This window comes from Pseudomonas sp. LLC-1 (assembly GCF_002992185.1).
GTDB classification, from domain to species: Bacteria; Pseudomonadota; Gammaproteobacteria; order Pseudomonadales; family Pseudomonadaceae; genus Aquipseudomonas; species Aquipseudomonas monteilii.
Genome location: NZ_LUVY01000012.1, coordinates 1 through 57,671 on the forward strand (window position 1 = coordinate 1; position 57,671 = coordinate 57,671).

Consider the following 57,671-nt stretch of genomic DNA (forward strand, 5'->3'; position numbering starts at 1 on the left):
GATCTGGGCCGAGGTGCTGAAGCTCGATCAGGTCGGTGTGACGGACAACTTCTTCGAACTGGGAGGGGACTCGATCATCTCGATCCAGGTCGTCAGCCGGGCAAGGCAGGCCGGTATCCGCTTCACGCCCAAGGCGCTGTTCCAGCATCAGACCGTACAAGACCTGGCCTCGGTGGCCACGCGCATGGAAGGCAGCGGCCCGCAGATCGACCAGGCGCCGGTGATCGGCGAGACACGCTTGCTGCCGATCCAGCAGGCGTTCCTCGAACAGTCGATCGCCGAGCCACATCACTGGAACCAGGCGGTCCTGCTGACCTCGACCAAGGTCATCGATAGCGCCGCGCTGGAGAAGGCCTTGCACACGCTGCTTGAGCATCACGATGCGTTGCGCCTGCGCTTCACGCCACCCCAGGACGCGGGCGCTTGGCACGCCGCTCATTGTGCGCCGGGCGACGTCGAGGCCGGGTTGCTGTGGGCCGAGACCCTGACCGATCCGGACGCGCTACACGCCCTGTGCGAGCGCGCGCAGCGCAGCCTGAACCTGCAGCAGGGGCCGCTGTTGCGCGGTGTATTGGCGACCCTGCCCGATGGCAGCCAGCGCCTGCTTCTGGTGATTCATCACCTGGCGGTGGATGGCGTGTCCTGGCGCATTCTCCTGGAGGACCTGCAAAGCGCCTATGACCGTCACGTGGCAGGTCAGCCTGCCGTGTTGCCTGCCAAGACCACCTCGACCAAAGCCTGGGCCGAACGGCTGCAGGCCTACGCGCAAAGCGAAGCGCTGCAGGCAGAGCTCGGCTATTGGCAGTCGCAGTTGCAAGGGGTTGACCCGCAACTGCCTCTGGACAGGGCGGATGGATCGTTGCATGGCCGCCACGGCGCGACGGTGCATGCACGCCTGGACCGGCAGCAGACCTCACGGCTGTTGCAACAGGCGCCGACGGCATACCGCACCCAGGTCAACGACTTGCTGCTGACCGCACTGGCCCGAGTGGTTGCCCGTTGGACCCAACGCGAAGACGTGCTGGTGCAACTGGAAGGACACGGCCGTGAGGACCTGTTCGATGCGGTCGACCTGACGCGGACGGTCGGCTGGCTGACCAGCCTCTTCCCCGTGAAGCTGACCGCTGCGGCGGACCTCGGCGCCTCCATCAAGCAGATCAAGGAGCAACTTCGCGCCATTCCCGACAAGGGCATCGGCTATGGCGCGCTGCGCTACCTGGGGGATTCGCACGCGCACGATGTGCTGGCTGGCCTGCCAGTGCCCCCCATCACCTTCAATTACCTGGGGCAGCTTGACAGTACCTTTGCCGAAGGCGCGGGCCCGGGCACCGAGCGATTCCTGCAGCCAGCCAGCGAAAGCAGCGGCGCCAGCCAGTCTGCCGAGGCCCTGCTGGAAAACCTGCTGTCGATCAACGGGCAGGTCTATGCCGGTGAGTTGAGCCTGGCCTGGACCTTCAGCCAGGCCATGTTCGACCGCGCCACGGTCCAGGCCCTGGCCGACGACTACATGACCGAACTCCAGACGTTGATCGAGCATTGCGTCAGCCAGGGCGCGGTCGGCCTGACACCGTCCGATGTGCCGCTGGCAGCGCTGGACCAGGCCCAGCTGGATGCGTTGCCGATCCCGGCGGGCGCAATCGATGACATCTATCCGCTCTCGCCCATGCAGCAGGGCATGCTGTTTCACACGGTCTTCGAGCAGGGCCAGGGTGAGTACGTCAATCAGATGCGAGTCAACGTCTCGGGGCTGGATATCGAGCGTTTCAAGCGTGCCTGGCAGGCAATGCTGGATCGACACGACGTATTGCGCGCCGCATTCGTCGCCCATCTGGAACGCCCGGTGCAGGTGATTCGCAAGCACGTCGAGCTGCCGTTCGACGTGCTGGACTGGGCCGACCAGGATGACCTCGAGGGGCGTCTGGATGCCTGGGCCGAGGCGGATCGTCGGCGTGGCTTCGACTTGCAGGCCGCACCGTTGCTGCGACTGACGGCCATCCGGACAGGCAGCGGCCGGCATCACCTGATTTTTACCAGCCACCATATTCTGATGGATGGCTGGAGCAATGCGCAGCTGCTGGGCGAGGTGTTGCAACACTACGCAGGCGTTGCCCTGGAGCACCCGGCAGGCCGCTACCGCGACTATATCGAGTGGCTGCAGCGCCAGGACGCGGGGCAGAGCGAGACGTTCTGGCGCCAGCAATTGCTGCACCTCACCGAGCCCACGCGGCTGGCTCAGGCGCTGCGTCAGGATCGCAGCCGCGCGGACACTGGCCATGGCGAACATCATCAGACGCTCGACCCGGCGTGCTTCCAGGCGTTGAGCGCGTTTGCCAGGCAACGGCGGGTGACGGTCAATACCTTGCTGCAGGCTGCCTGGCTACTGCTGTTGCACCGCTATACCGGCCAGGAAGGCGTGGCATTTGGTGCCACGGTTGCCGGACGGCCGGCAGACTTGCGCGGTGTCGAGCAGCAACTGGGCCTGTTCATCAACACCTTGCCGGTGGCTGGCAGGCTGCAGCCTGACCTGCGGGTGGGGGAGTGGGTCGAACGTCTGCAGGCGCAGAACCTGAGCATGCGCGAACATGAGCACACGCCGCTCTATGACATTCAGCGTTGGGCAGGCTCGGCCGGTGAGCAGTTGTTCGACACGCTGCTGGTGTTCGAGAACTACCCGGTTGGTGAAGTCCTGCAGCAGGGTTCCAGCGCGGGCCTGGTGTTTTCGGGCACGCAGAATCGTGAGCGGACCAACTATCCGTTGACGCTGATGATCGACTCGGGCAATGCGCTGACGATCCATTACCACTACGACCGCAGCCACCTCGGCGACACCGGCGTGGAGCAGATCGCCCGGCACTTTGCCAATCTGCTGCACGCGCTGGTGCAACACGCCGATACCCCTGTCGGTGAACTGCGGATGCTCGATGACCAGGAACAACAGCGCATCGTCCACGACTGGAACCGTACCCAGATGCAGTACCCGCAGGCGCACTGCCTGCCCGAGCTGTTCGAAATGCAGGTCGCGCGTACCCCTGAGGCCCCGGCTCTGCGGTTTGGCGAACAGACCTTGAGCTACCGCGAGCTCAACCAGCGAGCCAACCGGCTGGCGAGCAAGTTGCGCACGTTGGGCGTCGGGCCAGATGTGCTGGTCGCGATTGCCGTCGAACGATCGGTGGAAATGGTCGTGGGCCTGCTGGCGATTCTCAAGGCTGGCGGCGCCTATGTGCCACTGGACCCGGAATACCCCCGCGAGCGCCTGGCGTACATGATGGAGCAGAGTGGGGCGCACTTGTTGCTGACCCTCAGTCATCTGCTGCCGCAACTGCCCACGCACGGCGCGCAGGCCTGGTGCCTGGACAGCGACTGGCATCAGGTCGAGGCCTTCGATGGCGAGAATCTCGGCATCGTGCAGCACCCCGAGCATCTCGCCTATTGCATCTACACCTCCGGTTCCACCGGTCGGCCCAAAGGGGTCGAGGTACGCCACCAGGCACTGGTCAACTTCCTCGCCAGCATGGCTGTCGAGCCTGGGATCGACGCCAGCGACCGGGTCCTGGCGCTGACTTCGCTGTCGTTCGACATCGCCGGCCTGGAGCTTTACCTGCCGCTGTTGGCCGGGGCTTCGGTGGTACTGCTCGGCGAGCGCCAGAACAAGGACCCGTCGGCGCTGCAGGCGGTGATCGAGCGCCACGCCATCACCACCATCCAGGCCACACCGTCGACCTGGCGCATGCTGCTGCAGGCGCTGCCGGCGCAGACCTTGCGTGGCTGTAAGGTCATCAGTGGCGGTGAGGCACTGCCTGTCGACCTGGCCGAGCAGCTCCTGCCGTTGTGCGGACGCATCTGGAACCTTTACGGGCCAACCGAAACGACGATCTGGTCGGCGGCGTACTGCCTGGACAACGAACACCCTTTGCCGTTGCTGGGCAAGCCGATCGCCAACACCACCTTGCAGGTCATGGCGCACGATCTCTCGACAGCCGCGGCCGGCATGGCCGGGGAACTGATGATCGGTGGCGATGGCCTGGCCCGGGGGTATCAGCGCCGTGCCGCGTTGACCGCCGAGCGCTTCGTCCCGGACCCCTACGATCGTAGCGGGCAGGGCGGTGGCAGGCTCTACCGTACGGGTGACCTGGCCAGCTATCGCAGCGATGGCCTGCTCGAGTACGTGGGCCGCATCGACCACCAGGTGAAGGTGCGTGGCTATCGCATCGAACTGGGCGAGATCGAGGCAAGGCTGATTGATGATCCTGCGGTGCGCGAGGCGGTGGTCATCGACATCGATGGGCCTGGCGGCAAGCAACTGGCCGGCTACCTGGTCTCGAACGGCGAAGCGGTCGCGACGGAGGAACAGCGCAGCGCCTTGCGTCGGCACCTGCGCGAACAGCTGCGCGCGTCCTTGCCGGATTACATGGTCCCCGCGTACCTGACCTGGCTCGATGCGCTGCCGCTGACGCCCAACGGCAAGCTGGACCGCAAAGCCTTGCCCCAGCCCGACCTTGGCGTATCGCAGCAAGGCCATGTCGCGCCGCAGAGCGAGGTCGAGCAGCAGGTCGCTGCCGTCTGGGCACAGCTGCTGAATGTCGAGAAGGTCGGTCTCAATGACAACTTCTTCGACCTGGGAGGGCATTCGCTGCTGGCGCTGTCGGTGCTCTCGCGCTTGCAACTTTCCCTGGGATTGACCGTGGAACCGGCCGTGCTGTTCCAGCACCCGGTCCTGGGCGATTTCGCCAGATACATCGAATCCATCGGCGACGCGTCGGCTTTCGACGAAAAACTGCAGCGTCTGGATATGCTTTTTGAAGAGTTCGAGGTGAATGAATGAGTAATGATGCCGCGCTGAATATCGCCAAGCGTTTTGTCACGCTGCCGTTGGCCAAGCGCAAGCTGTATCTGCAGAAGATGCACGCCGAGAACATTTCTCCGGCCAACTTGCCAGTGCCTTGCGTTCAAACACTGTTCGACGTCATTCCGGTTTCGTTCGCCCAGCAGCGCCAGTGGTTCCTTTGGCAGATGGACCCCCAGGGATCTGCCTACAACCTGCCAGTCGCCTTGAGGCTCAAGGGCGAACTGGATAGCGAGGCGTTGCGCGCGAGCTTCGAGGCACTGCAGGCACGCCACCAGACCCTGCGAACCACGTTTGGTCTGAACGACGATCAGGTGGTGCAGATCATTCATCCACACAGCGTGTTCACGCTCGATGTCGAGCAGGTTGACCGCGAACCGGCAATCGATCTCGAACAGCGCCTGCAGGCGCTTGTAGAGGCCGAGGCCCGCGCGCCTTTCGATCTTGAGCACGAACGGCCTGTCCGAGTCAGGCTGCTACGGGTAGCAGAAGATGATCATGTGCTGATCATTACGCTGCACCATATCGCCACTGACGGCTCGTCGATGCACCTGATGGTCGAAGAGCTGATCCAGCACTACGCGCATCACTGCATGGGGCAGCCCCTCGCGCTTCCCGAGATGCCGATCCAGTACGCCGACTATGCCATCTGGCAAAGGCACTGGATGGAAGCGGGGGAGCAGGAACGACAGTTGGCGTTCTGGAAGCAGCACCTGGGGACCGAGCACCCGGTTCTCGAGCTGCCCAGCGACCGCCCGCGCCCAGCGAACCAGTGTTTCGAGGGCGCCAGCGTGCACCTTGAGATCGAACGCCGTCTGGCCGATGCCCTCAAGCAACTGGCGCAGCAGCAGGGTACGACACTCTTCACGCTGCTGCTGGCCAGCTTCCAGACCTTGCTGCATCGGTACTGTGGGCAGGATGACATCCGCATCGGCATCCCGGTCGCGAACCGCAACCGTGTCGAAACCGAGCGGCTGATCGGCTTTTTCGTCAACACCCAGGTGCTCAAGGCCGAGTTCGGTTCGCTTGTGCTCTTCAGCGACCTGCTGGCCCAGACGCGCCAGATGACGCAGGATGCCCAAGCCCACCAGGACCTGCCGTTCGAACAACTGGTCGAGGCGCTGCACCCTGAGCGCAGCCTGAGCCACAGCCCGCTGTTCCAGGTCATGTACAACCACCAGAAAGTCGCCGCAGGTACGCGGCGTAGCCTGCCTGGCCTGCTGGTCGAGAACATTGCCTGGCAACGCAAGACGGCGCAGTTCGACCTGACCCTGAACACCGTCGAGCACGACGAAGGTATCTCGGCAGAGCTCAATTACGCCACGGCGCTGTTCGATGAGCCAACCGTGCAACGCATGGCGCGGCACTGGATCAACCTGCTGCAATCGATCGTCGACCATCCTCGGCAACGGATCGGCGAGCTACCCCTGCTCGCGGCCGATGAACAGCAGGAAATTCTCGAACACTGGAACCACACCCAGGCACCTTATCCCGGTGATCGGAGCGTGCATCAGTTGATCGAGGCGCAGGCAGGCGAAACACCTGATGCCTTGGCCGTTCTGTTCGGCGAACAGCAGCTCACCTATCGACAGCTCAATCAGCGCGCCAACCGCCTCGCTCACGCATTGCGCGAGCAGGGGGTAGGGCCCGACGTGCTGGTCGGCATCGCGGTCGAACGCTCGCTGGAAATGGTCGTGGGCCTGCTGGCTATCCTCAAGGCCGGCGGCGCCTACGTTCCCTTCGACCCTGAGTATCCGAGGGATCGGCTTGCTTACATGATGGACGACAGCGGTATCGGGTTACTGCTGACGCAGCGTGCGTTGCTCGAACACCTGCCGATCCCTTCCAGTGTGCGCAGCATTGTGCTGGATGACGACGACAGTTGGCTGACGGCTTTCAGCGCCGACGATCCCGTGCACCTCACCCACCCCGAACACCTTGCCTACGTGATTTACACTTCGGGCTCGACAGGGCGACCGAAAGGTGCAGCCAACGCGCACCAGGCATTGGTCAACCGCCTTGTCTGGATGCAGAAGGCCTATGGTCTGGGCGCCACTGATACGGTCCTGCAAAAGACCCCCTTCAGCTTCGACGTCTCGGTGTGGGAGTTCTTCTGGCCCCTGTTGACCGGCGCCAGGCTGGCGCTTGCGGAACCGGGTGACCACCGCGACCCTGAGCGCTTGGTGAGCACCATTCAGAGACACGGCGTGACGACGTTGCATTTCGTGCCATCGATGTTGCAGGCGTTCATGACCTGCGAGCATGTCGAGCGCTGCGATACCTTGCGACGTGTCGTCTGCAGTGGCGAGGCGTTGCCTGCCGATCTGTCGGAGCAGACCTTGGCCCGATTGCCACACGCCAGCCTGTACAACCTTTATGGCCCTACCGAAGCTGCGATCGACGTAACCCACTGGACCTGCCGGCCATCGTGCCCGGGCAGCGTCCCGATCGGCACGCCCATCGACAACCTCAAGACGCACATTCTCAGCCGCGATCTGCTTGCGCTTCCTCATGGCGCAAACGGCGAGCTCTACCTGGGCGGCGTCGGCTTGGCGCGAGGCTACCATCGCAGGCCGAGCCTCACCGCTGAACGGTTCGTCCCGGACCCTCATGATGCAAGCCTGCAGGGTGGGGGGCGGCTGTACCGCACCGGCGACCTGGCGCGTTATCGAACAGGGGGCGTGATCGAGTACGCGGGGCGTATCGATCATCAGGTGAAGATCCGCGGCTTGCGCATCGAGCTGGGCGAGATCGAATCCAGTCTGCTTGAGCATGCGGGTGTTCGCGAGGCGGTAGTGATCGACATCGACGGGCTCCATGCCAAGCAGCTGGCTGCGTACCTGGTGCTTGATGAAGGGGCGGCCAGTCATGAGGAAATCCTGCAACATCTCAAGGCCGCATTGCCCGACTACATGGTGCCGAGCTACCTGGTGTCGCTGCAGGCCTTGCCGCTTACCCCCAATGGCAAGCTGGATCGCAAAGCGCTGCCCAAACCGGATGTGAGCCAGCAGCAGAAAGCCTACGTGCCGCCGCAGAGCGCGCTGCAAGCGAAGCTCGTGAGCATCTGGGCCGATGTGCTGAAGCTTGAAAGAGTGGGCATCACCGACAACTTCTTCGAGCTTGGAGGCGACTCGATCGTGTCGATCCAGGTCGTCAGTCGGGCCCGTCGGGAAGGTATACGTTTCACGCCCAAGCAATTGTTCCAGCACCAGACCATCCAGGGGCTGGCGTCCGTGGCAGAGCAGGATGACGGCGGCACCTCGACGCTCGACCAGGGGCCGATCATCGGCAAGGTGCCCTTGCTGCCCGCCCAGGCACGCTTTTTCGAACTGCAGGGCAATGGTGATGCACCTGACAGCATGGTGATGACGCTCAGGCCTACCCGTGCGCTTGACCCCGACACGACGGAAAAGGCCTTGCAGGCCGTATTGGCGCACCACGACGGGTTGCGGTTGGCGTTCAATGCCGCGCAGGAGGCGCACGGGGTGCCGCTTTCCGAACACCAGGCGCTTTGGCAGAAGGAGCCCGTGCTGTGGCTTGCAGCCGTGCAGGACCCGGCACAGTTGGGCGCGTTGGCCAGGCAGGCGAGTGCCAGCCTCGATGTGCATAGAGGCACCCTGGTCCGGGCAGTCCTGGCGACGCTGGCAGATGGCAGCCAACAGCTGCTGCTGGTAAACCATGCGCTGGCGATGGACGAGGCATCCCGGGACATCGTCCTGCAGGATCTGCGCCTGGCCTGCGAGCAGCTCGACGCAGGGCAGCCTGCGGCGCTTCCCGCCAAGTCCACCTCGGTTCAGAGCTGGGCGTATTCCGTGCATGACTCGCTCGAGGATGCTCCGAGCGTATTGAGCCATTGGCAGAAGGCACTGGCCGGGATCAGTGACGAGCTGGTTGGCAGCCCACGAGAAGCAGGGGCGCCCGCCGACAGTGCAACGTTGGGTACCTGGCTGGACCTCGACCTGACCCGACGCCTGACAGAGCAGGCCGCCGCAGCCTACCGCGCCGAGCCCGGCGACCTGCTGCTGGTCGCGCTGACGCGTGTCTTGGCCCGCTGGACAGGCCAGGACAGGGTCTTCCTTGGCGTGCAGGCAGATACCCGTCGCCAGACATGCTCGGGTGTCGACCTGAGCCGCACGGTTGGCTGCCTGGATTATCCGTTCCCTGTCGTTCTCGACATTGACAAGACCACGCTGGATGGCGCGATCAAGGGGCTCAAGCAACAGTTGCGTACGGCTGCCGACAAGCGCCTGTCGTTCGCCGCGTTACGCTATCTGGGAGACGAAGCCAGCAGGGAAACCTTGGCCGCATTGCCGGTGCCGCAGTGCTCCTTCAGCTACCGGAAGGCGCTGGCCAACGTGCTGTTCGAGCCATTGAAGAACGGGGAAGGGCGTGAATCGTCGTGCGGCAACGGTCTGTCGGTCGATGCTCGGGTATGGCCGGAGGGGTTGCGCATCGACTGGCGCTTCAGCTCACGGCGTTTCAGCGAGTCCACCATTCAAGGCCTGGCTGAAGCGTTCCATTCGGAGCTTGTGGCGCTGATCGAGCACTGCACCCTGCCAGGCGTCGCAGGGGCCACCCCGTCCGACTTCCCGCTGTGTTCGCTCAGCCAGACGCAACTGGACGAGCTGCCGGTTCCGGTCGCCGAGATCGCCGACATGTACCCGCTGTCGCCTGCACAGAAGGGCATGCTGTTCCATTCGATCGAAGACAGTGGCAATGATCTCTACATCAACCAGGTCAGCCTGCCAATCAGCGGGCTCGATATTGAGGCGTTCGTCGGCGCATGGGCAGCGGTCACCGCACGGCACGAGGTATTGCGCACCAGTTTCCACTGGGTCGGGCTGGATGAGCCGGTACAGATCGTGCACGCCCAGGCGCACATGCCGATGCGCGAAATCGACGCCCGGGCGGATGCAGCGCCGGACAGGTTGGCCGGTGAGGTCGCGCGTGAGGAGCTGGTGGCAGGTTTTGACCTGACACAGGCTCCGTTGCACCGCATGGTTCTGGTTCGACTGACGTCGTCGAGTTACCAGATGATATGGACGAGCCATCACCTGTTGATGGATGGCTGGAGCAAGTCCAGGCTGTTTGCCGAACTGATGCAGCATTACGCCGGCCAACCGGTCACTGGCACCAGCGGCCGCTACGGCGATTTCATTGCCTGGTTGCAGGCGCAGGACAAATCTCGTCAGGAAGCGTTCTGGCGCGGCAGCCTGGCGCACAGCGAGGTGACCTCGCTCAGTCAGGCCGTGTACCCACGGCACACTTCGGATGAACCGGGCCACCACGCGCTGTATACCCGGCGTGACGCCGCATGGACCAAACGCCTTCAGCAGTACTGCCGAACGTTGCGTATTACCCCTAACACCCTGATCCAGGGCGCCTGGCTTCTGCTGCTGCAGCGCTACACGGGCAAGCGCAACGTCACTTTCGGCGCGACCGTGGCCGGGCGCCCAGAGTCGCTGCAGGATGCCGATACCACCTTGGGCCTGTTCATCAATACCTTGCCTGTGTCGCAGACGCTGGACCCTCTGATGCGCCTGGCGGACTGGCTGCAGGCCTTGCAGGCCTACAACGTCGAGCTGCGCAACTGGTCGCATACGCCGTTGAACGAGGTTCAACGCTGGTCGGCCGTGCCGGGGCAGAAACTCTTCGACAGCATCATCGTCTTCGAGAACTACCCTATCGACGAAGGTTTGCGTGAGGCGCCCGAGGCAGGTCTGGAGTTCGGTGATTCCAATGACGTGGGGGTCACCAACTTCCCCATGGACCTTGCGGTTCACCTCAACGATACGCTGATGATCGAGTACCTTTACCTGCGCAATGCGTTCAGCGAACAGGCGGTCGACGGTATTCGCCAGACCATGGAGTCGGTGCTTGAAACCCTGCTGCAGGATGCGCAGGTACGCCTTGGCAACCTGGACATTGTGCCCGCTGCGCAGCGCGCCCCTGTCGCGGACACTGCCACGCAAGCGCTGGCAAGCTACCGCCCGGAGCGGATGGCAGAGCTGATCATCGAGCACGCCCACGATCGCCCCGATGCCATCGCCCTGGTCTGCGGCGATGAGCGCATCAGTTATGCGGAGCTGGACCGCCGTTCGGGGCGCCTGGCGCTTGCCTTGCAGGCAAGCGGTGCCGGACCTGAAACGGTGGTTGGAGTGGCATTGCAACGCTCGGCGGAGCTGGTCGTCGCGCTGCTCGCCGTAATGCGCACAGGCGCCGCCTATGTGCCATTGGACCTGGAGTATCCGATGGAGCGCCTGGCCTGGATGATCCAGGATTCAGGCATGTCGTTGATGATCACCCGGCCAGAGTGCCGCGACGCTCTGCCGGAGCATGGCCACCTGCTCGTTCTCGCGCCTGATGCGCAGCCTGCCGATGCAGGCTCGGCGTTCGTCGACGTTGCCGTGGACGAGCGTTGCCTGGCCTATCTGATCTATACATCGGGATCGACCGGCAGGCCCAAGGCCGTGGCGGTGTCTCAAGGCCCTCTGAGCCGGCATTGCCAGGCGATCATGCGGCTCTATGAAATGGGGCCTGCGACGCGAGAACTGCACTTCATGTCCTTCGCCTTCGACGGGGCCCAGGAGCGCTGGCTCAGCGTGCTTGCGAGCGGAGGCGCTCTGGTCATTCGCGATGGCGAGTTGTGGACTGCCGAACAGACGCTTCAGGCACTTTGGCAGCATGAAATCACGATCGCCTGCTTCCCTCCCGCCTACCTGAAACAGCTGGCAGAAGCGGTGCATGACGCGGGGCACGAGCCACCGCCAGTGGATATCTACTGCTTTGGTGGCGATGCCGTGCCCGAGCAGACCTTTGAGCAGGTCAAGGCTGCACTCAGGCCACGGCTGTTCACCAATGGCTATGGCCCGACCGAGACTGTGGTCACGCCGTTGCTCTGGAAGGTGGGCGGCGGCGCACGTTGCGAGGCTGCCTATGCACCCATCGGCCATGCGGTCGGCTGCCGTACGCTGCACATCCTCGACAATGACCTCAATCCGTCAGGTGTTGGCTTTGCCGGTGAACTGATGATCGGCGGTGATGGCATCGCCCGTGGTTACCATGGCCGTGCGGGCCTGACGGCGGAACGTTTCGTGCCTGATCCGGCTGGCGAGGGCGGGCGCATGTACCGCAGTGGCGACGTAGTCCGACAGCGCCTGGATGGATTGGTCGACTACGTGGGGCGTGCCGACCATCAGGTCAAGCTGCGTGGCTTCCGGGTCGAGCTTGGTGAAATCGAAGCGTGCCTGCGGGCGCAGCCTGGCATCCGCAATGCCCTGGTGGTGGTCAGGGAAAGCCCGGTAGGCAAACAGCTTGTAGGCTACGTTGTCAGTGAGCAGGCGGGTATCGCTGGCGAACTGAAGGCGCGCCTGGCCGACCACTTGCCTGATTACATGGTGCCTGCCTACCTGATCGAGTTGGCGCAATTTCCTGTCACACCCAATGGAAAGATCGACCGCGTGCGATTGCCTGAACCCGAATTCATTTCGACGCAGTTCCAGGCAGCGAGAAACCAGCGGGAATCGATCCTGGTGGATATCTGGGAGCAGGTTCTACAGGTCGACGATTTGAGCATCACCGATAATTTCTTCGAGCGGGGAGGGGACTCCATCCTCAGCCTGCAAGTCGTCTCTCGTGTCAGAAACCATCCGCAGCTCGACCTGGACCTCAAGCTGCGTGACTTGATGCGTTATCAGACGATCGAGGCGATTGTTGCCAATTGGGAGGCCGCGCCTGCGGTGGTTGAGGCGCAGCTGTCGACAGAGGTCGACCAGCGCCTGTTCAACCTGCTGCCTATCCAGCAGTGGATGTTCGAGCAGCACCTGCCAGATCCCGCCCATTTCAACCAGGCATTGATGCTCAGGCCCCGGACGGCCCTGGACCTCGTCGCCCTTGAGCAGGCGCTGCAGCATGTCGAACTGCATCACGACGCGCTGCGGCTGCGTTTTTCCCAGCCGCACGGGCAGTGGATGCAGTGCTATGGCGAGCCTTCCGGTAGCACGATGCCCAGGCTGAACCTGCACCGTGTCGAGAGCATGGAGGCGATGACGGCACTGGCCAACCAGGCGCAACGCAGCCTCGATCTGGCGCAAGGCCCACTCTGGCGCACCCTGCACATCCAGCTGCCGGATGGGCAGGCGCGGTTGCTGTTGATCCTTCACCACTTGGTCATGGACGGTGTGTCATGGCGCATTTTCCTCGAGGACCTTCAGACTGCCTATGCGGCGTGCTGCCTTGGAACAGACCCTGTGCTGCCTGCACGGACCAGCAGCTACCGGTCATGGGTCGAGCGCCTGCAGGCCGAGGCAACATCCATCGAAGCGCAGCAGGGCGACTGGTGGCTTGATCAGGTTCGTCCTTGCGCCGGGAAGCTGCCCTGCGACAACCCGCGCGGTCGCAATCACTCCAGCCAACAGGCGGTGAGCCATTTCCGGCTGACGCCGCAACAAACGACGCAGCTCCTGAAGCAGGCCCCGGCTGCCTATGGCACGCAGGTCAATGACATCTTGTTGACGGCGCTCGGGCGTGCACTGGGCCGCTGGACCGGCCAAGAGGCGGTGATGGTGCAACTGGAAGGCCATGGCCGCGAGGACCTGTTCGAGGGCGTCGATGTCTCGCGTACCCTCGGCTGGTTCAACAGCCTGTTCCCGGTCCGCCTCACATCACGCCTGGACGACACGGCAGCGCAAGCCATTCGCAGTACGCAGCGGCAGCTGGCAGCCATCCCCGAAAAGGGTATCGGCTACGCGGTCTTGCGCCAGTTCGGTTCGGGTGAGATGCGTCGGCAATTGCTTGAAGGTGCCCAGGCCGAGGTCACCTTCAACTACTTCGGGCAGTTCGATCAGCACTTCGACGAGCATGCGTTGCTGGAGCCAGCTGCCGATGATCCGGGCGATTGCTACCACGCCGATGCCAACCTGGTGAACCAGCTGCAGACGGTAGGGCAGGTCTACGACGGGGTGCTCTCGTTCCGCTGCATCTACAGCAAACGCCGCTACAGAGCCGAGACGATAGAGCGGTTGATGGAACAGTTCCAGCGCGAGCTGGTGGCACTGATCGAACATTGTGTGGACGTGACTGTCCCGGCCTGACGGCCGAGGACAGCAACGCCGAGCATTTAGGGAGTTTCATGTTGAATAACGCTTTGGAAGCCTTCCTCGACCTGGCTGGCTTGAACCTTGATATCAAACCGCTGCACACGCTTTCTCCGGCCCAGGCACGGGCAACCTTCGAGTCGTCTTCGCAACGACTGCGCTGGCCCGTGCCTTGGGATCTGCGGGTCGAAGACCTGTCGGCTGTCGTGCGCGATGGCAGTTCGCTTGCGTTACGGCTTTACCGACCCTCGGTTGACGCGGGCGAGAACTTGCCAGTGGTGCTGTATTTCCACGGTGGGGGCTACGTGGTAGGCAGCCTGGATTCGCACGACGGCGTATGCCGAGAGCTTGCCGGGCGTACCCGTTGCGCGGTGCTTTCGGTCGGTTACCGGCTTGCCCCGGAACACCGTTTCCCGACGGCCCATGAGGACTGCGCAGATGCCGTGCAGTGGCTGGCGACCCAGGGTCGCCGCCTGGGGCTCGACCCGGCCCGGGTCGTGTTCGCCGGCGACAGCGCAGGTGCCACCTTGGCCGCTGCGCTGGCGATCGAAGCGGCAAGGCAGGGCCCGCAGGCGGCGATAACGCCTGTTGGCCAGCTGCTGTGCTACCCGATAACGGATGCAAGCTGCAAGCGTTCGTCGCATACCGTGTTCGGTGAAGGGTATTTGCTGGAAGACGAGACACTCGACTGGTTCTACGCGCAGTACGCGCAGTCCGACGAAGACCGCCGGGATTGGCGTTTCTCACCGTTGCTGGCGGATGAGCTTGCGGGGCTTGCACCTGCGATCATTCTGTTGGCAGGCCTGGACCCGCTGCTGGATGAAGGCAAGGCCTACGCGGCGCGGCTTGAACAGGCCGGGGTGAACGTTGAATGTATCGTGGCAGAGGGCCTGACTCACGATCTGCTGCGAACACTGTCCATCGTGCCGGAAGTCACGGAGGTCTACGACCAGTTGGCCGTCGGCGTGCGCCGTTGGTTGCAGGCCGAAGGTACCGGCAGCCGATAACGCTGCCCGGGACGCAAAAAAATCCGATGCGCGTTTCCGGGCATCGGATTTTTTGCATTCAGGGCCAAGGTCAGCCCAGCGGCTTCAGTTTTCGTAGCGCAGGGTAAGGCCGAAGTTACGCGGTGCGCCGAAGTAGTTGCCCAGGTTGCTGTTGAAGACAGACGAATAGTACTTCTTGTCGAACACGTTGTTCAGGTTGAGTTGCACGCTCAAGTTGTTGTTGATCTTGTACTGCGTGTTGAGATCGACAAGGTTGTAGGCGCTCTGCTTCACATCGCCCAGGTAGATCTTGCTCTGGTGGTAGACGTTGCCACCGACTCTCCAGTCCTGGAAGCGGCCAGGCAACTGATAGTTGGTCGAGACCTTGAACAGTCGTTGCGGGGCCGTTTCGGTCGAGTAGTCAGTACCTTTCTTGGCGCCGGAGACATACTCGGGATGGCTGTAGGTGTACCCCGCCATCACGTTCCACTGCGGCAGGACCTCACCCCCGACCTCGATGTCGAAACCACGGTTGCGTACCTTGCCGCCTTCCTCGTAGCAACTGTAGGCACCGCCTGGGCCACATTTCCCTGTTCCGTTGATCTTCTCGGGCATGTGGCTCTGGTCTACCTGGAAGAGCGCGATGGCGGTGTTGACGCGGCCACCCAGAAACTCGTTCTTGATCCCGACTTCGTAGTTGGTGCCGGTGATCGGGCTGAGCAAGTGGTTATCCAGGCCATAGTTGGCCTGCAGTTGGTAGATTTCGGTGTAGCTGGCATAGACCGAGGTGTTGTCGGTGACATCGTAGACGATGCCGCCATACGGGATGATCTTGTTCTTTTCCTCGAACGGTTCCATCTCGTCCGGTGACTCGTACTTCACCGAGCTCAGGCGGCTGCCCAAAATCACATGCAGATCGTCGGTAGCGTTCAGGCGCGTCGCGGCATAAACCCCCTTGTCCTTGCGCACCGCCCGGTACTGCAAGCGCTCGCCACTGTAGGTAGGGGTGGCGACCAGGTGAGGGTCGAAATCGAGAATGTCGACGGTCGTGGGGTTGTCGTTGTAACGCGATTCGTTGATGAAGCGATCCTTGCGTGCCGTAGCACCGAAGACCAGCTCATGCTTGCGACCGAACAGGTCAAACGCACCATTGAGCGCCGCATCGAGGCTGATCTGCTCGTCGTCGTACTTGGTATCGTTGGTACGCAGTTGGAGCTGGTCGTTGCCCACGTTGGTGCCATACAAGGCAAGGAAGTCAGCATTGGACCAGGTCATGCTGCCGTTCACGGTCAGCTTCCAGTCCTCGTTGAATTCGTGCCGAACGTCGCCGAACACGGTGCGGTTGATCTTGTTCAGGTGTGCCCAGCCCGGCGCGAAGGAAGTCGATCGGGAGAAGGGGTAAAAGCTGCCGCTTTTCTGAGTTGGCAGGCCGCCCCAGTCATATCCGCCATTGTTGTCCTTCTGCAACACGGTACCCAGGCTGACCGTTGTCCAGTCGCTCAGGTCGGCTTCGCCGATCGCATAGAACAGCTGGTTGTCCTTGTTGGCCCTGTCCACGAAACTGTTGCCGGCACTGTAGAGCATGACCGTGCGCCCGCGAAGGGTGCCTTCGGCATTGAGCGGGCCACCAACGTCGATCTGGCCGCGGTAGTTGTCCCACGACCCTGCGCCGATCTCCGCCTTCATCTGGTAGGTATCGCCCGGGCGCTTGCGCACCAGGTTGATCGCTGCCGAGGGCGAGCCGGCGCCTTGCATCAGGCCGTTCGCGCCGCGAACGAACTCGACCCGATCATAGATCGCCATGTTGTTCACCGAAGTGACGTCCATGGAGAAGCTTTCCGAGATGCTGCTTGGCACACCGTCGTACTGCAGGTCGTTGACCTGGAAACCCCGAGAGAAGTAACGCGAACGCTCGGTACCGAAGTCCTTCACGGTATTGATACCGGTGGCAGCGCGCGCGACATCGTCGAGTGACTGCATGTTCTGGTCGTCCATCTGGCGACGCGTCACCACACTGACCGACTGTGGGGTTTCGCGAGGCGACAGGGCCAGCTTCGTTGCGGTATTGGTGGAACCGGTGATGTAAGACCCTGTTCCCTCGGTTGTGGCACCCAGGGTTCTGGACTGGATACTCGTGGCATCGAGCAGCATCGCGCTGCCACCTTCGTAGGCCGCCTGCAAGGTCAAGGTGTTGTCGCGCAACTGATAGCGCAAGCCACTTTCCCTGAGCAGCACGCGTACCGACTCATCCAGATTGTAGCGGCCGCTCAACGCACCTGAGCGCAGGTTCTGTACGGCATCGGGCTCATACAACACCTGCACGTCGGTCTGCTCCGCAAATGCCTTCAGCGCCGAGCTCAAGGGCTGTGCCGGGATATTCAAGGTCAGTTGCTGATCTTGCGCCTGGACGGCCAAGGGCAGGGCCAGGCTCAGGGCCAGTGCTGGCAGTTGGGCGTTGAATGCGCGTCGAAGGCCAAGCGCCCGGGTCAGGTGATTCAATCGAAGGTGGGTGGGCATTTCGGTGCTCGTTGTAGATGTTGAGTGGATAGGCTGGGCAGATCTTTTTTTAGGGTGACTAGGGGTATGACGCACGGCTGATGACAAACCGGAATGCAAATGTTTCGCTTTTATTGCATCAGGCGACGCACGCCTCGACGACCACCTTGCCGGCCGCCATGCGCACCAGCTGGTCGGCGACATCGAAATAGCGGTCATCGTGGCTGATGACGATGATTGTCTTGCCCAGGCGCTTCAGCTCGGGCAGCAGCTCGGTGTAGAAGATGCGCCGGAAGGTCGGGTCCTGGTCTGCAGCCCACTCATCGAACACCAGCACCGGGCGCTCTTCGAGCCAGGCATTGATCAGCGCCAGCCGCTTGCGTTGCCCGGTCGAGAGGTCGGTGGTGGTGAAGCTGCCGTCGCGGATGCTGACCTTGTGTGCGATTTCCAGCCTCTTGAGATAGACCTCGGCGCTCTCTGGCACCTGCTTGGCGCCCAGGAAGGGGTCGTCGAACAGGTAGTAATCGGAAAAGATGGTGGTGAAGAGCTGGCGATAATCGTCGCGATCCCGCGCGGTGATGGGCTGGTCGTTGATGCGAATCTCGCCTTGTTGCGGCGGGTACAGGCCTAGCAGCAGCTTGATCAGGGTGGTCTTGCCACAGCCGTTCTCGCCAACGATGAAGACGATATCGCCCTGGCGGATCTGCAGGTTTACCGGCCCCAGGGTAAACGGTGCGTTGCCGTCGACCGGGGGGAAGGCGAAGCGCACATCACGCAGCTCGAGGGTGCGCAAGGCGGGCAGCTGGCTGGCCTTGTCTTCGAGCAGCAGGTGCGGCTCTGGCGAGGAGAACCGTTCGGAGAGCTCGGCAACCCGGCGGAAGGCGATCTGGGCGCGGCTGATGATTGGCAGCGTGCCTATCAGGTATTCCAGTGGGCCTTTCATGTACAGCAGCACCAGGACGAAACCGCTCATGACCGCTTTGTCGCTGTTGGGCCATAACGATTGCAAGGCGAGCGCCAGGCCGATGACCACGAAGAACAGCATCGAGCCGAAGGTCTTGGCGATGACGAAGGTATTGATGGAGCGGATCTGGGTATCGCGAATCAGGTCGGCCGTGCCCTGGATGTTGCGGCTGAACATACGTTGGCGGCGAGCGCGGTGGATGCGCAGCTCCTTGGCGCCACCGGCGATCGCATTGTAGTGTCGTTGCAGCTCATCCTCGGCATCACGCGCCGCGACGAACCCCTGCATGCCCCGGGCCCGTGCGATGTACTGGACGACGGTGCCGAGGGCGATAGCGGTCAGGATCAGCAGGAACATGGGCAAGGACAGCATGGCCAGGTAGCCCAGGCAGCCCAGGGTGACGGTCAGGGCGATCGCCAGGGGCGCGAAGGCGAAGGCGAAATCGCTGATGGTGTCCACGTCATGCGTCAACACCGGGATCAGCCGATGGCTGCGATAGCGCTCGATTTGTTCGATGGGGGCCGACAGCACCTTCTCGCCCAGCGATTTGCGCAAGGCGGCAATGATGTGCTGGCCCACCCGGTTGCTACCGATGTCGGAAAACACCGAGCTGGCCAGGGCCACCAGGCAAAGCCCGGCGAAGCCCCAGACCACGCCTTGGGTCAGGCCGGAATCGTCGTGCAGGGCCCGGTTGATGGTGGCCAGCAGAAAGGTGATGCTGAGGCCGCCGACCATGCCCAGGATGACGGAAAGCGCGACGGTGTATTTAAACGGCTTGAGCAGGGCGAAGAGGTCCTGCACGGCGCCGCGGGTGGGCTGGGACATGATGTGCTCCTGAATAGATCAGCCGACGCTGGCGGGGGGAGCAGCGCCTTGCGGGCGCTGCTGTTGGGTAGGTGTTAAACGAAGCCGCGGAGGGTGGATTTAGGCGGCTGACCTCAGCCGTGCATGACGTCAAGAAACGCCTTCAGGAAGGCCTGCATCTGCGCCGGCGTGCCAACACTGACACGCATCCACTGCGGCCACGCCTCGAATACCCGCCCGACCCGGATGTTGCGTTGCGCGAGTGCCTCGATCACAGGTTTGGCGGGGCGCCCGAGGGCCACCATGAAGCAGTTGGCCTGGGCGTCGGTGCAGCGGTAGCCGGCCTTTTGCAGGGCGTCGATCGTGTTCCGCAGAATGCCTCGATTGATGTGTTTTCGTTCGCTGACCAGGTCTTCTTGTTGCAGGCTGGCGATGCCGCCCATGGCGGCGGCAAGTGGCACGAAGTTGTAGCCGTTCAGGCGTTGCAGGTCGGCGAGCAATGCTGGTTTCCCGACCACCAGCCCCAGGCGGGCACCGGCCATGCCATAGAGCTTGGAGAACGTTCTCAGGACCATGACGTTGTCATGGCGGACCGCCAGGTCCAGGCAGGAGGGCGCGTCGGTAAAGTGGATATAGGCCTCATCGATGATCGCCAGGCTGCCTGCCGGCTTGTGGGTGACCAGGTGCTCGATGTCGGCGCGTGGGGTCAGCGTGCCCGTGGGATTGTTCGGGTTGCACAGGTACAGCACCCCGGGTTGCCGGGTGGCGGCAAGCATGCCGCGTACGTCATGGGCGTGACGGGCATCGAGCGGCACCTCATGCACGGTTGCGCCGACAGCCCTGGCGCCATTGGCCACCGAGTCATAGGTCGGCGCGGCGGTGACCACGCTGCGCTTGTCGGCGTGGCGAGCCAAGGCGTACTGCAACGGCGAGCGGGAGCCGCAGAAGACGGCCACATGGTCTTCGGGGACCTGGTTTTGCCGGGCGAACAGCTCAGCCAGGCGGTATTCGTGTTCCGGAAAATAGTGCCCGCTCTGGCGAGCGCCCTGGTGCATTGCTTCGAGTGCCGAAGGGCAGGGGCCATACGGGCTCTCGTTGTAATCCAGGCGGATGATGGCGTCGTCCGCCGGTGGGTCGCTCGCTGCGCCCGCCGCCCAGGCGGGCATGGCGGGGGCGAGGCCGGTCAAGGTAGCGGCGGCGACGAAACGGCGTCTGCTCAAGGTGGGCATGGTCACTCTCCCTGTGGATTGTCAGTTGGGTTCACCGTCCTGAAGGGCGCGGGCTACCCGAAAGCCCAGCCAGTCGCCGCGCACGTCGGGTTCGCGCTCGTTGCGGTTGCCCGAGCGGGAGAAAATGGGCGGTTCCAGGTAGTCGTTGCCGCGAATCTGCCGGTGTGTGCAGGTACCACCGGTGGTCCAGGCGCTGCCGTCGGTGGGCGCGCCGACATAATCGGTATGCCAGCAGTCCTCGACCCACTCGTAGACGTTGCCATGCATGTCGTACATGCCGAATGCATTGGCAGGGAAGCTGCCGACCGGTGCCGTGTAGGTGAAGCCATCACGCGGCCCGTAGGTGTTGGCATGCTTGCTGATCTGATAGTCCCCTTCCTGGTCGAAGGGGAACGGGAAGGGGCCGGTGGAGCCGGCGCGGCCGGCGTACTCGCGTTCGGCCTCGCTGACCATGCGGTAGGGCTTGCCGGTCTTCTTCGCGAGCCAGGCGATGTAGCCGCGCGCCTCATCCCAGGTCATGCAAACCGCAGGCTGCGTCGGGCCTTGCGGGTAGCTGGGCTTGCCGTTCTTGCACAGCCGCCCCGGGCGGTCGTCGCCGTCGGGCAGCACCGTGTGGGTTTCCTTGGCATAGGCCTGCCATTGCCCGGCAGTCACATGGAAGCGACTCATGGCGAAGGCCTTGGCGAAGGTCACGGTGTGCAACGGACCTTCATCGTCCTGTTTGCCCAGTTCGTCATCGGGGGTACCCATCACGTAGCTGCCGGCAGGCAGCACGACCATTTCCGGGCAATCCTTGCAGTCTTTGAAAACCTTGCCCGGTGCAGCCGGGTCGGCAGCGAGGGCTTCGAGCGACAGCGAGAGACAACCGAGGGCAATCAGTGAGGTCAGCCGTTTCATGGGTTTCCTTACGGGTAGTGGGCAACGGGAGGAGGGGCCGGCCTGGCGGCCTTCTGGGCGGCTTCCCACACACGCAGGAAGTTGGCGCCCCAGAGCTTGGCGATGTCTTCGTCGGAATAGCCACGCTGCATCAGTTCGGCAGTGACGTTGCGGCTCTGGCTGACATTTTCCCAGCCAACCACACCGCCGCCGTCGTTGAAGTCGGAACTGATGCCGACATGGTCGATACCGATCTTCTTCACCGCGTAGTCGATCGAGTCGACGTAGTCGGCCAGGGTCGCTTCGGGCTCGGCGCCGAGGATGTCGTAGAACGGCGTGAGGTATTCACCGAACTTTTTCTCCGACCAGATCGAGAACACCGGGTCGGTGGTGGTGCCCATCTGGGTCTGGTTCTGTACGTCTGGCAGGCCATACTTGGCGCGTAACGCGTTCATCTTTTCGATGGTCGGGCGCGAGAACGGCTTGAGGTAGTGGGAGTAGGCCACGATGTTGACCAGCCCGTCGGTGGCCTTGATGTGTGCCAGGTCCGCGTCGCTGAGGTTGCGGCGAATGTCCATCATGCCTTGCACCCCAGTGTGCGAGGCCATGACCGGTGCGCGGCTCAGCTGGGTGACCTGGGTCAGGGCCTGGCTGGACATCTGCGAGACGTCGATGACCACGCCAAGGTCGTTGAGCCGGGTGATGGCGCGACGACCGGTGTCGGAAAGACCGCCCAGCGGGTCGACCGAATCGCCCAGGAAGGGCAGGGGGCGCGCCGAGTCGACCCAGCTGTTGTTACCGACGTAGCCTGGCCCGAACACCCGCATGCCGCGTGCGGCCCAGTGGTCCAGCTTGTCGATGTCGTCGCCAAGGGGGGCGGCGTTGAGCAGGCTGATAATGATGGCGAACTTGCCTTCACTGACCAGTCGGCGGAAGTCGGCAGGGGTGTAAGCGATGCCGGCCTGCGCAGGGTAGTCCTTGGCGATGCTGGTGATGATCCGATAGCGAACTTCCAGTTCGTTGGCCATCGCCGCCTCGAACCCGGGTGTGGGGCGGTGCGGCCAATTGGGCCCACTCCAGAACTCCGGCCATGACCAGATTGCGATCGAGGCGCCGCTCAGGCGGCCTTTGGCGGCTTTCACCAGGTCGAACTGGGTCGGGCCGTCACGGTTTGCTTCCTCGCCATCGGTGCCATAGCTCAGCGGCACGTCAAGGTGCGCATCCAGGGCCGGGATGCGCGCCTGCAGGGCGTTGGCCCGCTGTTCGATTTCCCGGCCGTAGGGGTGTTTGGCAAGGTAGACCCAATACCACCAGGCGCCTGCGGCCGCCAGGAGCAAGAGCAGAAGGGCCAAAGCCCATGGCCATCTGCGCGAAAAAAAAGCCTGTTTCTTCATTGCGTACTCGACCGCCTGCACGACGGCCCCATGCCGTTCGAACTTGCTGGGTGAAACGAGCCGAGCCCAAGAGAATTTAGCAACCCTCTAAATCGCTCCCTCAACCATTCGTTTTCGCAGCAGGAGTCACGTCATGAGTACAGTGGATGAAAGTGTCACGTCGTAAGATCCTGGCGGGCCTGGTGGCCGCCGGTGTAGCACTGCCTGCCGGCTATTACGCACGGCAGGCGTGGCAGCGGGCCGAGGAAGCGGAGCTGAGCAGTGACGAGCCTGCGGTGCCGGTCGACGACCTGCCCAATGCGCTGTTGGGTGAACGCCTGGTCGGGATCTGGGACTGGCGCATGACGAGCGATCACCCGGCGCTGGCCGGGCTGGCCCGACCGCAGCAGCTGCTGCTCGACGTAGGGCAGGGTGCCCGTGCCGTGCGCGGCTACCTGGGTACTGCGCCCTATGGCGGTCAGGGTTTGCAGGTATACGGCCCGTTGGCTGCCGACCGGCTGCCGAAGGTGCAACTGAAGATGATGGCGGGTTCTGGCGAGGCCTATGACTGCGATGCCGTGCTGGATGAGATATGGGGCGACTGGAGCGAGGGGGGAGGCAGCGCGACCCTGAGTGGGCACGTACGCCTGGCAGGGACACAGGCGGGGCATTCCGGGGCGCAAGCGAGCTTTGTCGCCGTCCGCCGACCGTTCGTGCTGGCGCGTGAGCGGCTGCCGTACGTGGCGGCGCTGCACGAGGACCTGATTTCACCGCAGCGTCGCTACTATCACCAGCTCTGGCACGCCAGCCGCGATCGCTGGCACCGCATCGATGAATCCCGGCGGCAGATGGTGCGTGCGCTGGGTTGGCAGGTCGGCCCGTTGGGCAAGGAGCGCAACGCACGCGGGCATGATCGCCATCGCAACGGCTCCGGCGAGGATTTTCTGTTCATGCATCGGCACATGCTGCATGGCGTGCGCGAGGTCCAGGACCTGCGTTCCTGGGCAAGCCTGCCTGCGGCACGCCCATCGATCGGGCAGGGCGTTCAGGCGTTTTTCGATTACCTCGACAACCGCGACGGCTACAGCGTCCCGCCCAACTGGCAGGCGGCCGACGATGAAGCCTTCAGCCAGTGGCTGTACTACGTCAAAAGCAGCCAGGGGCTGCACGCCAACTTCCAGCTGTGGGAAGCCCAGCTGCATGATCCGCAATACCTCAGCACCCTGTGTCTGGGAGAGTTGGGTTCACGCATCGAATTGGGAATCCATGATTGGCTGCACATGCGTTGGGCATCCCTGGGGCGTGACCCGAACTCGGATTACCCGATGCCTTACGGGCGTCGCAACTACGATTTTTCCGAACGCTGGTTCCGCGCCGAGAACGACTTCCTCGGCGATCCGTTTTCCTCCCACGTCAACCCGGTGTTCTGGGCCTTTCATGGCTGGATCGACGACCGCCTGAACGATTGGTACCTGGCCCACCAGCAGGCGCACCCGGGGGAAGTGAAGCCGCAGATGATCGATGGTATTCCGTGGTTTGCGCCAGGGCGCTGGGTGCGTGTGGCCGAGCCTTGGCTGGGGCCTACGCGTGAAGGTTGCGGTGCCTGGGGGCTGGGCAATGGCGGCGGCACCGGGAAACTGGACATCGAGACCATGAAGCTGGCCTTGCAAGTCATTTTCAGCCCTGAAGAAGACGGCGATCGCCTGGCCGGCAGGGTGCCTCAGCGGCCTTGGTATGCCCGCCATCTGGCACCCGGCCCGCGACGTGACGGTTTGTAGCGTTGACAATTTTTGGCCGGTGTTGCAGCGGGTAGGGCTCCCGTCAGGGGGCTTGCCTACCTCGCTGTCATCAGTGTGTCCGACGCCGTCCAGCCGCCGCCCAATGCCTTGTAAAGCGCAACACTGGCCTGCAAACGCGCTTTGCGCAGCCGTACCCGTTCGGCCTGTGCTGTAAACAGGCTGCGTTGCGCTTCCAGCACGCTGAGCAGGTCTTCGGCCCCGGCCCGGTAGCGGTTCTCGGCCAGATCGAAGGCGCGTTGCGCCTGGTTGAGCGCTTCATGCTGCCAGTGTGTCTGGCGGTCCAGACCGTCGACGCTGTTCAAGGCCTTCTCGACTTCGCCGAAACTGGTGATCAGCACGTTGCGATAGGCCTCGAGCAGCTCGTCCTGGCGAGCGATGGCGCGATCACGCTCGGCGCGCAAGGCGCCATTATTGAAAATGGGCGCCGTCAGACCGGCACCGAGGTTGAGCGCCGGATTGCGCAGCAGGTCGATGGCTTTTCTGTCGCCAGTGGCCAGGCTGGCCGTCAAGCTCACCGTGGGGAACAGTGCTGCCCGCGCAACGCTGACATCCGCCTGAGCCGCAGCCAGGCGCGCCTCTGCGCCAGCGATATCCGGGCGACGCGTCAGCAGTTGGCTGGGAATACCGGCGGCAATGCTCGGGCCACTCAGTTGATCGAAAGGCTGATCGGCCAGTTCTAGCGCCTGGACCGGCACGCCAAGCAGGGTTGCCAGGGTGATCTGCGCATCGCGGGCCTCTTGTTGGTAGAGCGGCAACTGTTGTCGCTGGTTGGCCACAAGGCTCTCTTGCTGGGCCAGTTCCAGGGCAGTCGACGACCCGGCCTGGAATCGCGTGCGCACAAGGCTCAGGACCTTGTCGGCGTTTTCCAGGTTAAGCGCGGCGATGCGTGCCTGCTCGCGAGCGGCGAGGGCACTCAGGTAAGTATCGGCAACGCTGCTCGTCAGGCTCAGTTCGAGCGTGTCACGGTCACGTGCAGTGGCTTGCAGGCCAAGGCGGGCACTGTCACGCGCAGCGGCATTTTTACCCCAGAAGTCCAGCTCGTAGCTGGTCGTCAGGGCCGTGTTGAAGTAGCGGTAGGTCCGCTCGCGGTTCGACGTGTCCTGCTCGCTGTACCCTTGGCCTCGTAGCAAGCGCTGGTGATAGGCGTCGGCGCTGGCGTCGAGGCGCGGTAGCAGGGGGCCGCCGGCAATACGCAGGTCGGCCTGTGCCTGCCTGACCCTGGCCATGGCGGCGCGCAGGTCATGGCTGCCCTGGCGCGCCTGCTCGATCAGTTGGCTCAGTTGAGCGCTATTGAAAGTCGTCCACCACTGCGCGGAGGCCGCCGTGCCGCCAGCCGGACTTTGCCAGCTGGCAGGTGCAGCGATACCGCTGTCCAGTGGCGCAGGGGTGTGGCTGCAAGCACTCAGGATGGTCAGCAGCGGTAGCAGTAAAAACGGGGTTCTGGTCATGGTCATTCACTGGTCAGGGCGGCGACAGGGTCGAGGGCGGCGGCTTTGCGCGCAGGCATGAAACCGAAGATGACGCCCGTGGCTACCGAGCAGGCGAAGGCACCCACTATCGCCAGGGCAGAAAACGCCACGGCCACCTTGGCCAGGCTGAGAACCACGCCGATCAGCAACGCCAGGCAGACGCCAATCAGGCCGCCGGTCAGCGAAAGCACCACGGCTTCAGTCAGGAACTGGCGCAGGATGTCGCGCTGTCGGGCGCCGGTGGCAATGCGGATGCCGATTTCGCGGGTGCGTTCGCGGACGGTCATGAGCATCACGTTCATGACGCCGATCCCGCCGACCAGCAGCGAAATGGCGGCAATGGCGCCAAGCATCAGGGACAACCCGTTGCGTGTCGCCGCCTCGGCCTGGATCATCGCCGCGCTGTTGTCGATCTCGAAGTCTTCGATGCCACCGTGCAGGCTCAGCATCAGTTGGCGTATTGCGCGTTCGGTGTCATGCACCTGGGTGCTGTCGGCGGCACCGATGATCACGTATTCCGGGTGTTGCGTGCCGGAAAGACGTATGGAAACCGCTGAGTACGGCACGGCGATGCGCAGGTCGTTTCGCTGGTTGGCGCCACTGGAGCCTTTGCTGGCGAGCACGCCGATCACCTGGAAGGGCACGTTCTCGATGAGGATGTACTGGCCGATCGGGTCCTGGCCGTCAACGAACAGCTTCTTGCGCACCTCCGAGCCGATCACCGCCACGGTCGCAGCCGTGGCCAGGTCGTTGTCGGTAAAGAAGCTGCCTTCGCTGACGGGCCAGCTCATCAGCGTCGGGAACACAGGCGAATAGCCACCGATGGTCGACTCCAGGTCACGATTGCCAAAGCGCACCTGCGCTTCCACTGTCATGGCCGGCATGATGGACTTCACTTGAGGTAGCTCGGCCAGCGCCTGCACGTCGCTGAGGCGAACGTTGCCGGGCGGAGCGCGCGGTGTTGGAGGGGCACCGTTCATGAAGATGATGTTCGAGCCGAACGCGCCCATCTGGGCCATGACCTGGCGCTTGCTGCCTTCACCCACCGCCAGCATCACGACCACCGACGCGACGCCGATGATGATCCCCAGCAGGGTCAGCGCGGTGCGTGTGCGGTTGCTCCACATGACCCGCCAGGCGGCTTGCAGGGCGTCCCGGGTCTCGCCCAGCCAGGGGCTGCCCTGGCTGTCGGCACGCACCAGGCGCCCGGCCAGATCGACGGCTTGCAGCGCACCTGGGCGACGCGGTGGCGGCGCCTGGTCGGCGCCGCTGTCACTGATCACTTCGCCGTCGCGGATCTCGATGATGCGCTGCGCCCGGGCGGCCACATCGCGGTCGTGGGTGATCAGGATCACCACATGGCCTTGCTCGGCCAGTTCATCCAGCAGGCGCATGACCTCGGTGCCACTGTGGCTGTCCAGCGCACCGGTGGGCTCGTCCGCCAGGATGATGTGGCCGCCGTTCATCAATGCCCGGGCGATGGACACCCGTTGTTGCTGGCCGCCTGAAAGCTGGCGCGGGCGATTGCCGGTGCGCTCGCCCAGGCCCAGGCGTTGCAGCAGGGCCTTGGCCCTTTCGGCGCGCCGGGCCGCCGTGGTTCCGGCGTAGATCGCCGGCATCTCCACGTTTTCCTGCGCCGAGGCGGAGGGGATCAGGTGATAACCCTGAAACACGAACCCGAACGCTTCGCGGCGCAACCAGGCCAGTTCGTCATTGTTCAGGCCGGCAACATCCTGGCCGGCGAAGCGATAGTGCCCGGCGCTTGGGCGGTCGAGGCAACCCAGGATGTTCATCAGGGTCGACTTGCCAGAGCCCGAGGTGCCGACGATGGCGATGAACTCTCCGGCATGGACTTTCAGGTCGATGCCGCGCAACACATCGACCTGGGGGCTGTCGCCGCCGCCGTAGGATTTGCGGATGCCGACCAGCTCTATCAGCGGAGTGCTCATGTCAACCCTCACCGCCGACAGGGCCGATCAGCAGTTTGTCACCTTCCGCAAGCCCGTCGAGTATCTGCACGCGCAGGCGGTCGCTGAGCCCGGTACGTACCTGGCGCGTCTGCACGTCGCCTTTGCCGGTCAGAACATGGGCAGTCTGCAGCCCCTCGCCCTGGCCGCGTCCCTGAAGCGCCGCGATGGGCACGGTCAATACATCCTTGGCAGATCCGGCGACGAAGAACACTTGGGCAGTCATGTCGGCCATCAGCGCGTTGTCATCGTTGTCGACATCCAGCAGCACGGTGTAGAGCACCACGCGGCCGGTCCCGCTGCCGCTTGCCGTACCGGCGGCAACCGGGCTGCCGCCGCCCTGGCTGAGCTGATCCAGCGGTTTGGGCGGGATCGGCAGAATCTGCCTGACAGTGCTGGTCCAGCGCCTGCCGCCGCTGCCCAGGGTGGTGAAGTAGGCTTGCATGCCGGTCTTGACCTGGCCGATGTCGGCTTCAGAGACCTCGGCCCATACCGTCATCGGCGACAGCTTGGCGATCCGCAGGATCAGCGGGGTGCGTTGCTGCGCGTTCAGGGTTTGCCCTTCTCGTGCATCGACAGCCACCACGGTACCGCCGATCGGGGCGTAGATGCGGGTGTAGCCGAGCTGAGCCTGCGCGCTGCGCAACGTGGCCTGCGCCTGGAGAATCTGCGCCTCATACATGTCGATGCGCGCCTGGGTTGTCAGCACCTTGGCCTGGGCCGTCTGCACATCCTCTTCACGCGTGGCGCCGTCGCTGGCCATCCGCTGCTGGCGACGCAACTGCTGTTCGGCCAGGAGATGCTCGGCACGTTGCTCCTTGACCTGCGCTTTCAGGGTCTGGATGGCATAGCGCTCGGCATCCAGCTGGGCCTGTTGCGTGGCAGGGTCGATTTCCACCAGCAGTTGCCCCTGCTTGACGGTGTCACCGACTTCTACGTGCAACGTGCGGATCTGCCCGGAGGCCTGCGCGCCCACGTCGACGTACTGACGGGGCTGTAGGGTGCCCAGCGCGGTGACACTGGATTCGATGTTGCCACGGCTGACGCTGACGAACGGCCGCTGCTCGGCCTCGCCGGGCAACAGTTGCCAGGTGGCGAATGCGGCCACCGGAATAAGGCACAGCGCGAGCGTTACGGCACGACGGGTAAGGCGTTGAGGGATCATGCAGGATTTCCGACCATGAGAGGGCCGCTGTCACCAAGGATCAGCTAGGGAGGCTGCCGATTAAACGAAAGCGATCAGGGCGGATTTAGCGGGGAACGCGCGTTGCGGGCGTGGAAATGTAACAACGTCTTTAAGCTTGATGAGAATTATTATATTTTATGCGCCAGCGGTGCCATTACTTGGCCTGCAGCGGTCTTCTATCATCATCGGACAACAGGGAAAGCGCTTCGATGCCGTCTTCGGGTGTACTGCTCGAGCATTACTACCGTGAACTGGTCGGGTTCCTTCGTTCGCGTCTGGGTAGCCATCATGCTGCTGAAGATATCGCGCAGGAGGCGTATCTGCGGGTACTCGAGCGGTGTGACGACACGCAGATCTCCCATCCCCGCGCTTTCCTTTACCGCACCGCCCTCAACCTGGTCACCGATGGACATCGGCGCAACCAGCTTCGTCGCGCCGAGCCTCTGGAGGTTCTGGAAACCGATGAGCGATTCTTCGTCGCCCCCGTGCACGGCGCCTGTCGCCAGGAAGAGCGCCTGGAGTTGCTGCAGCGTGCAGTGGCGGAGCTGAGCGAAACCTGCCGGGCGTGCTTCTTGCTGCGCAAGCTCGAAGGCCTGTCACATGGGGAGATTGCCACGCGTCTGGGCCTGTCCAAGGCCATGGTGGAGAAGCACATCGTCAACGCCATGAAGCATTGCCGGCTGCGTATGCGTGAGTGGGCCGAGGCCTGAGCGTACGTTCGGCTTGTCGGCCCACTTTTCGATAGCGTCAGCTGCCTGACGAGGTACCGAATGTGAGGGTGCCCTTCATCATGGTGGAGTGGAAAGGGTAGGAGCAGAAGAACGCGTACGCCTGGCCTGCCTGCAGCATGCCGGTGTCGAAAGTGACCGAATCTTTTTCGCCGCCCCCGATCAGTCGGGTATGGGCGAGCACGCGCTTGTCGCCCGGCTGGAGGTAGTTATCGGCCTCACCTGCCGCAGCGCCATCGGTGGTCACGCCTTTGATGTCGTCCTTTTTGGCCAGCACCCAGTTGTGGCCCATGATATTCCTGGGCAGTGTGCCGGTGTGCAGCAAGTTAACGGTAAAGCGTTGGCAGGTCTGCGGTACGGTGATCGTTTTCAGGTCGTAGGTCATCTGGTCGGTACTGTGAATGTCTACCGAACAGGGCTCGGCGGACCATGCGACGCTGGACAGGGTCAGGGCGAAAAAGGCTAGGGCCGGGCGAAACATCTGGGTTCTCCGCGAATGTAAGAGGCGATGCCTTGGGGCATGAGCCTCCTTTAAACGAAGTGCGAGCGTCTGGGTTTAGGCGCGCGGTTACCTGCACGGCTTGACGGGGTGAGCGCAAGTGGCAAACCGGAGTACCGGGCTAAAGGCAAATGCAAATTCCGTCAGTCAATCACTTGATTTATGCGGCGTTCCCGACTTCTATCAAAGTAGACCGCTGCCAGGCATGGCCCTGACAGTAGCCTTAACGGGCGCAGTAAGGTCATGGAATGTACCCATTACCCAGCTGCCCAGGCCCGACCATGGCAAACAAGACCCTGCGCATTCTCATTGCCGATACCCACCCCTGCCAGCGGTTGCAGCTGGAGCGGCTGCTCAATGGCCTGGGCTACTACCGGATCGCCCCCGTTGACAGCTTCGAGGAGCTGCAGCGTTTGGTGCAGTGCGCCTTGCAGCCTTTTCACTTGCTGCTGGGCAATATCGAACTGGCCAGCCATGCCGGGGTAGACCTGGAGCGTTTTTGTCGCGTCAGTACCCAGATCCAGCACGCCCTGCTTTACCATTCCAGCCAGTTGAAAGTGCCTGCGGTGCCGCAGGCCGAGCGCCAGGCGGTCAGCCTGAGCCTGCCGCAGGTGCCCGATAACGAGGCGCTGGAGTCATTCATGGCGATCATCGACGGGCCGATGCTGGTCGGCAAGTTGCCGCTGCCGGGCGCCATGCCGGCGGCTACCGCGCGGCCACGGCCGCGGGCCAACTTCGCGCACACGGTGTTCAACCGCTAGCGGTGCAGCAGGCGGGGCAACGGGGCAGCTATTTGCTATCCTCTTGCCCTTTGCCGATTTGCGGACCCTGCCATGACTGCCATCGATACCGCTCGCCCGCCCCGGTTCAGCCGCGGCGACCATCGGACCCTGGGCCTGGCGGCACTGGGTGGCGCGCTGGAAATCTACGACTTCATCATTTTCGTATTTTTTGCGCTGACCCTCAGCCAGCTGTTCTTCCCGCCCGAGATGCCAGAGTGGCTGCGCCTGCTGCAAAGCTTCGGGATCTTTGTCACCGGCTACCTGGCGCGGCCGTTGGGCGGCATCCTGATGGCGCACTTCGCCGACCACCTGGGGCGCAAGCGGGTGTTCAGCCTGAGCATCCTGATGATGGCCCTGCCGTGCCTGTTGATCGGGGTGATGCCGACCTATGCCGACATCGGCTATGCCGCGCCGTTGATCCTGCTGGCGCTGCGCATTCTCCAGGGTGCGGCAGTGGGGGGCGAGGTGCCGAGTGCCTGGACCTTCGTCGCCGAGCACGCGCCTGCCGGGCGGCGCGGGTATGCCTTGGGCTTCTTGCAGGCCGGGCTGACCTTCGGCTACCTGCTGGGGGCACTGACCGCGACGTTGCTGGCGCAGGTGTTCACGCCGCAGGAAATCCTCGACTACGCCTGGCGCTACCCGTTCCTGCTGGGTGGCGTGTTTGGTGTGATTGGCGTGTGGCTGCGCCGCTGGCTTAGCGAAACACCGGTGTTCCTTGCCCTGCGTGCGCGCCAGGAACAGCCGGTGAAATTCCCGTTGCGGCGGGTGCTGGGCGAGCACCGCCGGGCGTTGATTCCGGCGGCATTGCTGACCTGTGTGCTGACCTCGGCCGTGGTGGTGCTGGTGGTGATCACCCCCACGGTAATGCAGCAACGCTTTGGCATGAGCGCCGGGCACACCTTCGCCCTGAGCAGCGTGGGTATTGTTTTCCTCAACATCGGCTGCGTGCTGGCCGGGTTGCTGGTCGACCGTGTAGGGGCTTGGCGTGCGCTGATGCTCTACAGCGTGTTGCTGCCGCTGGGGATCGGTGCGCTGTACGCCAGCCTGGTGGGGCAGTGGGAGATGACCTGGCTGGCTTATGCGCTGGCGGGGCTGTCCTGCGGCGTGGTCGGTGTGGTGCCGTCGGTGATGGTTGGATTGTTCCCGGCCGAGATTCGCGTGTCGGGCATTTCCTTCACCTACAACGTGGCCTACGCGCTGTGGGCCAGTACCACGCCGCTGGCGCTGATTGCGCTGATGCCGTGGAGCCCGTGGGTGTGTGTCGGGTTTTGTCTGATCATGGGCACGGTGGGGCTGCTGACAGCCTTGTATTTCGGGCGTCGGGAGCCATTGGCGTTCGCGGCGGAGCCGATGCCGATCATGTGTGGTGACAAATGAGCCGGTAACGGTCTTGGTGTATTGAGGCAGACTTCAAGGGCATTGAATCTTTCAAGGAGCTTGAAATGAAATGTCCCCTATGTGGAGGTGCGGAGCTAGAAGCGCAGTCTCAAGGCATGCCTTATCAATATAAAGGTGAGTCGACTGTCATTCCCGATGTGATTGGCGATTACTGTTCTGCTTGTGGTGAGGTAATTTTGACTCATGACGAAGCTACGCGCATTAGCGCTCTGATGTCGGCATTCGAACGCCAAGTCGATGATGTAGGTGTGTAATGCAGTTTGCTCGAGACTGCTTATATCGTGGGCGGTGCTGCCCAATCAGTTGAAGCAAAAAGCCCCCGGCTCGTGAGAACCGGGGGCTTTTTGTTGCCGCAAGGGCAGGGGCCTTACATGTTCGGGTAGTTTGGCCCACCCGCGCCCTCAGGGGTAACCCAGGTGATGTTCTGGGCCGGGTCCTTGATGTCGCAGGTCTTGCAGTGCACGCAGTTCTGCGCGTTGATCTGGAAGCGCTTGTTGCCGTCTTCCTGGGTGACCACTTCGTACACGCCTGCCGGGCAGTAGCGTTGTGCCGGCTCGTCGTACAGCGGCAGGTTGCTGGCGATCGGCACGTTCGGGTCGGTCAGCTTCAGGTGGCAGGGTTGTTCCTCTTCGTGGTTGGTGCTGGAGAGGAATACCGAGCTGAGCTTGTCGAAGCTGAGCTTGCCGTCCGGTTTCGGGTAGTCGATCTTTTTCGAGTCGGCCGCGAGCTTGAGGCAGGCGTAGTCCGGCTTGGTGTCGTGCAGGGTGAACGGCAGCTTGCCGCCGAACCAGTTCTGGTCCACATAGTTGAACGCGGCGCCCAGCAGCGGGCCGAACTTGTGCATGGCCGGGCCGAAGTTACGGCTGGCGAACAGTTCTTCGTACAGCCAGCTCGCCTTGAAGGCGCTGACGTAGCTGTTCAGCTGATCGCCGCCCTCGCTGCCGGCGAGCAGTGCGTCGGCCACCGCCTCGGCGGCGAGCATGCCGGACTTCATCGCGGTGTGGCTGCCTTTGATCTTGGCCACGTTCATGGTGCCCAGGTCACAACCGATCAGTGCGCCACCATTGAAGACCATTTTCGGCAGCGAGTTGATGCCGCCCTTGGCCAGGGCGCGGGCGCCGTAGCTGATGCGTTTGCCGCCTTCGAGGTACTGGCTGATCACCGGATGGTGCTTCAGGCGTTGGAACTCATCGAATGGCGACAGGTAAGGGTTGGCGTAGGACAGGTCGACGATCAGGCCGACCACCACCTGGTTGTTTTCCAGGTGATAAAGGAACGAACCACCGGTGTTGTCCTTGGCCATCACGTCCAGCGGCCAGCCAGCGGTGTGCACCACCAGGCCCTGCTCGTGCTTGGCCGGGTCGATTTCCCAGATTTCCTTCAGGCCGATGCCGTAGTGCTGCACATCGGACTCGCTGTCCAGGTTGAAGCGCTTGATCAGCTGCTTGCCGATGTGGCCACGGCAACCTTCGGCGAACAGGGTGTACTTGCCACGCAGCTCCATGCCCGGGGTGTACATACCGTCTTTCGGGTTGCCTTCACGGTCCACACCCATGTCACCGGTGACAATGCCGCGCACCACGCCGTTTTCATCGAACAGCGCTTCCTGGGCGGCGAAGCCCGGGTAGACTTCCACGCCCAGGTTCTCGGCCTGCTGGGCCAGCCAGCGGCACAGGTTGCCCAGCGAGATGATGTAGTTGCCATGGTTGTGCATGGTCTTGGGCACGAACAGGTCAGGCACCTTGGTGGCGCTGCCGGCATCCTTGAGCACGTAGATGTCGTCACGCTTCACTTCGGTGTTCAGCGGCGCGCCGAGTTCCTTCCAGTCGGGGAACAGCTCGTTCAGGGCGCGGGGCTCGAACACTGCGCCGGAGAGGATGTGGGCGCCCACTTCAGAGCCTTTTTCCACCACGCAGACGCTGATTTCGCTACCGGCTTCGGCGGCCTTCTGCTTCAGGCGGCAGGCGGCGGACAGGCCCGCCGGGCCGGCGCCGACGATGACCACGTCGAATTCCATGTATTCGCGTTCCACTGGTTCTCTCCTACTCATCAAGGCTCGTGCTGTTGCTTTGTCTTATGGGTGCTTGCGCGCAGTGGCTCATCACGGGAGCGGAACTGTAGCTGCGCAAATGACGGACTACACCGTTTTGTCTTGGCCGCGCATTATATCTACACCACTTGGCGGGTCCAATACAAACGTTTGTTTGAATTTGCCGCAGGCCAGTAAAATCACAGGAGCGCGGCTGGAGGGTGACCGATTTGCCGTATTGACCGGATGGGGTGTTACGGTCAAGATACGAGCGGTTTTACGTTCGCCGTAGGCTTGCAGCCGGGCGCAGGTACACCTCTAAAGACCAGGTGTGGAGCAGGGTTTTGCGGCCTTTGGCCGGTTTGTAGTGGAGTTTACACGCCACGACAGAAAATGACCCGTGAGTATTTGTCGCAATGGTCCGAACAAGACTGTTCGGTCACTGTGAAGTTATTGCCTCCCGATACGTTTTTAGAGGTGCCCTTGTACCCACGCGCATCGCAGGGCTCAGTCCCAGGCGACTATCTATTCACCGGAGAGTAACGAGGAATCCATGAAGGTTCTTGTAGCTGTCAAACGAGTGGTCGACTACAACGTCAAGGTTCGCGTCAAGGCGGACAACTCCGGCGTCGACCTTGCTAACGTCAAGATGTCCATGAACCCCTTCTGCGAAATCGCCGTGGAAGAGGCTGTCCGCTTGAAGGAAAAGGGCGTTGCGACCGAGATCGTCGTCGTTTCCGTCGGCCCGACCACTGCCCAGGAGCAACTGCGTACCGCCCTGGCCCTGGGTGCCGATCGCGCCATCCTGGTAGAAGCCGCTGACGAACTGAACTCCCTGGCTGTGGCCAAGGCGCTGAAAGCCGTTGTCGACAAGGAGCAGCCACAGCTGGTCATCCTCGGCAAGCAGGCCATCGACAGCGACAACAACCAGACCGGCCAGATGCTGGCTGCGCTGACCGGCTACGCGCAAGGCACCTTCGCCTCCAAGGTCGAAGTGGCTGGCGACAAGCTGAACGTCACCCGTGAAATCGATGGCGGTCTGCAGACCGTATCGCTGAACCTGCCAGCCATCGTCACCACCGACCTGCGCCTGAACGAGCCGCGCTACGCGTCGCTGCCGAACATCATGAAGGCCAAGAAGAAGCCGCTGGAGACTGTTACTCCGGACGCGCTGGGCGTTTCCCTCGCCTCCACCAACAAGACCCTGAAGGTTGAAGCCCCGGCTGCCCGCAGCGCTGGCATCAAGGTCAAATCGGTGGCCGAACTGGTCGAGAAGCTGAAGAACGAAGCGAAGGTAATCTAAATGACTATCCTGGTTGTCGCTGAATACGAAAACGGTGCCGTAGCCCCGGCTACCCTGAACACTGTTGCTGCCGCCGCCAAGATCGGTGGTGATGTGCACGTGCTGGTCGCTGGCCAGAACGTCGGTGGCGTTGCCGAATCTGCTGCCAAGATCGCTGGTGTGGCCAAGGTGCTGGTTGCCGATAACGCTGCCTACGCCCACGTGCTGCCAGAGAACGTCGCGCCGCTGATCAAAGAGCTGGCGAACGGTTACAGCCACGTGCTGGCTCCGGCCACCACCAACGGCAAGAACATCCTGCCGCGCGTTGCCGCGCTGCTGGACGTGGACCAGATTTCCGAGATCATCTCGGTCGAGTCTGCCGACACCTTCAAGCGCCCGATCTACGCCGGTAACGCCATTGCCACCGTGCAGTCGAGCGCTTCGGTCAAGGTCATCACTGTGCGTACCACCGGCTTCGACCCTGTCGCCGCCGAAGGTGGCTCGGCCGCTGTTGAAGCTGTTGGTGCTGCGCACGACGCTGGCATTTCGGCCTTCGTTGGCGAAGAGCTGGCCAAGTCCGACCGCCCAGAGCTGACCGCTGCCAAGATCGTCGTGTCCGGCGGCCGTGGCATGGGCAACGGTGACAACTTCAAGCACCTGTACAGCCTGGCCGACAAGCTCGGTGCTGCCGTTGGTGCTTCGCGCGCTGCGGTTGACGCCGGCTTCGTGCCGAACGACATGCAGGTCGGCCAGACCGGCAAGATCGTTGCGCCACAGCTGTACATCGCCGTCGGTATCTCTGGCGCGATCCAGCACCTGGCCGGCATGAAAGACTCCAAAGTGATCGTTGCGATCAACAAGGACGAAGAAGCGCCGATCTTCCAGGTGGCCGACTACGGCCTGGTCGCTGACCTGTTCGAAGCGGTACCGGAGCTGGAAAAGCTGGTCTGATCCGCCTGCTTCACTTATAAAGAACCCGGCCCTCGTACAGGGGGCCGGGTTTTTTTGTGGTCTGTTCCGGCCCTATCGCCGGCAAGCCAGCTCCCACAGGCACTGCACTGTTCTCAGGGCTTGTGCGCTACCTGTGGGAGCTGGCTTGCCGGCGATAGGGCCGGGCCAAGCAATACAAGGAGTGAGCAATGGTGCTGCGTAAAGCAGGCAGGGTACTGGCATGCGTGGTGGTGTTGGTTTCGCCGCTGGCCATGGCGGCTGGCAAATGCGAACGCCTGGTGGCAACCGGCAGCCCTGATGCACCGCCCTATTCGTGGCAAGACCCACAAGACCCTAAACACCTGATCGGCGCCAACGTCGACCTGTTGCGTCAGGTGGCTGGCGAGCTGGGTGTAAAAGTCGAAGTACTGAGCGCAGGTCGCCGCGACCAGGCACTGGAGGAAGTGCGCAGTGGGCGCATAGATCTGTTGCTCGACACCCCCATGCAGGTGGAGCAATTGACCGCGCTGGACTACATCCACCCGCCGTTGCAGCTCAACGAGTACCTGGTGTGGACGCGTCATGATGCCCAGCTGACCTTCGATGGCCCGGCGGACCTGGCCAGGTATCAGGGCAGCTTGTCCGAGCGCGCACGGCTAACCCCGGCCTTCACCGCCTTCGCCAAGGCCCAGCTCAAGCTGGTGCCGGCGCAGAACCTTACCCAGGCCTTCCAGAAACTGGTGCTCGGCCAAGTGGACTACGTGCTGGCTGGCCGCTATTCAGGCATGGCCATGGTCCAGAGCCTGGGTATGAGCAATGACCTGATCGCCCGTGGCCTGCCGGTGGACCGGCCAGGCCTGTACCTGGCCCTTTCGCACAACTCGGCCTGCAATGACAGCTGGTTGCGTGGGCAATTGGCGAAAAAACTGACAGAATTGCCAATCTCCGGTGCGTCCGAGGCGGTCCTGCAACGAAATGTCGAGCGCTGGAAAGCGCAGTTGCAGGTGCCGGCGGACGCCCCCAAACACTAGGAAGATTGCGTGAGAACCCAACCACTAATCCTTGCCTTGGCCATGCTTGGCCTGGCTGGCTGCGCCAATGATCCGGCCCCTGACGAGCAGATGCGCATTTCCGAACAGGCCCTGGAGCAGGCCAAGGCCGTAGGTGCCACCGAGCAGGTCGAAACGCTGAAGCTGGCTGAAGACAAGCTGGCCCGGGCCAAGGCCAACATGCTGACCGAAGACTACCGCGATGCGCGTATGCGTGCCGAGCAGGCCGAGCTGGATGCACGCCTGGCCGAGGCCCAGGTGCTGAACCAGAAGAGCGAAGAGCAGCTGCAGCTGCTGCAGTCGCGGGTCAAGCGCCTGCGCAAGCAACTGGAGGTGCAGCCATGATCCGCCGTACGCCGTTGGCCGCGCTGGTAGTGCTGGCGCTGGCCGCAGGCTTGCAAGGCTGTGCCAGCCAGCGCAGTTCTGCAGCGCTGGATGAAGCCAGTGCCGCCTTCGCGAAGGTCAAGGATGATTCCGATGTGCTGCGCAGTGCGCCGCGTGATGTGATCCGCGCGGGCGAGTCGCTGGCCCGTGCCGAGCGTTTGTCCAGCTACATCGGCACCGGTTCCGATGTGCGCCATTACGCATACCTCAGCCAGCGCTACAGCGAAATTGCCCGTGAGCATGCCAAGCTGGCGCTGAACCAGGAGCGCCAGACCAAGCTCGACCTGGAGCGCCAGCGCCTGCAGCTGGCCTTGCGCGAGGCCAAGCTGGCCAGCGTGCAGCAACAGGGCAAATGGGTCGAGTCGCAAATCGCGGCACTGGCCTCGGAGCAGACCGACCGTGGCCTGGTGATGACCTTGGGCGACGTGCTGTTCGATACCGGCCGTGCCGACCTGAAGAACTCGGCCAGCCGCACCGTACTCAAGCTGGTGCAGTTCCTTCAGCTTAACCCGCGTCGGGTGGTACGCATCGAAGGCTATACCGACAGCACCGGCGCGGCCGAGGACAACCTGAAACTGTCTCGCGACCGGGCGCAGGCCGTGGCTGACATGCTGGTGGACCTGGGCATCGACGAAAAGCGTTTGCAGGTCGAGGGCTATGGCGACCAGTACCCGATCGAGGCCAATGCCTCTGAGCGGGGCAGGGCGCAGAACCGTCGGGTGGAGATCGTGTTTTCGGATGACAAGGGGCGGCTCGCGCCAGCGCGCTGAATCTTGTGAAAAGGGGCCGCTTTGCGGCCCATCGCCGGCAAGCCAGCTCCCACAGGGACTGCGCAGGTCTTAAGCATTGTGCTGTCCCTGTGGGAGCTGGCTTGCCGGCGATGGGCTGCAACGCAGTCCCGTTTTTTGTCGGCCTGATCGTTTCGATAGTTATCACGCTGTTGTATTGTCGACTATGTTGCATTCTGTCCCAGTACACTTTGCAACTGTTACGGTATCCTTTACCGTCATCGAGCCGCACAAGAACAACGAGCCTGCCGCCATGACCAACCTGCTGCTGTACCAGCGTATCGCCCAGCAACTGGCCGATGACATCCGCCGTGGTGTCTACCAGCCAGGCGAGCGGGTACCCTCCGTGCGCAAGATGAGCGCCCAGCTCAATGTCAGCCATGCCACGGTGCTGCAGGCCTATGCCAACCTCGAAGATCAAGGGCTGATCCGCGCGCGGCCGCAGTCTGGCTACTATGTGCACCAGACGCCGGCCTTGACTGCGCAAACCCCCGACATCGCCCGGGTGGAGCGCCCTGGTCTGGTGACCCGTGCCAGCATCATCCAGCAAGTGCTCACCGAGGCGCGCCGTGATGGTGTGTTCCCGTTCGGTGCTGCGGTGCCTCATGTCGATTACTTGCCGGTGCGTGCCCTGCACCAGCAAATTGCCAAGGTCACCCGCTTTCACAGCCCGCGCGCGTTCAGTTACATGTTCAGCCCGGGTTTCGAGCCATTGCGCCGGCAGATTGCTATTCGCATGCGCGATGCCGGTGTACTGGTCGACCCGCGTGAAGTGATTGTGACCCACGGCTGCGTCGATGCGCTGCAAATGTCATTGCGTGTGCTGACGCGTCCGGGGGACTTGATCGCTGCCGAGTCACCGACGTATTACGGCTTGCTGCAGCTGGCGGACCTGCTGGGCCTGAAGGTGATCGAGATCCCCAGCGACCCGTCCACAGGCATCAGCCTTGAAGCTTTGCAGCTGGCGGCCAATCAGTGGTCGATCAAGGCCCTGGTACTCACCGCGCGGCTGAGCAACCCGCTGGGTGGCACGGTCCCGGAAGAGCGGCAGAAACAACTGCTGCGCCTGGCATCGGACTTCGATATCCAGATCATCGAAGACGATATCTATGGCGAGCTGATGTTCGAGCAGGGCAAGACCAAGGCGCTGAAGGCGTTCGACCGGCTGGACCGGGTAATCTATTGCTCAAGCTTCTCCAAGACGCTGTCCCCCGGCGTACGTGTTGGCTGGATGATTGCCGGGCGCTACCAGGACGAGATCCAGCGTCTGCAAACCTTCACTACCCACTCGGCGTGCAGCGTGACGCAGATGGGGGTGGCGGCCTACCTGGAGAATGGCGGCTACGACCGGCACCTGCGCTACATCCGCCAGGAGTATCGCAAGAACCTCAGCGCCTACCAGTTGGCAGTGCAGCAGCACTTCCCCGAAGGCACCCAGATGACCCGGCCCACGGGCGGTTTCATTCTGTGGGTGAGCCTGCCCGGGCGGGTCAACACCCAGGAGCTGCATGTGCGGGCGCTGGAGCAGGGCATCAGCATTGCGCCGGGGCTGATATTCAGTAATACAGAGCAGTTCAACCACTGCATCCGCCTTAATTGCGGTATTCCGTGGAACAAGGAGGCCGAGCGTGCCGTGATTACCCTCGGCTTGCTGGCTCAGCAGTTGTGCCGGGAGCCTGCGCTCACACTTTTGTAAGGCTTGCCAGCTGCCTGTGGAACAGGGAGCATACGCACCTTTCCTGCCAGTCTGTCCATTTGCCATGAATGCTCTACGCCGTTTTGCCCTGATCTTGTGCCTTGCACCGTTCTGTTGTGTGCCAGCCATGGCTGCGCAGCCGGCCGGCCAGGCTCCGGTAACCCAGGGCAAGCCAGTGCAGAAGAAGGCGACAGCCAAGCCTGCGCAGAAGCAGGCGGTAAAAAAAGCCGCCAACAGCAAGGCCAAGGCGCACAAGCCGGTCAGCAAGGCGGTGGCCAAGCCACTGCCCAAGGCAAAGCTTGACCTCAGCCTGCCGGTCGATATGGTCAACTCACTTGAGCCGAACGTTGGCACCCCGTCGCCGATTCAGCGACGCAAGCCCTTGCTGCCGCCCATGTTCACCGAGAAACCAGAAACCAACGACAGCCCGTTCCAGCTCAATGGCCGGCTGATCAACAACGAAATGCAGTTGCAATTGCGCAACGACAGCCGTCATGACGTTGAAGGGGCGGCCATCGATTTCGAGTACCGGCAGTAGCAGTCAAACTGACTGCCGGGTCACTGCACATTTCATCGTGCCAGCAATTTCAAACGCCTGTTTGAGCGGTTACTATCCAGGGACGTTCGTCCCGTTTTGTTCCAGGGAGTCCTGATTTTGGTGAATAGCCATGAATTGCCGTGAGGGCTGCGGTGCCTGCTGCATCGCCCCGTCCATCACTTCTGCGATGCCGCGCATGCCCAATGGCAAGCCGGCGGGCGAGCGCTGCCTGCACCTGACGGCTGCCAACCTCTGCGACCTGTTTGGCAAGCCCGAGCGGCCGGCGGTGTGTGGTGGCTTCAAGGCGGATGTCGAGGTGTGCGGCAGCGACCGTGACGAGGCAATCAGGATTCTGGGTTGGTGGGAGCAGATGACGGCGGCGTGAGAGGCTGGATCTTCGACAACAAGGATAAATATGATGAGATCGTTCAAGCGTATTGCACTGCTGTGTGGCATGGGTGTTTTGCTGTCGCCGGTGGCCTGGGCCGAAAACTGGCAAGTGGCCAAGGACGAGGAGGGGATCAAGGTTTCCCTCAGCGAAGTAGCCGGTTCCAAGTACAAGGCCTATCAAGGCGTGACCGTGATCAAGGCGCCGCTGGCCAAGGTGCAGGCGTTGCAGGAAGACGTGGTCGGCGCCTGTGCATGGATTCACGAGTGCAAGTCGCAAAAGCTGCTCAAGCATGAAGGCGATCAGAGCTGGACCTACACCCAGTTCAACACGCCGTGGCCGGTGACGCCGCGTGATTCGGTGCTGCACATCACCACGGTCAAGGGGGCTGATGGCAGCTTGACCCGTAATCTGGTCGAAGAGCCGACCTATGTTCCGGAAGAGAAGGGCTTTGTGCGGGTGGCGAAAGTGGAAGGCTTCTGGAAGCTGGTGCCCAAGGGTGACAGCACCGAAGTGATCTACCAGGTGCACACCGAGCCGGGGGGTAGCGTGCCGGCGATGGTGGCCAACAAGTTCGTGGTGGATGCGCCGTTCAATACCCTGAAAGGGCTGCGGGAGCGGGCTGAGAAGAACTGAGGTTTTGTGCTGCCTGTGCCGGCCTCTTCGCGGGCACAGGAAAAGCCAATAAAAAAGGCTGCCCAAGGGCAGCCTTTTTGCGTTCGGCCAGTAAAGCTTACTTGCGGTCCTGCAGTGCAACGATGTCGCGCTTCTGCTCGCCGGTGTACAGCTGGCGCGGGCGGCCGATCTTGTACGGGCTGGAGAGCATTTCTTTCCAGTGCGAGATCCAGCCCACGGTACGTGCCAGGGCGAAGATCACGGTGAACATGCTGGTCGGAATGCCGATCGCCTTGAGGATGATCCCCGAGTAGAAGTCGACGTTCGGGTACAGCGAGCGCTCGATGAAGTAAGGATCGGTGAGGGCGATCTCTTCCAGGCGCATGGCCAGTTCCAGCTGCGGGTCGTTCTTGATGCCCAGCTCGCGCAGGACTTCGTCGCAGGTCTGCTTCATCACGGTGGCGCGCGGGTCGCGGTTCTTGTACACGCGGTGACCGAAGCCCATCAGCTTGAACGGGTCGTTCTTGTCCTTGGCCTTGGCGATGAACTTGTCGATGTTCGAAACATCGCCGATTTCATCGAGCATGGTCAGTACGGCTTCGTTCGCACCGCCGTGGGCCGGGCCCCACAGTGCGGCGATACCGGCGGCGATACAGGCGAACGGGTTGGCACCCGACGAGCCGGCCAGACGAACGGTGGAGGTGGAGGCGTTCTGCTCGTGGTCGGCATGGAGGATGAAAATCCGGTCCATTGCCTTGGCCAGTACCGGGCTGATCGGTTTGATCTCGCACGGGGTGTTGAACATCATGTGCAGGAAGTTTTCCGCGTACGACAGGTCGTTGCGCGGGTACATCATCGGCTGGCCCATGGAGTACTTGTAAACCATCGCGGCCAGGGTCGGCATCTTGGCGACCAGGCGCACCGCGGAAATTTCGCGATGTTGCGGGTTATTGATGTCCAGGGAGTCGTGATAGAACGCCGACAGGGCGCCGACCACGCCGCACATCACCGCCATCGGGTGAGCGTCGCGGCGGAAACCGTTGAAGAAGGACTTCAGCTGCTCGTGAACCATGGTGTGGTTCTTGACGGTGCTGACGAACTGGGCCTTCTGCTCGGCATTCGGCAGTTCGCCGTTGAGCAGCAGGTAGCAGGTTTCGAGGTAGTCGGATTGTTCGGCGAGTTGTTCGATCGGGTAGCCGCGGTGCAGCAGGATCCCTTTGTCGCCGTCAATGTAGGTGATCTTCGACTCGCACGAGGCAGTCGCCATGAAACCAGGGTCGAAGGTGAAGTGACCAGTGGCCCCCAACCCGCGGACGTCGATTACATCAGGACCAACGGTGCCGGTTAAAATGGGCAGCTCGACGGGGGCAGCGCCCTCGATGACCAACTGCGCTTTTTTGTCAGCCATGTGGCCTCCTATTAATGCTAGAAATCATCAGACAGACCCCCCACGCAGGGCCCGCACCACTATAGAGGGATAAATTCAGATGTCAATTTGCCTAAAGGCTTGTTGAATCAAGCATTCAAGCCTGATTTTTCCCGAAATTCTCGCTCATTTACGCCTTTTGTTCGTTAAAGGCAATGCGCTATTTGGGCTACCCCGTCACGTTGTCATAAGCAGCCTAACTGTCTATACTCGGCACCCGACCGCCAGGGGCTTGCAAGCCCGAACTGCTGGGGGTCGCCGTTCCCTGGGTGGTGGGTACCTGACCAGTACACTTACCAACAACTTTGCCCTGATTCGCTAGGGGCTCTTCAGTGTGAAAAAAGCCGTGAAAAGCCAACGACCTGTAAACCTAGACCTAAGGACCATCAAGCTCCCCGTCACTGCGTACACGTCCATCCTGCACCGTATCTCCGGCGTCATCCTGTTCCTCGGCCTTGCCATCATGCTTTATGCACTGGGCAAGTCGCTGGGTTCCGAGGAAGGCTTCGGTGAGGTGAAGGCGTGTCTGACCAGCCCGCTGGCCAAATTCGTGACCTGGGGCCTGCTGTCTGCCCTGCTTTATCACCTCGTGGCAGGTGTTCGTCACCTGATCATGGACATGGGTATCGGTGAGACGCTGGAAGGCGGCAAGCTGGGCTCGAAAATCGTGATCGTCATCTCCGTGGTGCTGATCGTTCTGGTGGGAGTTTGGGTATGGTAACCAATGTCACGAACCTGTCGCGTTCGGGCCTCTATGACTGGATGGCGCAGCGCGTTTCTGCGGTCGTTCTCGCGGCTTACTTCCTCTTCCTGATCGGCTACGTGGTCGCCCACCCAGGCATCGACTACACCCAGTGGCATGGTCTGTTCTCCAACAACGCGATGCGGATCTTCAGTCTGCTGGCCCTCGTTGCCCTGGGCGCTCACGCCTGGGTCGGCATGTGGACCATTGCAACCGACTACCTGACGCCTATGTCGTTCGGCAAGTCGGCAACTGCGATTCGTTTCCTGTTCCAGGCGGTATGCGGCGTTGCGATGTTCGCTTACTTCGTCTGGGGTGTGCAGATTCTCTGGGGTATCTGATCCATGGCTAGCATTCCAACCATTTCCTTCGACGCCATCATCATCGGTGGCGGCGGCGCCGGCATGCGCGCCGCGCTGCAACTGGCTCAAGGCGGCCACAAGACTGCCGTAGTCACCAAGGTCTTCCCGACCCGTTCGCACACTGTATCCGCCCAGGGCGGCATCACCTGCGCCATCGCTTCGGCCGACCCGAACGACGACTGGCGCTGGCACATGTACGATACCGTCAAGGGTTCCGACTACATCGGTGACCAGGACGCTATCGAGTACATGTGTCAGGAAGGCCCGGCTGCGGTCTTCGAGCTGGACCACATGGGCCTGCCGTTCTCGCGTACCGAAACCGGTCGTATCTACCAGCGTCCGTTCGGTGGCCAGTCCAAGGACTTCGGTAAAGGTGGCCAGGCTGCCCGTACCTGTGCCGCTTCCGACCGTACCGGTCACGCGCTGCTGCACACCCTGTACCAGGGCAACCTGAAGGCAGGCACTACCTTCCTGAACGAGTACTACGCGGTTGACCTGGTGAAGAACCAGGAAGGTGCGTTCGTCGGTGTGATCGCAATCTGCATCGAAACCGGCGAAACCATGTACATCAAGTCCAAGGCCACCGTTCTGGCCACTGGCGGTGCCGGTCGTATCTACGCCTCCACCACCAACGCCCTGATCAACACCGGTGACGGTATCGGCATGGCCCTGCGTGCAGGCGTACCGGTGCAGGACATCGAGATGTGGCAGTTCCACCCGACTGGTATCGCCGGCGCCGGTGTACTGGTAACCGAAGGTTGCCGTGGTGAAGGTGGCTACCTGATCAACGCCCACGGCGAGCGCTTCATGGAGCGTTACGCGCCGAACGCGAAAGACCTGGCCGGCCGCGACGTGGTTGCCCGTTCCATGGTCAAGGAAATCATCGCCGGCAACGGCGTGGGCCCGAACAAGGACCACGTACTGCTGAAGCTGGACCACCTGGGCGAGGAAGTGCTGCACAGCCGCCTGCCAGGTATCTGCGAACTGTCCAAGACCTTCGCCCACGTCGACCCTGTGGTCGCGCCGGTTCCGGTCGTGCCGACCTGCCACTACATGATGGGCGGCGTTGCCACCAACATTCATGGTCAGGCCATCACCATGGACGCCGAAGGCCAGGACCACATCATCCCGGGCCTGTTCGCCGTAGGTGAAGTGGCGTGCGTATCGGTTCACGGTGCCAACCGCCTGGGCGGCAACTCGCTGCTCGACCTGGTGGTATTCGGCCGTGCTGCCGGCCTGCACCTGGAGAAGGCACTGAGCGACGGCATCGAGCATCTCGACGCCAGCGACACCGACATCGATGTTGCCCTGAGCCGCCTGAACAACCTCAACGGGCGTACCACCGGTGAAGACGTTGCGAGCCTGAAGCGCGAGCTGCAGAGCTGCATGCAGAACTACTTCGGTGTATTCCGTACTGGCGAATACATGCTGAAGGGTATCGAGCAGCTGGCTGGCCTGCGCGAGCGTATCGCCAACGTCAAGATCAACGACAAGTCCCAGGCCTTCAACACCGCGCGTATCGAAGCGCTGGAGCTGCAGAACCTGCTGGAAGTCGCCGAAGCTACTGCCATCGCGGCCGAAGCCCGTAAAGAGTCCCGCGGCGCTCACGCCCGTGAAGACTTCGAAGACCGTGACGACGAAAACTGGCTGTGCCACACCCTGTACTACCCGGGTGAGAAGCGCGTTGCCAAGCGCGGCGTCAACTTTGCGCCGAAGACTGTTCCAGCCTTCGAACCAAAAGTCCGGACTTACTAAGGGTGGCTGCTATGTTGAAAGTCGAAGTTTATCGTTACAACCCGGACACCGACTCGGCGCCCAAGATGGAGTCGTTCGACGTCGATACCGGCGGCAAGGACCTGATGGTTCTCGATGTATTGGCGCTGATCAAGGAAAAGGACGAAGGTTTCTCGTACCGTCGCTCCTGCCGTGAAGGCGTGTGCGGTTCTGACGGCATGAACATGAACGGCAAGAACGGCCTGGCCTGCATCACCCCGCTGTCGGGTGTGGTCAAGGGCAACAAGCTGGTTCTGCGCCCGCTGCCAGGCCTGCCGGTCATTCGTGACCTGGTGGTCGACATGAGCATCTTCTACAAGCAGTACGAGAAGGTGAAGCCGTTCCTGCAGAACGATACCCCGGCACCGGCCATCGAGCGCCTGCAGTCGCCGGAAGACCGTGACAAGCTGGACGGCCTGTACGAGTGCATCCTGTGCGCGTGCTGCTCGACGTCCTGCCCGTCGTTCTGGTGGAACCCGGACAAGTTCCTGGGCCCGGCTGCACTGCTGCAAGCCTACCGCTTCCTGGCTGACAGCCGCGACACCAAGACTCAGGAGCGCCTGGCGTCCCTGGATGACCCGTTCAGCGTATTCCGCTGCCGCGGGATCATGAACTGCGTAAACGTTTGCCCGAAAGGTCTGAACCCGACCAAGGCAATCGGTCACGTACGTAACATGCTGCTGCAAAGCGGCACCTGATACAAAGTGTTGTACCTGCAGTAAGCCGAGGTGCGGGTGGTGAGCCCGCACTGAGGTAAAACCCGAACAAGGGCCCACAAAGCCTGCGTTCATTACCTATGAAGATATGAGACCAGCAGGGGCTTTCCGGGCTGGTACCCGGAAAATCAGCAGGATCCAAGTGGCGTGGTTCAGTCGCTGTATTCGGACTTTTCCAGGTTTGCTGTGGCTCTCGCCGATCAGTCCCCTAATCGAGGGTGACCAAGCATGCAAGAAAGCGTGATGCAGCGCATGTGGGAAAGCGCCCACCTTTCAGGTGGTAACGCTGCATATGTGGAAGAACTCTACGAGCTCTACCTGCACGACCCTAACGCTGTGCCAGAAGAGTGGCGCACCTACTTCCAGAAGTTGCCCGCCGACGGCAGCACCGCTACCGATGTATCGCACTCGACAATCCGCGACCATTTCGTACTGCTGGCAAAGAACCAGCGCCGCGCCCAACCGGTATCCGCCGGGAGCGTGAGCAGTGAACACGAGAAGAAGCAGGTTGAAGTTCTGCGACTGATCCAGGCCTATCGTATGCGCGGCCATCAGGCTGCCAAGCTCGACCCGTTGGGGTTGTGGCAGCGTCCTGCGCCCGTAGACCTGTCGATCAATCACTACGGCTTGACCAATGCCGATCTTGATACGACCTTCCGTGCCGGCGACCTGTTCATCGGCAAAGAGGAGGCGAGCCTACGCGAGATCTTCGAGGCGCTCCAGAAGACATATTGTCGCACCATTGGTGCCGAGTTCACCCACATCGTCGATTCCGAGCAGCGCAGCTGGTTCCAGCAGCGCCTGGAAAGCGTGCGCGGCCGTCCGGAGTTTTCCGCTGACGTGCAGGCTCACCTGCTCGAGCGCGTGACTGCCGGTGAAGGCCTTGAAAAATACCTGGGCACCAAGTACCCGGGCACCAAGCGTTTCGGCCTTGAGGGCGGCGAAAGCCTGATCCCGATGCTGGACGAGATGATCCAGCGTTCCGGCTCCTACGGCACCAAGGAAGTCGTGATCGGCATGGCCCACCGTGGCCGTCTGAACGTCCTGGTGAACACCTTCGGCAAGAACCCGCGCGAGCTGTTCGACGAGTTCGAAGGCAAGAAGATGAACGAGCTGGGCTCCGGTGACGTGAAGTATCACCAGGGCTTCTCGTCGAACGTGATGACCGCCGGTGGCGAAGTGCACCTGGCCATGGCGTTCAACCCGTCCCACCTGGAAATCGTATCGCCAGTGGTCGAAGGTTCGGTGCGCGCCCGTCAGGACCGCCGCAACGACACCGTTGGCGACAAGGTACTGCCGATCTCGATCCACGGCGACGCAGCGTTCGCCGGCCAGGGCGTGGTCATGGAAACCTTCCAGATGTCGCAGACCCGCGGTTTCAAGACCGGCGGCACCGTGCACATCGTGATCAACAACCAGGTAGGTTTCACCATCAGCAACCCGCTGGACGCGCGCTCTACCGAGTACGCCACCGACGTTGCCAAGATGATCCAGGCGCCGATCCTGCACGTGAACGGCGATGACCCGGAAGCGGTGCTGTTCGTCACCCAGTTGGCCATCGACTACCGCATGCAGTTCAAGCGTGACGTGGTGATCGACCTGGTCTGCTACCGTCGTCGCGGCCACAACGAGGCCGACGAGCCAAACGGTACCCAGCCGCTGATGTATCAGCAAATCAGCAAGCAGCGCACTACCCGTGAGCTGTACGCCGATGCACTGATCCAGGCCGGCCGCATCGATGCCGAGCGCGCCCAGGCCAAGATCGACGAGTACCGCAACGCGCTGGACAACGGCCTGCACGTTGTGAAGAGCCTGGTGAAGGAGCCGAACCGCGAGCTGTTCGTCGACTGGCGCCCGTACCTGGGCCATGCCTGGACCGCACGTCACGACACCCGTTTCGACCTCAAGACCCTGCAAGACCTGTCGGCCAAGCTGCTGGAAATCCCGGAAGGCTTCGTCGTTCAGCGCCAGGTCGCGAAGATCTACGAAGACCGCCAGAAGATGCAGGCCGGTGGCTTGCCGATCAACTGGGGTTATGCAGAGACCATGGCTTACGCCACCCTGCAGTTCGAAGGTCACCCAATCCGCATGACCGGCCAGGACATCGGCCGTGGCACCTTCTCGCACCGTCACGCGGTGCTGCACAACCAGAAGGACGCCAGCACCTACGTACCGCTGAAGAACCTGTTCCCGGAGCAGCCGCGCTTCGATCTGTACGACTCCTTCCTGTCGGAAGAAGCCGTACTGGCCTTCGAATACGGCTACTCGACCACCACGCCGAACGCGCTGGTGATCTGGGAAGCCCAGTTCGGCGACTTCGCCAACGGTGCGCAAGTGGTGATCGACCAGTTCATCACCAGCGGCGAGCACAAGTGGGGCCGTCTGTGTGGCCTGACCATGCTGCTGCCACACGGTTATGAAGGGCAGGGCCCGGAGCACTCCTCCGCGCGTCTGGAGCGTTACCTGCAGCTGTGCGCCGAGCACAACATCCAGGTGTGCGTACCGACCACCCCGGCTCAGATCTACCACCTGCTGCGTCGTCAGGTCATCCGTCCGCTGCGCAAGCCGCTGATCGTGCTGACGCCAAAGTCGCTGCTGCGCCACAAGCTGGCCATCTCGACCCTGGAAGACCTGGCCGAAGGCTCGTTCCAGACCGTGATCCCGGAAATCGACACCCTCGATCCGGCCAAGGTCGAACGCCTGGTCCTGTGCGGTGGCAAGGTTTACTACGACCTGCTGGAAAAACGCCGTGCCGAAGGCCGCGAAGACATCGCCATCGTGCGTATCGAGCAGCTGTATCCGTTCCCGGAGGACGACCTGGTCGAAATCCTGGCACCGTACACCAACCTCAAGCATGCGGTCTGGTGTCAGGAAGAGCCGATGAACCAGGGCGCCTGGTACAGCAGCCAGCACCACATGCGCCGTATCCTGGGCCGCCACAACAAGGCGTTGGTCCTGGAATACGCCGGCCGCGACGCTTCTGCCGCGCCAGCCTGTGGTTACGCTTCGAAGCACGCCGAACAGCAGGAAAAACTGCTGCAAGACGCCTTCACTGTCTAACGCCTTCGCGCACCTGAAACCGAATTTAAGGAAACACTGATAATGGCTATCGAGATCAAAGCCCCAACCTTCCCGGAATCGGTTGCCGATGGCACCGTTGCCACCTGGCACAAGCAGCCGGGCGAAGCCGTCAAGCGTGACGAGCTGATCGTCGACATCGAGACCGACAAGGTCGTCCTGGAAGTACTGGCCACCGCCGACGGCGTGCTGGGCGCCATCGTCAAGGGCGAGGGCGACACCGTCCTGTCCGACGAAGTGCTGGGTTCGATCGTTGAAGGCGGCGCTGCCGCCGCTGCACCTGCTGCTGCCCCGGCCGCTGCTGCTCCGGCTGCCGCTGCTGCCGATGCTGGCGAAGACGACCCGATCGCTGCCCCGGCCGCGCGCAAGCTGGCTGAAGAAAACGGCATCGACCTGGCTGCCGTTGCAGGCACTGGCAAAGGTGGCCGCATCACCAAGGAAGACGTCGTAGCTGCCGTCGCCAACAAGAAGTCGGCGCCTGCCGCTGCCCCGGCTGCCAAGCCTGCTGCCGCTGCTGCTGCCCCGGTTGTCGTCGCTGCTGGCGACCGCACCGAGAAGCGCGTCCCGATGACCCGCCTGCGCGCCAAGATCGCCGAGCGTCTGGTCGAAGCCCAGTCGAGCATGGCCATGCTGACCACCTTCAACGAAGTGGACATGACCGAAGTCATGGCCCTGCGTTCGAAGTACAAGGACCTGTTCGAGAAGACCCACAACGGCGTACGCCTGGGCTTCATGTCGTTCTTCGTCAAGGCCGCCACCGAAGCCCTGAAACGCTTCCCGGCTGTCAACGCCTCGATCGACGGCAACGACATCGTCTACCACGGCTACGCCGACGTCGGTGTTGCCGTGTCCAGCGACCGTGGCCTGGTGGTACCGGTACTGCGTAACGCCGAGTCGATGAGCCTGGCTGAAATCGAGAACGGCATCGCCACCTTCGGCAAGAAGGCCCGTGACGGCAAACTGTCGATCGAAGAGATGACCGGCGGCACCTTCACCATCACCAACGGTGGTACCTTCGGTTCGATGATGTCGACCCCGATCGTCAACCCGCCGCAGGCCGCCATCCTCGGCATGCACAACATCATCCAGCGCCCGATGGCCATCAATGGCCAGGTCGTGATTCGCCCGATGATGTACCTGGCGCTGTCGTACGATCACCGCCTGATCGACGGCAAGGAAGCGGTAACCTTCCTGGTCACCATCAAGAACCTGCTGGAAGATCCGTCTCGCCTGCTGCTGGACATCTAACCCTCTGGCTGCGTACCGTGCCGGCCCTGGCTTCGCAAGAAGCCATGCCGCGCGGTTCGCGGCTTGTAGCTTGTAGCTGATAAGGAATCTTTTATGACCCAGAAATTCGACGTAGTGGTGATTGGTGCAGGTCCTGGCGGCTATGTGGCTGCCATCAAGGCTGCCCAACTTGGTCTGAAGACTGCCTGTATCGAGAAGTACACCGACGCCGAGGGCAAGCTGGCCCTCGGCGGTACCTGCCTGAACGTAGGTTGCATTCCTTCCAAGGCGCTGCTGGACAGCTCCTGGAAATACAAGGAAGCCAAAGAGAGCTTCAACATCCACGGTATCTCCACTGGCGAAGTGAAGATGGACGTCGCCGCGATGGTTGGCCGCAAGGCTGGCATCGTCAAGAACCTGACCGGTGGCGTTGCCACCCTGTTCAAGGCCAACGGCGTTACTTCGATCCAGGGCCACGGCAAGCTGCTGGCTGGCAAGAAAGTCGAAGTTACCAAGGCTGACGGCACCACCGAAGTCATCGAAGCCGAGAACGTGATCCTGGCTTCCGGCTCGCGCCCGATCGACATTCCGCCGGCTCCGGTCGACCAGAACGTCATCGTCGACTCCACCGGCGCCCTGGAATTCCAGGCCGTACCGAAGCGCCTGGGCGTTATCGGTGCCGGCGTGATCGGCCTGGAGCTGGGCTCGGTCTGGGCTCGCCTGGGTGCTGAAGTCACCGTTCTGGAAGCCCTGGACACCTTCCTGATGGCTGCCGACACCGCCGTGTCGAAAGAAGCCCAGAAGACCCTGACCAAGCAAGGCCTGGACATCAAGCTGGGCGCTCGCGTCACCGGCTCGAAAGTCAACGGTAACGAAGTTGAAGTGACCTACACCAACGCCGAAGGCGAGCAGAAGATCACCTTCGACAAGCTGATCGTTGCGGTCGGCCGTCGCCCTGTAACCACCGACCTGCTGGCGGCCGACAGCGGCGTGACCATCGACGAGCGTGGCTACATCTTCGTCGACGACTACTGCGCTACCAGCGTGCCGGGCGTATACGCCATCGGTGACGTGGTACGCGGCATGATGCTGGCCCACAAGGCCTCGGAAGAGGGCATCATGGTTGTCGAGCGCATCAAAGGCCACAAGGCCCAGATGAACTACGACCTGATCCCTTCGGTTATCTACACCCACCCGGAAATTGCGTGGGTCGGCAAGACCGAACAGGCCTTGAAGGCCGAAGGCGTTGAGGTTAACGTGGGCACCTTCCCGTTCGCGGCCAGCGGCCGTGCGATGGCAGCCAACGACACCGGTGGTTTCGTCAAGGTCATCGCCGATGCCAAGACCGATCGCGTCCTGGGTGTACACGTGATTGGCCCATCGGCTGCCGAACTGGTGCAGCAGGGCGCAATCGCAATGGAATTCGGCACCAGTGCCGAGGATCTGGGCATGATGGTCTTCAGCCATCCAACCCTGTCCGAAGCGTTGCATGAAGCAGCGCTGGCAGTGAATGGCGGCGCCATTCACGTGGCCAACCGTAAGAAGCGTTAATTATAAGAAACCACGGCGGGCAGCCCGTCGTGAGTCTTGCGTGCATGACTCACCGCGGAACGTCCGCCGGACCGGATCACATGGGAAAACCCGGGGTCAACGGTCACAGGTGGTGCGGCGCCAGTAATGGCGCAGCGCCGAAGCGCAGTACCTAACGAAGACGGTAAAAAGCATGAATCTTCACGAGTATCAGGGTAAGCAGCTGTTCGCTGAATACGGCCTGCCAGTTTCCAAGGGTTTCGCAGTCGATACCCCTGAGCAAGCTGCAGAAGCCTGCGACAAGATCGGCGGGAACGAGTGGGTGGTAAAAGCCCAGGTTCACGCAGGTGGTCGCGGCAAAGCGGGCGGCGTAAAGCTGGTTCGCAGCAAGGAAGACGCCAAGGCGTTCGCTGCACAGTGGTTGGGCAAGAACCTGGTTACCTACCAGACTGATGCCAACGGTCAACCCGTCTCCAAGATTCTGGTCGAATCCTGCACTGACATCGCCAAAGAGCTGTACCTGGGCGCTGTAGTCGATCGTTCGAGCCGCCGTATCGTGTTCATGGCTTCCACCGAAGGTGGCGTGGACATCGAGAAAGTCGCTCACGAAACGCCTGAGAAAATCCTCAAGGCCACCATCGACCCACTGGTCGGCGCTCAGCCGTTCCAGGGTCGCGAGCTGGCATTCCAGCTGGGCCTGGAAGGCAAGCAAGTTCAACAGTTCGCCAAGATCTTCGTGGGCCTGGCCAAGCTGTTCAAGGATCACGACCTGGCGCTGCTGGAAGTGAACCCGCTGGTGATCAAGGCCGACGGCGACCTGCACTGCCTCGATGCCAAGATCAACATCGACGCCAACGCCATGTACCGTCAGCCTAAGCTGAAAACCTTCCACGACCCGTCGCAGGACGACGCCCGTGAAGCCCACGCTGCCAAGTTCGAACTGAACTACGTTGCCCTTGAAGGCAACATCGGCTGCATGGTCAACGGTGCCGGCCTGGCCATGGGTACCATGGACATCGTCAACCTGCACGGCGGCAAGCCGGCCAACTTCCTCGACGTTGGCGGCGGTGCTACCAAAGAGCGCGTTACCGAAGCGTTCAAGATCATTCTGTCCGACAGCAATGTCGCGGCCGTTCTGGTCAACATCTTCGGCGGCATCGTTCGCTGCGACATGATTGCCGAAGGCATCATCGGTGCAGTGAAAGAAGTCGGCGTTAAAGTTCCGGTTGTTGTTCGCCTTGAAGGTAACAACGCCGAACTGGGCGCTAAAGTACTGGCAGAAAGCGGTTTGAACATCATTGCGGCAACCAGCCTGACCGACGCTGCTCAACAAGTTGTCAAAGCTGCGGAGGGCAAGTAATGAGCGTCCTGATCAATAAAGACACCAAAGTCATCTGCCAGGGCTTCACCGGCTCGCAGGGTACTTTCCACTCCGAACAAGCCATCGCCTACGGCACCAAGATGGTCGGCGGCGTAACCCCAGGCAAGGGTGGCACCACCCACCTGGGCCTGCCGGTGTTCAACACCGTCAAGGAAGCCGTGGAAGCTACCGGCGCTGACGCTTCGGTCATCTACGTACCGGCTCCGTTCTGCAAAGACTCGATCCTAGAAGCGGCCTTCGGCGGCATCAAGCTGATCGTGTGCATCACCGAAGGCATTCCTACCCTGGACATGCTGGATGCCAAGGTCAAGTGCGACGAGCTGGGCGTTACCCTGATCGGCCCTAACTGCCCAGGTGTCATCACCCCGGGCGAGTGCAAGATCGGCATCATGCCAGGCCACATCCACCTGCCAGGCAAGGTCGGTATCGTTTCGCGCTCCGGCACCCTGACCTACGAAGCTGTGAAGCAGACCACCGACGCCGGCTTCGGCCAGTCGACCTGCGTCGGCATCGGCGGTGACCCGATCCCGGGCTCCAACTTCATCGACATCCTGAAGTTGTTCCAGGAAGACCCGAAGACCGAAGCGATCGTCATGATCGGTGAGATCGGCGGTTCGGCTGAAGAAGAAGCTGCGGCCTACATCAAGGCCCACGTGACCAAGCCAGTCGTTTCCTACATCGCCGGTGTTACTGCACCTGCGGGCAAGCGCATGGGCCACGCCGGCGCCATCATCTCCGGCGGCAAGGGCACTGCGGACGAGAAGTTCGCCGCCCTGCAGGACGCCGGTGTGAAAACCGTGCGTTCCCTGGCTGACATCGGCAAGGCCCTGGCCGAGCTGACTGGCTGGGAAGCCAAGAAGTAATACTGCTACACCCCCCACGCGCACAGAGGCCACCTTCGGGTGGCCTTTGTCGTTTTGGCGTTGGGCATTTTTGTAAAGGTGGAAAATTCGATAGCCCTCATCAGGTTTTTCCACCAGACATTCGCACTAATTGGCAATAAATTATCGCCCGACACAGATATCCAGACGACAAACATGTACGCACATCGGACAAGCAGCACTGTAACAGTGCGTTTGTCGGGTAAAACGGTTAGTCTACGCGTTCACTCTGTGCCCGCTCCCCAAAAGGGAACGACACGCTAAACGGGTCTGGCCTATAAAGCCGGGCAGCATTTCCCTCACCCATAGGGAAATCCCCTCTCGAATCCCGATTTCAGCAGTGTGGTACTACCTTAAATGAAAGTTCTCAAAGGCCAGGACATCCTGGCGCTTGGCTTTATGACGTTTGCGCTTTTCGTAGGTGCAGGCAATATCATCTTCCCGCCTATCGTCGGTCTGCAGTCTGGCCCGCACGTATGGATGGCTGCACTGGGCTTCCTGGTGACCGCCGTGGGCCTGCCGGTCATTACCGTGGTCGCCCTGGCCAAGGTCGGCGGCGGTATGGATGCGTTGAGCAGCCCGATCGGCAAGTTCTTCGGCGGCCTGCTGGCGGCTGTGTGCTACCTGTCGGTCGGCCCGCTGTTCGCGACTCCGCGTACGGCGACCGTGTCGTTCGAAGTGGGTGTGGCGCCGCTGACTGGTGAAAGCCCGTTGGCGCTGTTTATCTACAGCCTGGTCTACTTCATCGTGGTGTTGGCGGTGTCCATGTACCCGGGCAAACTGCTCGACACCGTGGGCCGCTTCCTGGCGCCGTTGAAGATCATCGCCTTGGCCGTGCTGGGCATTGCTGCCTTCGCGCTGCCAGCCGGTACCATTGGCGAGGCACAGCCTGCCTATGCCGCCGCTGCGTTCTCCAAGGGCTTCTCCGATGGCTACCTGACCATGGATACCCTGGGTGCCCTGGTGTTCGGTATCGTCATCGTCAACGCCATCCGTTCGCGCGGTGTCGAGTCGCCGAAGCTGATTACCCGCTACGCCATCATCGCCGGCCTGATCGCCGGTGTCGGCCTGGCGTTGGTGTACATCAGCCTGTTCCGCCTGGGTGCCACCAGCCACGACATCGCGGCTGACGCCACCAACGGTGCGGCGGTTCTGCATGCCTATGTGCAGCACACCTTCGGTTCGTTGGGTAGCGGCTTCCTGGCCGTGCTGATTGCGCTGGCCTGCCTGGTGACCGCTGTCGGCCTGACCTGCGCCTGCGCCGAGTACTTCAGCCAGATTCTGCCGCTGTCGTACCGGGCACTGGTGGTGATCCTGGCGGGCTTCTCGCTGTTGATCTCCAACCTGGGCCTGACCAAGCTGATCATGTTCTCGATCCCGGTGCTTACCGCCATCTACCCACCTTGCATCGTGGTGGTTGGCCTGAGCTTCGTGAAGGACCTGTGGAACTCGCCGACCCGCATTCTGGCGCCGGTGATGCTGGTGTCGCTGGTGTTCGGCATGGTTGACGCGATCAAGGGCAGCAGCATTGCCCATGTGCTGCCGGACTTCATGGCGCACCTGCCGCTGAGCGACCAAGGCCTGGCCTGGCTGGTGCCTTCGGTGGTGACCCTGGTGGGTGCCGTGGCCTGCGACCGCATGCTCGGCAAGCCGCGCGAAGCGCTGGCCTGATAGTCGACGCCTGAGGGCGGCACCGGCCACAAGCCAACAGGGTGCCCGCCAACGGCCCAGACTCGAAAGCCCCGTATCCGGAAGGATGCGGGGTTTTTTTATTGGCGGCATGATCAGTGCGTTTTTCAGGGCGGACTTGTGCCTTTTGCCGCTTGCCAGCGTCGAAATCCGGTCCCTATCCTCTAGGCATCTGGCCCATTCGGGAACCCTGCATGAACTTCATCCAAAGCAACTTCAACAACCTGCTGGCCATCGCCTGGTTTGCCCTGTGCTGGGGCGGTTATACCCGTTATGCCATCTGGAAGGGGCGTGACACCGCGTGCCTGGCCAGCGTGCTGCATTTGTACCGTGAAGACTGGATGCGCCGCATGCTGTTGCGCGACAACCGAATCGCCGATGCCAGCGTAATCGGCAACCTTGAGCGCAACGCATCGTTCTTTGCGTCCAGCACGCTGATCATTCTTGCCGGCATCCTTACCGTGCTCGGTGCCTCTGACCGAGCGCTGTCGCTGCTGGCCGACCTGCCGTTGGTGCAACAGACCTCCCAAGGCATGTCGGAGATCAAGTTGCTGTGCCTGGCCACGGTTTTCGTCTACGCCTTTTTCACCTTTAGCTGGTGCATGCGCCAGTACAACTTTGCCGCCGTGCTGGTGGGTTCGGCACCGATGATCGGTGAACGGTTGGTCAATGA

The 57,671-nt window shown here is 62.3% G+C and carries 39 protein-coding genes (1 of these 39 running past the window's edge); 28 read left to right on the plus strand and 11 right to left on the minus strand.

Annotated elements, in window-relative coordinates:
* From A0O30_RS10925 to A0O30_RS10935, 3 genes are all read left to right on the plus strand, one after another.
* A partial coding sequence (locus A0O30_RS10925) for a non-ribosomal peptide synthetase (RefSeq protein WP_146256312.1) occupies positions 1-4,822 on the plus strand: 4,822 nt, incomplete at its 5' end.
* Positions 4,819-13,935, plus strand: coding sequence for a non-ribosomal peptide synthetase (locus tag A0O30_RS10930; RefSeq protein ID WP_105946478.1), 9,117 nt, complete (start codon positions 4,819-4,821; stop codon positions 13,933-13,935). The genes A0O30_RS10925 and A0O30_RS10930, both read left to right, overlap by 4 nt.
* A gap of 38 nt (positions 13,936-13,973) precedes the next feature.
* Positions 13,974-14,945, plus strand: a complete 972-nt coding sequence (locus A0O30_RS10935; protein WP_104834268.1) for an alpha/beta hydrolase — start codon at positions 13,974-13,976, stop codon at positions 14,943-14,945.
* Positions 14,946-15,029: 84 nt separating this feature from the next.
* Here the strand turns inward: A0O30_RS10935 and A0O30_RS10940 are convergent, their stop codons facing one another.
* From A0O30_RS10940 to A0O30_RS10960, 5 genes are all read right to left on the minus strand, one after another.
* Positions 15,030-17,441 carry a TonB-dependent receptor gene (locus tag A0O30_RS10940; protein WP_105946479.1) on the minus strand — a complete coding sequence of 804 codons (2,412 nt, stop codon included), beginning with the start codon at positions 17,439-17,441 and terminating at the stop codon, positions 15,030-15,032.
* Between the two features lie 118 nt (positions 17,442-17,559).
* Complete coding sequence (locus A0O30_RS10945) at positions 17,560-19,209, minus strand: cyclic peptide export ABC transporter (protein ID WP_105946480.1); 1,650 nt, start codon at positions 19,207-19,209, stop codon at positions 17,560-17,562.
* 113 nt (positions 19,210-19,322) lie between these two features.
* Entirely contained in the window at positions 19,323-20,417 is a 1,095-nt protein-coding gene (locus A0O30_RS10950; RefSeq protein ID WP_105946481.1) for an aminotransferase class I/II-fold pyridoxal phosphate-dependent enzyme, read from the minus strand.
* Between the two features lie 21 nt (positions 20,418-20,438).
* Entirely contained in the window at positions 20,439-21,314 is an 876-nt protein-coding gene (locus tag A0O30_RS10955; protein ID WP_105946482.1) for a formylglycine-generating enzyme family protein, read from the minus strand.
* A gap of 8 nt (positions 21,315-21,322) precedes the next feature.
* A complete protein-coding gene (locus A0O30_RS10960) occupies positions 21,323-22,687 on the minus strand; it encodes a dipeptidase (protein WP_177410270.1) in 1,365 nt (454 codons plus the stop codon).
* A 146-nt stretch (positions 22,688-22,833) separates the two neighbouring features.
* On the opposite strand from A0O30_RS10960, the gene A0O30_RS10965 reads away from it, so the two are divergent.
* Positions 22,834-24,444: a PvdJ/PvdD/PvdP-like protein gene (locus tag A0O30_RS10965; protein WP_105946483.1), complete on the plus strand. Its 1,611-nt coding sequence runs from the start codon at positions 22,834-22,836 to the stop codon at positions 24,442-24,444.
* A gap of 56 nt (positions 24,445-24,500) precedes the next feature.
* Here A0O30_RS10965 and A0O30_RS10970 read toward each other — a convergent pair whose 3' ends face one another.
* From A0O30_RS10970 to A0O30_RS10980, 3 genes are read right to left on the minus strand one after another with little or no spacing between them, the layout of a single operon-like run.
* Complete coding sequence (locus tag A0O30_RS10970) at positions 24,501-25,919, minus strand: efflux transporter outer membrane subunit (RefSeq protein WP_105946484.1); 1,419 nt, start codon at positions 25,917-25,919, stop codon at positions 24,501-24,503.
* Complete coding sequence (locus A0O30_RS10975) at positions 25,916-27,883, minus strand: MacB family efflux pump subunit (RefSeq protein WP_105946485.1); 1,968 nt, start codon at positions 27,881-27,883, stop codon at positions 25,916-25,918. The genes A0O30_RS10970 and A0O30_RS10975 overlap by 4 nt, the downstream gene beginning before the upstream one ends.
* Position 27,884: 1 nt before the next feature.
* Entirely contained in the window at positions 27,885-29,066 is a 1,182-nt protein-coding gene (locus tag A0O30_RS10980) for an efflux RND transporter periplasmic adaptor subunit (RefSeq protein WP_060500796.1), read from the minus strand.
* Between the two features lie 230 nt (positions 29,067-29,296).
* Here A0O30_RS10980 and A0O30_RS10985 point away from each other — a divergent pair, with 230 nt between their 5' ends.
* Complete coding sequence (locus tag A0O30_RS10985) at positions 29,297-29,797, plus strand: sigma-70 family RNA polymerase sigma factor (RefSeq protein WP_105946486.1); 501 nt, start codon at positions 29,297-29,299, stop codon at positions 29,795-29,797.
* Between the two features lie 37 nt (positions 29,798-29,834).
* Here the strand turns inward: A0O30_RS10985 and azu are convergent, their stop codons facing one another.
* Positions 29,835-30,296 (minus strand): azurin, encoded by a 462-nt coding sequence (gene azu / locus A0O30_RS10990; RefSeq protein WP_016711661.1) that lies wholly within the window; start codon positions 30,294-30,296, stop codon positions 29,835-29,837.
* Between the two features lie 299 nt (positions 30,297-30,595).
* On the opposite strand from azu, the gene A0O30_RS10995 reads away from it, so the two are divergent.
* The 3 genes from A0O30_RS10995 to A0O30_RS11005 all read left to right on the plus strand — a co-directional run bounded on the left by A0O30_RS10995 (position 30,596) and on the right by A0O30_RS11005 (position 32,748).
* Positions 30,596-31,075, plus strand: coding sequence for a histidine kinase (locus A0O30_RS10995; protein WP_105946487.1), 480 nt, complete (start codon positions 30,596-30,598; stop codon positions 31,073-31,075).
* A gap of 72 nt (positions 31,076-31,147) precedes the next feature.
* Complete coding sequence (locus A0O30_RS11000; RefSeq protein ID WP_105946488.1) at positions 31,148-32,473, plus strand: MFS transporter; 1,326 nt, start codon at positions 31,148-31,150, stop codon at positions 32,471-32,473.
* A 65-nt stretch (positions 32,474-32,538) separates the two neighbouring features.
* Positions 32,539-32,748 carry a type II toxin-antitoxin system MqsA family antitoxin gene (locus A0O30_RS11005; protein WP_105946489.1) on the plus strand — a complete coding sequence of 70 codons (210 nt, stop codon included), beginning with the start codon at positions 32,539-32,541 and terminating at the stop codon, positions 32,746-32,748.
* Between the two features lie 113 nt (positions 32,749-32,861).
* Here A0O30_RS11005 and A0O30_RS11010 read toward each other — a convergent pair whose 3' ends face one another.
* Complete coding sequence (locus tag A0O30_RS11010) at positions 32,862-34,544, minus strand: electron transfer flavoprotein-ubiquinone oxidoreductase (protein ID WP_105946490.1); 1,683 nt, start codon at positions 34,542-34,544, stop codon at positions 32,862-32,864.
* Positions 34,545-35,076: 532 nt separating this feature from the next.
* Between A0O30_RS11010 and A0O30_RS11015 the strand changes: the two genes are divergently transcribed.
* From A0O30_RS11015 to A0O30_RS11065, 9 genes are all read left to right on the plus strand, one after another.
* Complete coding sequence (locus A0O30_RS11015; RefSeq protein WP_016498683.1) at positions 35,077-35,826, plus strand: electron transfer flavoprotein subunit beta/FixA family protein; 750 nt, start codon at positions 35,077-35,079, stop codon at positions 35,824-35,826.
* The gene (locus tag A0O30_RS11020) at positions 35,827-36,756 is read left to right on the plus strand and encodes an electron transfer flavoprotein subunit alpha/FixB family protein (RefSeq protein ID WP_105946491.1); all 930 of its coding nucleotides are present in this window, start codon (positions 35,827-35,829) and stop codon (positions 36,754-36,756) included.
* A gap of 188 nt (positions 36,757-36,944) precedes the next feature.
* On the plus strand, positions 36,945-37,766 hold the full coding sequence (locus A0O30_RS11030; RefSeq protein ID WP_105946493.1) for an ABC transporter substrate-binding protein: 822 nt from the start codon (positions 36,945-36,947) through the stop codon (positions 37,764-37,766).
* Between the two features lie 9 nt (positions 37,767-37,775).
* On the plus strand, positions 37,776-38,129 hold the full coding sequence (locus tag A0O30_RS11035; protein ID WP_060500813.1) for a DUF4398 domain-containing protein: 354 nt from the start codon (positions 37,776-37,778) through the stop codon (positions 38,127-38,129).
* On the plus strand, positions 38,126-38,938 hold the full coding sequence (locus A0O30_RS11040) for an OmpA family protein (RefSeq protein WP_019096319.1): 813 nt from the start codon (positions 38,126-38,128) through the stop codon (positions 38,936-38,938). The genes A0O30_RS11035 and A0O30_RS11040 overlap by 4 nt, the downstream gene beginning before the upstream one ends.
* A 271-nt stretch (positions 38,939-39,209) precedes the next feature.
* The gene (locus A0O30_RS11050) at positions 39,210-40,652 is read left to right on the plus strand and encodes a PLP-dependent aminotransferase family protein (RefSeq protein ID WP_012273358.1); all 1,443 of its coding nucleotides are present in this window, start codon (positions 39,210-39,212) and stop codon (positions 40,650-40,652) included.
* A gap of 64 nt (positions 40,653-40,716) precedes the next feature.
* The gene (locus A0O30_RS11055; RefSeq protein WP_105946495.1) at positions 40,717-41,190 is read left to right on the plus strand and encodes a hypothetical protein; all 474 of its coding nucleotides are present in this window, start codon (positions 40,717-40,719) and stop codon (positions 41,188-41,190) included.
* A 130-nt stretch (positions 41,191-41,320) separates the two neighbouring features.
* A complete protein-coding gene (locus A0O30_RS11060; RefSeq protein WP_009684718.1) occupies positions 41,321-41,575 on the plus strand; it encodes a YkgJ family cysteine cluster protein in 255 nt (84 codons plus the stop codon).
* A 33-nt stretch (positions 41,576-41,608) separates the two neighbouring features.
* Positions 41,609-42,214: an START domain-containing protein gene (locus tag A0O30_RS11065; RefSeq protein WP_105946496.1), complete on the plus strand. Its 606-nt coding sequence runs from the start codon at positions 41,609-41,611 to the stop codon at positions 42,212-42,214.
* A 97-nt stretch (positions 42,215-42,311) separates the two neighbouring features.
* Here A0O30_RS11065 and gltA read toward each other — a convergent pair whose 3' ends face one another.
* A complete protein-coding gene (gene gltA, locus A0O30_RS11070; RefSeq protein ID WP_016711651.1) occupies positions 42,312-43,601 on the minus strand; it encodes a citrate synthase in 1,290 nt (429 codons plus the stop codon).
* A 352-nt stretch (positions 43,602-43,953) separates the two neighbouring features.
* Between gltA and sdhC the strand changes: the two genes are divergently transcribed.
* From sdhC to A0O30_RS11125, 11 genes are all read left to right on the plus strand, one after another.
* Complete coding sequence (gene sdhC / locus A0O30_RS11075; protein WP_012315350.1) at positions 43,954-44,340, plus strand: succinate dehydrogenase, cytochrome b556 subunit; 387 nt, start codon at positions 43,954-43,956, stop codon at positions 44,338-44,340.
* Complete coding sequence (gene sdhD / locus A0O30_RS11080) at positions 44,334-44,702, plus strand: succinate dehydrogenase, hydrophobic membrane anchor protein (protein ID WP_003254214.1); 369 nt, start codon at positions 44,334-44,336, stop codon at positions 44,700-44,702. The genes sdhC and sdhD overlap by 7 nt, the downstream gene beginning before the upstream one ends.
* A gap of 3 nt (positions 44,703-44,705) precedes the next feature.
* Complete coding sequence (gene sdhA / locus A0O30_RS11085; RefSeq protein ID WP_060500822.1) at positions 44,706-46,478, plus strand: succinate dehydrogenase flavoprotein subunit; 1,773 nt, start codon at positions 44,706-44,708, stop codon at positions 46,476-46,478.
* A gap of 11 nt (positions 46,479-46,489) precedes the next feature.
* Complete coding sequence (locus A0O30_RS11090; protein ID WP_012315348.1) at positions 46,490-47,194, plus strand: succinate dehydrogenase iron-sulfur subunit; 705 nt, start codon at positions 46,490-46,492, stop codon at positions 47,192-47,194.
* Between the two features lie 246 nt (positions 47,195-47,440).
* Positions 47,441-50,272 (plus strand): 2-oxoglutarate dehydrogenase E1 component, encoded by a 2,832-nt coding sequence (locus A0O30_RS11095; protein ID WP_105946497.1) that lies wholly within the window; start codon positions 47,441-47,443, stop codon positions 50,270-50,272.
* A gap of 42 nt (positions 50,273-50,314) precedes the next feature.
* Positions 50,315-51,538: a 2-oxoglutarate dehydrogenase complex dihydrolipoyllysine-residue succinyltransferase gene (gene odhB, locus A0O30_RS11100; RefSeq protein ID WP_105946498.1), complete on the plus strand. Its 1,224-nt coding sequence runs from the start codon at positions 50,315-50,317 to the stop codon at positions 51,536-51,538.
* 93 nt (positions 51,539-51,631) lie between these two features.
* Positions 51,632-53,068, plus strand: a complete 1,437-nt coding sequence (gene lpdA, locus A0O30_RS11105; RefSeq protein ID WP_105946499.1) for a dihydrolipoyl dehydrogenase — start codon at positions 51,632-51,634, stop codon at positions 53,066-53,068.
* A gap of 172 nt (positions 53,069-53,240) precedes the next feature.
* Complete coding sequence (sucC, locus tag A0O30_RS11110; protein WP_003254205.1) at positions 53,241-54,407, plus strand: ADP-forming succinate--CoA ligase subunit beta; 1,167 nt, start codon at positions 53,241-53,243, stop codon at positions 54,405-54,407.
* Positions 54,407-55,291 carry a succinate--CoA ligase subunit alpha gene (sucD, locus tag A0O30_RS11115; protein WP_003254203.1) on the plus strand — a complete coding sequence of 295 codons (885 nt, stop codon included), beginning with the start codon at positions 54,407-54,409 and terminating at the stop codon, positions 55,289-55,291. The genes sucC and sucD overlap by 1 nt, the downstream gene beginning before the upstream one ends.
* 375 nt (positions 55,292-55,666) lie before the next feature.
* Positions 55,667-56,980: a branched-chain amino acid transport system II carrier protein gene (gene brnQ / locus A0O30_RS11120; protein ID WP_016711645.1), complete on the plus strand. Its 1,314-nt coding sequence runs from the start codon at positions 55,667-55,669 to the stop codon at positions 56,978-56,980.
* Between the two features lie 212 nt (positions 56,981-57,192).
* Positions 57,193-57,671: the 5' portion of a DUF599 domain-containing protein gene (locus tag A0O30_RS11125; RefSeq protein WP_016711644.1), read on the plus strand. 271 nt of this gene lie beyond the right edge of the window; the window shows 479 of its 750 coding nt (coding positions 1-479); it begins with the start codon at positions 57,193-57,195; the stop codon falls past the right edge of the window.

What these genes read in the sequence shown, in the direction of transcription:
- A0O30_RS10930 (WP_105946478.1), top strand. Translation starts at nt 4,819, where the DNA reads ATGAGTAATGATGCCGCGCTGAATATCGCCAAGCGTTTTGTCACGCTG.
- A0O30_RS10935 (WP_104834268.1), top strand. Translation starts at nt 13,974, where the DNA reads ATGTTGAATAACGCTTTGGAAGCCTTCCTCGACCTGGCTGGCTTGAAC.
- A0O30_RS10940 (WP_105946479.1), bottom strand. Translation starts at nt 17,441, where the DNA reads ATGCCCACCCACCTTCGATTGAATCACCTGACCCGGGCGCTTGGCCTT.
- A0O30_RS10945 (WP_105946480.1), bottom strand. Translation starts at nt 19,209, where the DNA reads ATGTCCCAGCCCACCCGCGGCGCCGTGCAGGACCTCTTCGCCCTGCTC.
- A0O30_RS10950 (WP_105946481.1), bottom strand. Translation starts at nt 20,417, where the DNA reads ATGCCCACCTTGAGCAGACGCCGTTTCGTCGCCGCCGCTACCTTGACC.
- A0O30_RS10955 (WP_105946482.1), bottom strand. Translation starts at nt 21,314, where the DNA reads ATGAAACGGCTGACCTCACTGATTGCCCTCGGTTGTCTCTCGCTGTCG.
- A0O30_RS10960 (WP_177410270.1), bottom strand. Translation starts at nt 22,687, where the DNA reads ATGAAGAAACAGGCTTTTTTTTCGCGCAGATGGCCATGGGCTTTGGCC.
- A0O30_RS10965 (WP_105946483.1), top strand. Translation starts at nt 22,834, where the DNA reads ATGAAAGTGTCACGTCGTAAGATCCTGGCGGGCCTGGTGGCCGCCGGT.
- A0O30_RS10970 (WP_105946484.1), bottom strand. Translation starts at nt 25,919, where the DNA reads ATGACCATGACCAGAACCCCGTTTTTACTGCTACCGCTGCTGACCATC.
- A0O30_RS10975 (WP_105946485.1), bottom strand. Translation starts at nt 27,883, where the DNA reads ATGAGCACTCCGCTGATAGAGCTGGTCGGCATCCGCAAATCCTACGGC.
- A0O30_RS10980 (WP_060500796.1), bottom strand. Translation starts at nt 29,066, where the DNA reads ATGATCCCTCAACGCCTTACCCGTCGTGCCGTAACGCTCGCGCTGTGC.
- A0O30_RS10985 (WP_105946486.1), top strand. Translation starts at nt 29,297, where the DNA reads ATGCCGTCTTCGGGTGTACTGCTCGAGCATTACTACCGTGAACTGGTC.
- azu (WP_016711661.1), bottom strand. Translation starts at nt 30,296, where the DNA reads ATGTTTCGCCCGGCCCTAGCCTTTTTCGCCCTGACCCTGTCCAGCGTC.
- A0O30_RS10995 (WP_105946487.1), top strand. Translation starts at nt 30,596, where the DNA reads ATGGCAAACAAGACCCTGCGCATTCTCATTGCCGATACCCACCCCTGC.
- A0O30_RS11000 (WP_105946488.1), top strand. Translation starts at nt 31,148, where the DNA reads ATGACTGCCATCGATACCGCTCGCCCGCCCCGGTTCAGCCGCGGCGAC.
- A0O30_RS11005 (WP_105946489.1), top strand. Translation starts at nt 32,539, where the DNA reads ATGAAATGTCCCCTATGTGGAGGTGCGGAGCTAGAAGCGCAGTCTCAA.
- A0O30_RS11010 (WP_105946490.1), bottom strand. Translation starts at nt 34,544, where the DNA reads ATGAGTAGGAGAGAACCAGTGGAACGCGAATACATGGAATTCGACGTG.
- A0O30_RS11015 (WP_016498683.1), top strand. Translation starts at nt 35,077, where the DNA reads ATGAAGGTTCTTGTAGCTGTCAAACGAGTGGTCGACTACAACGTCAAG.
- A0O30_RS11020 (WP_105946491.1), top strand. Translation starts at nt 35,827, where the DNA reads ATGACTATCCTGGTTGTCGCTGAATACGAAAACGGTGCCGTAGCCCCG.
- A0O30_RS11030 (WP_105946493.1), top strand. Translation starts at nt 36,945, where the DNA reads ATGGTGCTGCGTAAAGCAGGCAGGGTACTGGCATGCGTGGTGGTGTTG.
- A0O30_RS11040 (WP_019096319.1), top strand. Translation starts at nt 38,126, where the DNA reads ATGATCCGCCGTACGCCGTTGGCCGCGCTGGTAGTGCTGGCGCTGGCC.
- A0O30_RS11050 (WP_012273358.1), top strand. Translation starts at nt 39,210, where the DNA reads ATGACCAACCTGCTGCTGTACCAGCGTATCGCCCAGCAACTGGCCGAT.
- A0O30_RS11055 (WP_105946495.1), top strand. Translation starts at nt 40,717, where the DNA reads ATGAATGCTCTACGCCGTTTTGCCCTGATCTTGTGCCTTGCACCGTTC.
- A0O30_RS11060 (WP_009684718.1), top strand. Translation starts at nt 41,321, where the DNA reads ATGAATTGCCGTGAGGGCTGCGGTGCCTGCTGCATCGCCCCGTCCATC.
- A0O30_RS11065 (WP_105946496.1), top strand. Translation starts at nt 41,609, where the DNA reads ATGAGATCGTTCAAGCGTATTGCACTGCTGTGTGGCATGGGTGTTTTG.
- gltA (WP_016711651.1), bottom strand. Translation starts at nt 43,601, where the DNA reads ATGGCTGACAAAAAAGCGCAGTTGGTCATCGAGGGCGCTGCCCCCGTC.
- sdhD (WP_003254214.1), top strand. Translation starts at nt 44,334, where the DNA reads ATGGTAACCAATGTCACGAACCTGTCGCGTTCGGGCCTCTATGACTGG.
- sdhA (WP_060500822.1), top strand. Translation starts at nt 44,706, where the DNA reads ATGGCTAGCATTCCAACCATTTCCTTCGACGCCATCATCATCGGTGGC.
- A0O30_RS11090 (WP_012315348.1), top strand. Translation starts at nt 46,490, where the DNA reads ATGTTGAAAGTCGAAGTTTATCGTTACAACCCGGACACCGACTCGGCG.
- A0O30_RS11095 (WP_105946497.1), top strand. Translation starts at nt 47,441, where the DNA reads ATGCAAGAAAGCGTGATGCAGCGCATGTGGGAAAGCGCCCACCTTTCA.
- odhB (WP_105946498.1), top strand. Translation starts at nt 50,315, where the DNA reads ATGGCTATCGAGATCAAAGCCCCAACCTTCCCGGAATCGGTTGCCGAT.
- lpdA (WP_105946499.1), top strand. Translation starts at nt 51,632, where the DNA reads ATGACCCAGAAATTCGACGTAGTGGTGATTGGTGCAGGTCCTGGCGGC.
- sucC (WP_003254205.1), top strand. Translation starts at nt 53,241, where the DNA reads ATGAATCTTCACGAGTATCAGGGTAAGCAGCTGTTCGCTGAATACGGC.
- sucD (WP_003254203.1), top strand. Translation starts at nt 54,407, where the DNA reads ATGAGCGTCCTGATCAATAAAGACACCAAAGTCATCTGCCAGGGCTTC.
- brnQ (WP_016711645.1), top strand. Translation starts at nt 55,667, where the DNA reads ATGAAAGTTCTCAAAGGCCAGGACATCCTGGCGCTTGGCTTTATGACG.